Source organism: Halomarina salina (assembly GCF_023074835.1).
Lineage (GTDB): Archaea > Halobacteriota > Halobacteria > Halobacteriales > Haloarculaceae > Halomarina > Halomarina salina.
On the sequence record NZ_JALLGW010000001.1, the window covers coordinates 1,676,886 to 1,732,561 of the forward strand.

Here is a 55,676-nt window from a genome sequence, read left to right on the forward strand (position 1 = left end):
CATCGCCAGCGTGGCGACGGCGGTGGCGGCCGTCGCGGTCGGTTCGGGTGCGCCCACCCGGTCCGAGAGCGCACCGACGCTCGTGTGGAGAATCTTCCCGCCGTCGAGCGGGAACGCGGGGATGGCGTTGAACAGCGCCAACTGGAGGTTCACCCACCCGGTCCAGAACAGGACGTTGGCGAGGAGGAACACGCCGCCGTCGAGCGGTGCGGGTACGCCCGGCACCGTGTAGAAGCCCGCGACCTGCCCCTCGAACCCCGCGAAGTTGTACGGCGCGAAGCCGACCGTCGCCGCCAGCGGGAGGAGGATGACGACGAGCAGGAGGCCCGCGACGCCCCCGATGGGGAGCGCGTCCGAGACGCCCTCGCCGGTGAACAGGCCGAGCATCCGGTCGGCGGGGTACGTTCGGATTCCGGCGTCGACCAGCGCGAGCCCGCTCGTCCCGGCCCGTGGGACGACGCCGAGGAGGCCACCGTCACCGCCATCGGCGTGCTCGCCGCCGAGCGTCACCGTGTACTCGTGGCGTCGCGCGCCGTCGCCGTCGCCCGCGTAGGCGACGACCGACGCCTGCTGGCCCGTCGTCGCCGCCGAGAGCGCGTCGAGCAGGTCCTCGGTCGACTGGACCCGCTCCCCGTCGAACCGAACGAGGGTGACCGGGTCGGTCGGTGCGCCAGCGTCCGCCAGCGGGCCGCCGTCGGTCGGCGTCACCCGAGCGCCGACGGCCAGCGAGCGCGTCTCGCCGTCGCCGGTGGTGACGGTCACCTGCTCGCTGTCGCCGATGGCCGACGCGAACCCGGCCAGCGTGCAGACGGGTTCGCCGTCCACGGCGGCGACGGTGGTCCCCGGCGAGAGCGCACCGTCGCCACCGACGACGGTGACCGCCCGCCGGAGCGTGGTCTCGCGCTCGCCGTCCAGTTCGACCGTCGCGTCGCAGGCCGTGCCCGCGAGCGCCGCGTCCAGTGCGTCGGCGTCCTCGACCGACGTGCCCGCGACCGCGGTGATGCGGTCGCCCGCCTCGATGCCGGCGGCCGCGGCGGGCGACCCGTCGGCGACGCCGCCGATGGCCGCGCCCGGCGCGGGAGAGATGGCCCCGCCGACGGGACCGAACAGGAGGCCGAACGCGAGCACCGTGACGACGAGGTTGGTGAGGATGCCCGCCGCGAACATCCGGTTCAGGACGCCCGGCGACGCCGCTTCCGCCGTCTCGTCGTCCGGGTCGACGAACGCGCCCGTGGGTAGCGGCCCGAGGAGGAACGCGCCGACCGACTCCACCTCGATGCCGCCGACGCGACAGAGCACGCCGTGTGCGCCCTCGTGGACGACGAGGGCGAGGAGCAGGCCGACGAGCAGTTCCGGGGCGGCCGAGAGCGGGAGGAAGTCGTTGACGCCCGGCACGACGACGACGTTCCGCGGCTGTGCGGCGGCGGAACTGGCCTCCCCCGCCAGCGCTGCCCGAGCCACGACGAGGACGACGACCGCGAGGAGGGCCATGAGGACGAACGCGACGGCCACCGCGAGCGTCCCGAACGCCCGGAACAGTCGGTCGTGGCGGGCGAGGCGGTCCAGCAGCCGTCGGCCGCGTCTCGTGTGGACCGTCGTTATCGGGCCGCTGACCTCGACCCAGTCGGGCAGGAGGCCGCGCCGCGCCGCGAGCATGGCGGCGACGGTGTAACAGCAGGTGCCGAGGAGCAGCCAGACGAGGGGACCCATTCACTCATCGAATTGGACAGGTCGAAGAAAAGCATTGTCGTCGGACGGGGGAGCGCGCCTTATCCTCTCCGACGGACCGAGACGCGTATCGAGGACGGGAGCGAGGTGAACGGCGAGGACGTATCGCCGGACGTCGACCGCTCGGCGTACGTCGCCGCCGTCTGCGACCACACCGACGACGCGGCCGCCGAGGCGCTGTTCGGTCGCGTCGAGACCGAGCGAGGTCGGCTCGACCTGCTGGTCAACAACGTCCGGGGTGGCTACGAGGGCTACGACGAGACGTTCGACGCGCCGTTCTGGGAGCAACCCGTCGAACGGTTCGACCGGAAGCTGTGGGCCGGGCTCCGAGCGCACGACGTGACCGCAGTGGCGCTCGCACCGGGCTGGATGCGCACCGAGGCGGTGCGGTGGTCGCGCTCGCGGGTGACCCCGACGTGCCGGAGCGGACCGGGGAGACGCTCACCGTGGGCGACCTCGCGCGCGAGTACGGCTTCACCGACACCGACGGGACCCAGCCGGAACCGTTCGAGATTCCCGACGCTCCCGAGGCGTGAACAACCACGGTCGCGTGCGAGGGACTCTCATGGACAGGGGGCCAGTACACTGGACATGCCGGGTCTGCGACTGACCAGCCCCGCGTTCGACGACGGGGAGCGGATCCCCGAGGAGTACGGCTACCAGGAGCGGAACGTCAACCCGCCGTTTCGCATCGACGGCGTCCCCGAGGGGACGGAGACGCTCGCGTTCGTGGTGGATGACCCGGACGCGATGCGACCCGCCGGCAGGGTGTGGGACCACTGGGTCGTCTGGAACCTCCCGCCCGACGTGGACGAGATTCCCGAAGACTGGGCGACGGCCGAGGTGTTGGAGGGACGCAACGACTACGGTGAACAGGGCTACGGCGGCCCGAACCCGCCCGACCGCGAACACACCTACCGCTTCCGGCTGTTCGCGCTGGACACGAGCCTCGACCTGCCACCGAACGTCGACGCGGAGGCGCTCGTCGACGCGACGGACGGACACGTCCTGGCCGAGGCGGAACTGACCGGGACGTACGCACCGTAGCGTCTCGGGCCCGCTGCCTGCGCCGGGGTCACGAGTGCCCTCGCGACGGTCTCCGGACATCTCGCCGACCGTCGCGGCCGAGCGACTGCCGGAGGCGCGAACGGAAACCGTTATGAGTGTTTAGGGCAGCCTAAATCATATGACGGAGCCAACGGACGGACGGGACGGCCCGAGCAGGCGGCAGTACCTGCTCGCGGGAACGGCGGCGGTCGGCGGCCTGCTCGCGGGGTGCGCTTCGGGCGGGTCGGGGGACCCCTCGAACGGGACGACGGAGGCGACTGATTCGGGCGTCACGACCGGGGAAGGTGGCGAGACGGCCGACGGAGCGACCACCGAGGGCGAATCGACCACGACCCAGGAGCCGTACACGGCGACGCTCGCCCCCGCTGGCGAGGTGTCGTTCGACAGCGTCCCGGAGTCGGTGTTCACCGTCTTCTCGCAGTACACGGACATGGCAGTCGCGCTCGGCCACGGCGACGCGGTGAACGCGATGTACGTCCCGGAGATGGCGGGGACGACGATGAACAACTACTACGAGCATCTGGAGGGCGTCTCGTTCGACTGGGAGGGCCTGCCGGACCCGCTGTCGGACGGCCTCCCGAAGGAACTGCTCTACGACCTCGACAGCGACGTCCACCTCGCCGACCCGGCGTGGGCCTCGACGCAGAAGAACTGGACGAAGTCGGACGTCGACGAGATTCGCGACTCCGTCGGGCCGTGGTTCGGCAACTTCTACAGCGGGACCCACGCCGACGCACCCGAGGGGTACGGCGACGCCTACCAGTACTACACGCTCTGGGAGATGTTCGGCCACGTCGCCGAGGTGTTCCAGGAGCGGGAGCGCTACGAGGCGCTGAACGCGGTCCACGAGGACCTGCTGTCGACCGTCGAGGGGAGTCTCCCGCCGAAGGAGGAGCGCCCGACGGCGGTGCGGGTCACCCTCAGTGAGGACCAGTTCTACACCTACCACCTCAACAAGCCGGGCTACTGGCTCGCGGACACGCGACCGCTCGGCGCGAACGACGCCTTCGCCGAGAAGGACTGGGGACAGCTCTGGGGGAGCGTCGGCTTCGAGGCGATGGCCGAGGCCGACCCGGACGTCATCCTGCATCTCTGGGGCATGACGCCGAACTACGACATGGCGGAGGTCCGCCAGACCCTCGCGGACCACCCGGTCGGCGGCCAGCTCTCGGCGGTCCAGAACGACCGCGTCTACGCGCAGGGGATGCGCTACCAGGGCCCCATCATGAACCTGTTCCAGATAGAGGCGACGGCGAAACAGCTCTACCCCGAGCAGTTCGGCGAGTGGCCGGGCTACACGAGCGGCGAGCCGTACCCGGACGTCCCCGAGGGCGAGTGGCTGTTCGACCGGAACGCGGTGGCCGCGGCGGTCCGCGGCGAGACGTCGTAACGGCGACTCGACAGCCCGACCGGATAGCCCGGCGAACCGCCCGACAGCGGCGCAGTCCGTGGGTTCAAGTGCGTCGCCGTCCCCCGTCCGGTATGGAGGCGACGGGGCCGCCCGCGAAGATGGTCGACCGCCGCGAGGAGCTGACGCCGATGCTCTCGCAGTACTTCGACCTCACGCAGGAGTACGACGACGCGCTGGTGCTGTTCCAGGTGGGCGACTTCTACGAGCTGTTCTGCGAGGCCGCCGAGGCGGCCGCCCGAACGCTCGAGATCACGCTGACGAAACGCGAGGACTCGACGGGCACCTACCCGATGGCGGGTGTCCCCATCGACAACGTCGCGCCGTACGTCGAGACGCTGCTGGACGCGGGCTACCGCGTCGCCATCGCCGACCAGGTACAGGACCCGTCGGAGGCGACGGGCGTCGTCGAACGCGCCGTCACGCAGGTCGTCACGCCCGGAACGGTCGTCGACGAGGAACTGCTCGGCGCGGGCAACACGTACGTCGCGAGCGTCGTCCGCGAGGCCGACCGTAGCGAGGCCTCGAACCGAGCGGGGAGTGGAACGACCCGCGAGGCGACCGACGCCGACGACCCAGACCACCGCGAGCGGTTCGCCGTCGCGTTCGTGGACGTCTCGACCGGCGAGTTCCGCGTCACGTCGGGGCCGCGCGACGTGGTGCAGGACGAACTCGACAGGCTCGCACCCGCAGAGGTCGTCACGGCGCGGGGGGAGTTCGACCGCGACTCCCCCGACGACGCGTCGACCGACGGGAACGACGACGACGCCCCCCACGGCTTCGACGTCCGGGGGATGCACACGCCGTTTCGGGCGAGCGCGTTCGACGGCGACGACGCTCGCGAGACGCTGTCGGGGTACGTCCCGACGCCCGACGCGCTGTTCGAGCGCCCCGCGGAACTCCAGGCTGCGGGTGGGCTGCTCGCCTACGCGGAGTACACGCAGGGCGTCGACTCGGGCGGGCTGGAGTACATCTCGCGGGTCCAGCGCTACGACCCGCGCGAGGGGATGCGCGTCGACGCCACCGCCCTGCGCTCGCTGGAGGTGTTCGAGAACCGCGAGGGCGGCGACGCGCACACGCTGCTCGGCGTCCTCGACACCACGTCGTGTGCGCTGGGCCGACGCGAACTCACCCACTGGCTCCGTCGCCCGCTGCTGGACCGCGAGCGTATCGCTGCCCGACAGGACGCCGTCGAGGAACTCGCCGACCGCGCGTTCGCCCGCGAAGAAGCCCGGGACCTGCTCCGGGACGTCTACGACATCGAGCGACTCGTCACCCGCGTCTCGCGGGGCCGGGCGAACGCGCGTGACCTCCGGGCGCTGAAGGACACGCTCGACGTGATTCCGGAACTGAAGGCGGCGCTCGGCGACTGCGAGTGCGACCCGCTCCGCGAGCGCCGCGAGGCACTGGACGAACTGGCGGACGTTCGGGGCCTCGTCGGGCGGGCCATCGTCGAGGAACCGCCCATCGAGGTGACGGAGGGCGGCGTCATCGCGGACGGCTACGACGACGACCTGGACGACCTGCGCGCCGCGGAGCGCGAGGGTCGAGAGTGGGTCGCCGACCTCGAAGCCGGCGAGCGCGAACGCACCGGTATCGACTCGCTGAAGGTCGGCTACAACGAGGTCCACGGCTACTACATCGAGGTGACGAACCCGAACCTCGACCGGGTGCCCGACGACTACACGCGCCGCCAGACGCTGAAGAACTCCGAGCGGTTCTACACGCCCGAACTGAAGCAACGCGAGGACGAGATTCTGGGCGCGTCCGAGCGCGCCGACACCCGCGAGTACCACCTGTTCACAGAGGTCCGCGACGAGGTGGCAGCCGAGGCCGAACGCGTCCAGCGCGTCGCGTCGGTGCTCGCGGAACTCGACGTGCTCTGCACGCTGGCCGACGTCGCCGTCGACCGGAACTACGTGCGCCCGGCGTTCGGCGAGGAGGGCATCCACGTCGAGGGCGGCCGACACCCGGTCGTCGAGACGACCGAACCGCGGTTCGTCCCGAACGATGCCGATCTCCGCGAGCGGAACGTCGCGGTCATCACGGGACCGAACATGAGCGGGAAGTCGACGTACATGCGCCAGATAGCGCTCGTACAACTGCTCGCACAGGTCGGGAGCTTCGTCCCCGCCGACCGTGCCCGCCTGCCCGTCGTCGACCGAATCTTCACCCGCGTCGGCGCGAGCGACGACATCGCTGGCGGCGCGTCGACGTTCATGCGCGAGATGCGCGAACTGACGAGCATCCTCCACGACGCCACCGAGGACTCGCTCGTGTTGCTCGACGAGGTTGGGCGCGGCACCAGCACCGCCGACGGGCGAGCCATCGCGTGGGCCGTCACCGAGTTCCTCCACGACGAGGTGGGCGCGACGACGCTGTTCGCCACGCACTACCACGAACTGACGCGCATCGCCGAGAGTCGCGAACGCATCCGGAACTTCCACTTCACCATCGACCGGTCGGGCGACGAAGTCACGTTCCTGCACTCCGTCGTCGAGGGGGCCAGCGAGGCCTCGTACGGCGTCGAGGTGGCGCAGCTCGCGGGCGTTCCGGGGACGGTCATCGACCGCTCTCGTGACCTCATCGACGATGGCCTGCCCGGTGACGCCGGGTCGACGCGGACGACGGAGTCGCCGTCGGCAGCGACGAACGACGCCACGGCCGAACCGGCCGCCAGGACCAACGGCTACGGCGAGCACACCGACTCGCACACGACGCGGTCGGACGACCTCTCATCCGGAACGGACGACCGACAAATCACGCTCGACGAACCCACTGCCGGGGAAGCCGTCGCAGACGAACCGAGTGCCGCCGGCGGGTCGACGCTCGAAGCCGAGATACGGGACCTGAACATCGCGTCGATGACGCCGCTGGAGGCGCTGACGTGGCTCCACGAGCGCCAGCGGGAGGTCCAGCGATGAGCGGGACGGGCGACGCCGAGGAGAGCGGGGAGCGGTCGGGGACCGTCAGGAGACTGGACGACGAGACGGTCGCGCGCATCGCGGCGGGCGAGGTGATCACTCGCCCCGCCGACGCCGTGCGCGAACTGGTCGAGAACGCGCTCGACGCGGGCGCGACCAGCGTCGGCGTCGAGGTCGAAGAGGGTGGTCTCTCCCTGATTCGCGTCACCGACGACGGTCACGGGATGAGCCGAGCGGACGCCGAGCGGGCCGTCGAGCGCCACGCCACCTCGAAGATCCGCGACGCGGCCGACCTCGAACGGACCGGCACGCTCGGCTTCCGGGGCGAGGCGCTCCCCAGCATCGCCGAGGTCGGCCGGTTCGACTGCTACACCAGCGCCGAGTCCGGGACCGGCACCCACGTCGCGGTCCGCGACGAGGTGCGCGTCGAGGCGGCGGGCCACGGCGTCGGCACGACCGTCGAGGTCCGGGACCTGTTCGGCGACCTGCCAGCGCGCCGGGAGTCACTCGGCGGCGCGAAGCGGGAGTTCGCGCGCATCAGCGACGTGCTGACGGGCTACGCGCTCGCCCGTCCCGACGTCCGGTTCCGGCTGGCTCACGACGGTCGACAGGTGCTCTCGACGCCCGGCAGCGGCGACGCCACCGAGGCGCTGCTGGCGGTGTTCGACCGGAGCGTCGCCGGGCAGAGCACGACCGTCGAGGGGTCGAGCGACGCTGGGGACCATACGGTCGCCGACGCTGCTGGCGACGTGCGCGTCTCGGGCGTCGCCTGCTACCCCTCGGTGACGCGGGCCACAGCGAGTCACGTCCACGTCGCGGTCAACGGACGCCCGGTCGACCACGGCGACCTCCGCCGGGCCGTCGAGGCGGGCTACGGGTCGCTCCTCCCGAACTCGCGGCACCCGGTGGTCGCCCTGCGGGTGGCGGTCCCGCCCGCCCGCGTCGACCAGAACGTCCACCCCGCCAAGCGCGAGGTGCGCTTCCGTGACCTCGACGCGGTGACGGAGACGGTCGAACGGGCGGTCGGGGAGGCGCTGACGACCGCCGACCTCTCGCGGACCGCCGCGGTGTCGTTCGACACCGACGAGGCGCTCTCCCCCGCCGAGTCGCGGTTCGACGAGCTGACCGTCATCGGCCAGTTCCGCGACCTCTACCTGCTCTGCGAGAGCGACGACGACCTGCTCGTGGTCGACCAGCACGCGGCCCACGAGCGGGTGAACTTCGAGCGACTGCGCGCAGCGGCGGGCGAGCGCGAGTCCGTCCCGCTCGACCCGCCCGCGACGCTCTCGCTGTCGGCCCGCGAGGCGGCGACGCTGGAGGCCCACTGTGAGGACCTCGCCGCCCTCGGGTTCACCGTCGAGTCGTTCGGCGGCGAGACGTACCGCGTGACGAGCGTCCCGGCCCCGGTCGGTCGGGTCGCCGACGCCACGGCCGTCCGGGACGTGCTCGATGCGTTCCTCTCGGGCGACGCACCCGACGACCCGCGCCGGGACCTGCTGGCTGACCTCGCCTGCCACCCGTCGCTGAAGGCGGGCGACACGCTCGCACCCGACGAGGCGTCGGACCTGCTCGCTCGACTCGGCGAGTGTGACCGCCCCTACGCCTGTCCGCACGGCCGACCCACCATCCTCCGCATCGACGAGTCGACGCTGGCGAAGGGGTTCGGTCGCCCGGGGACCCGCGCTGGCTGAGGCTGGCGGGAACGAGCGTCGAAGAAAAGGCCGGTCGTCCGTTCTGTACGCGTTCTCAGCCGTCGAGGTCGATGGTGACGGTCCCGCTCTCGCCAGCGTCGAGCGTGACGGTCCGGTGGTCGACCAGCTCCTGCCCGTCCGCGTTCTCGCGGACGAAGGTGGTGTCGTCGCCGGGCAGCTCGTAGCCCGCCAGCGTCAGCGTGACGCTCTCGCAGTCCGCGTCGTCGCTCACGCTCACGTCGAGCGTGACCTCACCGCTGGAGGCGTCGTAGCTCGCCGCCTCGTAGCTGACCGCACAGCCGTTCAGGGACTTCGTGACCTCGCCGTCGGGCACCATGTACTGGCCGGTCACCGTCCCGTCCGCGAGGACGGTCTGGGCCTGCAGCAGGCGTTCCTGCGTGCCGTAGAAGTCGTTCGCGTCGTCGCCGAGCGTCTCGATGACCTCGCCCGCCGCGACGTCGATCTGGTAGGCGGGCACGTCGTCCGACTCCTCACCGACGGTCGTACCGTCGTTGGCGGCCGACTCCTCGCTTCCTCCGTCTGTCGTCTCCTCACCGTCCGCGTCGTCGTCGCTGGCCGACTCGTCCGTCTCCTCGTCCGCCGAGGCGTCGTCGCTACCGTCGCTTTCGTCGCTACTGTCACTCTCGTCGCTACCGTCCTCGCTGGCGTCCGTCGAGTCGTCCGTCTCGCCGTCACCGGCACCGAACGAGTCCTCGCAGGCGACGCCGTCGTCGTCACGGTCGAGGTCGTTCGGGTCGGTGGTATCCTGGTCGTACTCCGCCTGCGCGTCCTCCTGCGTGTCGAAGTCGTCGCAGTTCAGGTCGTCGCCCGCGTCGCCGTCGCTGGCGTCGCCGGTGGTCCCCTCGGTCTCACCGTCGTCCGCCCCTTCGGTCTGTTCAGGTTCGGTCGTCGTGGCGTCGTCGCCGCCGTCACCGCCCGACGGGAGACCCTCGCAGGCCTCACCGTCGTCGTCACCGTCCAGACCGTTCGGGTCGGTCGGGTCGTCGTCGAGTACCTCCTGCGCCTCCTCCTGCGTGTCGAAGTCAGAACAGTTCAGGTCGTCGTCCTGCGCGAACACCGCACCGGGCGTGACCGCCGTACCTATCCCGGCCGTCCCGAGGAGCACCGCGAGCGATACCAGCACTACCGTCCATCGTCGTCGTGTCATCGTATCAGGATTCCTCCCGGCAGGCGGTCCACGTGGACCCGTCTTGGTTACCCACCGACAGTTGCCGACCGTTGCCCGAACATCCATCCACGGGCGACTGTTCCGCCCGGTGACTGGCACCGTCCGCTGAGGGTCCCTGGACGCTGAATCGTCGGGAAACTGTCCTGTTACGTGAAAATGTCATAGTAAATTAACGGTTGCCGGCTGCCGAACGGCGGTCGTCGGGAGCACGCACGCCTCGACCGAACGAGAGACGCTGGGCGCACGTGCTGCCGGCCAAGGAGTTAACACGCGCGGTCCTGTCGGGCCGGTAGTATGGACGAGTTCAGGCCGCTCGAGGAGTACGGCCTCATCGGGAATCTGGAGACCTGCGCACTCGTCGGGCAGGACGGGGCAGTCGACTGGTGTTGTCTCCCGTACATCGACTCGCCGAGCGTGTTCGCCGACATCCTCGACCCCGACGAGGGGGGCCGGTTCTCGGTCACGCCGTCGGGGGAGTTCGAGGCGACGCAGCAGTACATGGAGCGGACGAACGTCCTGCAGACGACGTTCGAGACCGAGTCGGGGACCGTCACGCTGACCGACTTCATGCCCGTCATCGAGGAGCGCGAGAACGAGGAGCCACAGCGCCGGGGCATCTACCGGCAGGTGGCCTGTACCGAGGGGACGGTGGAACTCGACGTCGAGTTCTCGCCGCGGTTCGACTTCGCCCGGGCGGAGACGACCGTCGAGTCCATCGAGGAGGGGGCGTTCGCCTCGGGCGACGACCGACGACTGTTCCTGTCCAGTCCGGTCGACCTCGACACCGACGGCGACGGCGCGACGGCCACGTTCTCGCTCGACGCACACGAGTCGGCGTGGTTCACGCTCGGGTACATGATGCACACGCCCGACGACGACGAGAACTGCGAGGCGCTGCTCGACCGCACGGTCGACTACTGGCGGGAGTGGGCGCACTCCTGTGACGAGTCGGAGTGCCTGTTCGGCGGCGTCGGTCACGACCACGTCGTCCGCTCGGAACTCGTGCTCAAACTGCTGTACTATCGGGAGACGGGGGCGATGGTGGCCGCGCCGACCACGTCGCTCCCCGAGGACCCCGGCGGCGTACGCAACTGGGACTACCGATACAGCTGGATTCGAGACGGCTCCGTCACCGTGCGGGCGCTGACGGGCCTCGGCCACGTCGAGGAGGCCACCGGGTTCGTCGACCGGTTCCTCGAACACAGTCGCGAGGGCGACACGGCGGAGGTCCAGCCGCTGTACGGCGTCGAGGGTGAGATCGACCTCGAAGAGGAGCACCTCGACCACTTCCGGGGCTACCTCGACTCCCAGCCCGTCCGCGTCGGCAACGAGGCGGCCGACCAGGTGCAACTGGACGTCTACGGCGACCTGGTGCTCGCGTACTACCAGCGGTTCTGGTCGGACGGCGGTGAGATCAGCGACGAGAACTGGGAGAGCCTCTCGGGCATCGCCGACTACGTCTCCGAGCACTGGGACGACGAGGGCGCTGGCATCTGGGAGCTCCGGGGCGAACCGCGTCAGCTCGTCCACTCGAAGGTGATGTGCTGGATCGCCCTCGACCGCATCCTCGACCTGGCCGACCGGACGGGCCGCGACGGGCCGCTCGACGAGTGGCGCGACGCGCACGAGGCAATCCGGTCGAGCGTCCTCGAACACGGTTACGACGAGGAGGTGGGGGCGTTCACGCAGTCCTACGAGGGGACCGAGATGGACGCGACGGGACTGCTCATCGCCCTCTCCGGCATCCTGCCGTTCGACGACGAGCGCGTCGTCAGCACCGTCGAGACCGTTCAGGAGCAGCTCGCCAACGACGACGGGCTGGTCTACCGCTACGAGGACGACGACCTGGAGGGCGACGAGGCGCGGTTCGTCTTCTGCTCGTTCTGGCTCGTCAACGCGCTGGTCGCCATCGGCCGGACCGACGAGGCGTGGACCGTCTTCGAGAACATCCTCGACTACGCCAGTCCGCTCGGCCTCATCGCCGAGGAGATAGACGCCGAGAACGACCGGCAGCTCGGGAACTTCCCGCAGGGGTTCAGCCACATCGGCCTCGTCAACAGCGCGATGTACCTCCGGGAGGGCGACTACGACTGGGCGAACGTCGACCCGCTCGGCGGTCCGACGCTGGTCCAGGAGGGCGACCAGGAGGACCAGCAGGGGTTCGAAGGGAAGGAGCTGACCCAGGAGAGCGAGCGGTAGCGGTTCGACGGTTCAGGCCGCCCGGTTCCCGTCACTGTCGGACTCGGTCGTCCCGGTCCAGAGCACCGACCAGCCACCGCCGTACGTCTCCGCGACGCCACGGTCGAGTACCGCGAACCCGACGAGCAGGAGGCCGACGACGGCGCTGTTCGCCGCGGGAACCAGCTCGCGGAACCAGAACGGGAGGACGACCAGCACCACGGAGAGCGGGAGCGTCACCCACCGCAGCGGTCGCAGGTGGTCCCACGCCGCGAGGAATCCGACCGTAGCGGCGACGGGACCGACGACGTGGTGAGTGGTCGCCGCGAGGCCGCCGAACCCGAGCACGGCGGGAGCCGCCATGAGCCAGAGGCCCAGTACCGCGACGAGTAGCTGGGGCCACGCACGGCGGACGCTCATCGACATCTCAGGCCTCCACGCGGCCGGCCCCGGCGACCTGGCTCGACCCCTTCCAGAACGCGGTCCAGAGCGACCCGCCGTCGTCGTGGACGCGCCGGAGATACTGACAGCTCGCCAGCAGCTCGTCCGACGCGAGACCCAGTATCACCACCGAGAGCGTCGCCGACGCGAGACACAGCGTACACCACGCGCCGATGACGGTCGGCTGGACGATGGCCAGCCCGATGCTGACGAGGCCCGCCATCGAGACGTTCGCTCCCAGTGCGAGGACGACCCACGGTTGCGTTCGCCAGCGGTCCTCGTCACCGACGAGTTCCAGAACGCAGTCGACGACGTACGCGAGCGCCCCGAGGAGCGCGTCCGGGACCGGCAGCGACTCCGAGAGCTTCGACGTGAGGACGGCGCGGGTGCCGTCGCCGAAGAACGGGTCCCAGACGGTGTCGAGGACGCCGAGCTGGAACAGCGTGAGGTACGTTGCGACGCAGACGCCGACGACCGCGAGCCCGACGACCAGCAGCCGCTCGCGCCACGCCGACGGGTTCGTCGACCATCCCGGTGGCGTCGCCGCCGCGTCAGTCATCCCAGAGCGTCCTCACGGCGAGCAGGAGCATCGCCACGAGGGCGACGCCCAGCCCCTCACGGTGTTTCGCGAGCTGTAACTCCAGGCTGCTGTCGAGCGACTTGTCGCCGAACACGCCGCGTGCGCCGGGGTCGCCCTCCGTCGTGTCGTAGAGGTTGTCCGGCCTGTCGGGGTCGTACGGTTTGTCGGAGAACTGACCCTCGTAGCCGTTCCGCGAGAGCATCCAGTCGGCGAACCACGGCGCTATCTTGTTGCCCCAGATGGTCTTGAGCGTCGAGCGCCCGATGTACAGCTCCCGGCGGTCGTTGTGGGCGGCCCAGTAGACGCCGTCGGCGATGACCTCCGGCTGGTAGATGGGGGCCACCGGCTGGGGGTGCTCGTCGACGTGGGTCCGACTGTGTTCGAACTGCGGCGTGTTGACGGCGGGTAACTGGACCATCGTGACGCCGACGTCGCTGTCGTTGTGTTTCAGCTCCACCCGGAGCGAGTCGGTGAACCCGCGGATGGCGAACTTCGCCCCGCAGTACGCCGACTGGAGCGGGATGGCCCGGTACGAGAGCGCCGACCCGATCTGGACGAGTTTCCCCTCGCCGCGCTCGGCCATCCGGTCGAGTGCGACCTTCGACCCGTAGACCGTGCCGAGGTAGGTGACGTCCGTCACCTGCTGGTACTCGTCGGGTTCGAGGTCCTGGACCTCGGAGAAGACGGTCACCATCGCGTTGTTGACCCACACGTCGATGTCGCCGAGTTCCTCTTCTATCTCGTCGGCGGCCGCCTCGACCTGCTCGTACTCCGAGACGTCCGTCTCGACGGCGTGCGCCCGACCACCGGCGGCCTCGACGTCCTCGACCGCCCCCTCCAGGCCGTCCTCGCTGCGGGCCAGCAGGCCGACCGCCGCGCCCTCCTCGCCGAACTTCTGGGCGACCGCTCGGCCGACGCCCGACGTCGCGCCGCTCACGACGACGACCTCGCGCCCGCGGTCGTCAGTCATCGCGACGCCCTCCCTGGTTGTGGTCGTCGTGGCGATGCGCCTCGGCACCTCGAAGAACGTGTTCGCTCGTCATGCTGTCTCGGTGGCACGGACACGACAGTCCGCTCAAAAGTTGGTGCCTGCGTACGACGCCCGTGCGCGGGAACAGCGCGCCGCCCTCTGGTTCGGGAGCGCCCACTGGCTCCGTATCGTGCCCCGTCGAGGAGGACAAACTATTTAGCGCTCTGGAGTTACTCACCAAGCGAGTAACTATGAGCATCCTCGTCACCGGCGGAGACGGTTACATCGGGTGGCCGACCGCACTGCGAATCGCGTCACGGACGGACGACCGAGTCGTCCTCGTCGACAACTTCGGTCGCCGCGAGTGGGTGTCGTCGGTCGGGTCGAAGAGCGCGACGCCCGTCGCCAGCATGGACGACCGTCTCGAAGCGGCCAGCGAGGTCCACGGTCTCGACAACCTCTCGTTCGTCGAGGGAGACCTGTCCGACCGCGCGGTCGTCGACGAGGTGCTGCAGGTCCACGAACCGCACACCGTCGTCCACACGGCCGCCCAGCCGAGCGCGCCGTACTCCCAGATCAACGGCGAGCGCGCGAACTTCACGCAGCACAACAACATGCAGGCCACCCGCAACCTCGTGTGGGGCCTGAAGGAGAACGACATGACGGACACGCACCTCATCGAGACGACCACCACGGGCGTCTACGGTGCGCCGTCGTTCCCCATCCCGGAGGGCGACGCGACGATGGAGAACATGGGCCAGAGCGACACCGTTCCGTTCCCCGCGATGGCCGGTAGCTGGTACCACCTGACGAAGAGCCACGACGCGGCCAACCTCCGTCTGGCGCACAAGCAGTTCGACATCCCCATCTCGGACGTGCGGACGGCCATCGTCTACGGCACCGAGACGGAGGAGACGCGCACGGACGACCGCCTCAAGACCCGCTTCGACTTCGACTACTACTTCGGCGTCGTCGCCCACCGCTTCGCCGCGCAGGCCGTCGCCGGCTACCCGCTGACGGTGTACGGCAAGGGCGAGCAGCGCAAACCGTTCGTCTCGCTGGAGGACACCGTCGAGGGCCTCGCCCGCCTCGCACTCTCCGACGCGGACGAGCGCTCCGACGGCCACGTCGTCTACAATCAGGTCACCAACCCCATCAGCATCGTCGGGATGGCAGAGACCATCGCCGAGGTGGCCCGCGACTTCGACTTCGACGGTGAGGTCGTACACGTCGAGAACCCGCGCGACGAGGACGAGACCCACCAGATGGAGATCGAGAACGACCGCTACCTGTCGCTCATCGGCGAGCAGCGTCAGACGTTCGAGGAGGGCGTCCGCGACATCTTCGAGACGCTCTCGCAGTACGAGAACACCATCGTGACCCACGAGGACCGGTTCCTCCCGAGCGTGCTGGAGGAGTAGATGGACGTCCTCGTCACCGGCGGTCTCGGCTACATCGGCAGCGTCCTCATCCCGCTGCTCGACGGCGACGAGCGCGTCGACCGGGTCGCCGTCGTCGACAACCTCTCGCTCGGGTCGCCCCGGTCGCTGAAGGGGTCGCTCACCGACAGCGTCGACTTCCAGCGCGGCGACGTCCGCGAGTACGGCGATGTCGAGAGCGCGATGCGCGACTGCGATACGGTGGTGCACCTCGCGGCCATCACGGGCGCGGCGAGCACCCACGACCGCCGCGAGGAGACGTTCGCGGTCAACTACGACGGCACCGAGAACGTGCTGACCGCCGCCGGGAAACTCGGCGTCGAGAACGTCGTCCTCGCCTCGTCGTGTAACCTCTACGGTCGTGCCACCTCGACGGACCTCGACGAGACCATCGACCCCGACCCCATCAACCCGTACGCCGAGACGAAACTCGAATCGGAGGGCCTCCTCCGCGACGCGATGGACGAGTTCGGCATGGACGGCACCGCCCTGCGGATGGCGACGAACTACGGCGACTCGCCGGGCGTCCGGTTCAACCTCGTCGTCAACACGTTCGTCTTCCGCGCACTCACCGACCGCGCGCTCACCGTCTACGGCGACGGGTCGAACTGGCGACCGTTCATCCACGTCCGGGACGCCGCCCGCGCGTACGCTCACGCCGCCCTCGAACCGGACGCCTGGGACGAGATGGTGTACAACGTCGGGTCGAACGAGGGCAACTACCAGATATCGGAGATAGCCGAGGCCGTCAGCGAGGAGGTCGCGCCAGTCGACGTGACGTACCTCGAAGACGAGCATCCCGGCCCCTCCTACCACGTCAACTTCGACCGCATCGCCGAGACGGGCTACGAGACCGAGTGGACGCTCCGCGAGGGCATCCGGGACCTCGCCGGCGCGTTCCGGCCGTAGCCGCCCGACCCCTTCTCGTTCTGGCGCAGCCTCACCGTCCGGTCTCGCCGCCAGGGGCGACTGCCTCCTCCACTCGGTCGGCCGTCGAGGGCGGGACGGCCCGGCCGCCGAGTCGCGTCGCCTCGTACAGTCGCGCGGCCAGCGTCACGTCGTCGGCACCCCCTCGGAGCAAGCCGGACTGGGGGTCGTACCACCCACCGAACTGCTCGCTGAGCCAGTAGCCCACGTCCTCACCGTCGCCCAGCACTTCGAGCGCGAGGGCGTTTTCGATACCGGTCGGGTTGTAGCCGTAGGAGAACTCGTTGTCCGCGACCTGTTCCCGGTAGCGCTCGCTCCCGAGCGGTTCGAGCAGGTGGTCGACGAACCCGGACGTCCACAGCGGGTGGTCGGGCAGCGACCGCTTCAGCACCGCCAGCGCGTAGAGGACGAACGAGTGGTAGCCGACCGACCGCGGGTCGATGCGCTCGTGGTGGCCCGTCACCTGCGCGGCGAGTCGCTGGCCGACGTACCTGGGGGTGCTGTAGGGGTACCCGGAGTGGTAGACGACGCCGCTCCGGTAGGTCTCGACGGTGTCCTCCACGTCGTCGAGGAACGACACGATGCGGCGACGGACCTCGGGTGCGTCTCCGCGCCGACAGAGCAGCGACCCTGCGGCGGCGAACCAGAACTGCTGGTTGATGGTCCCGAACGGCCGCCGAACGGTCCCGTCGACGCCGACCGACCGCCAGAGCCCCGTCGACTCGTCGAACGGGTGGAGGAGGAACACCTCCTCGGCGAGCGAGCGCGGCCGCTCGTCGTCGAGGTAGCGGTCGGCGACGGCCAGCGCCTCTATCGTCCACCCCTGCCCCACCAGCCCGTTACAGCGGTCCTTCCCGGGTTCGTTCCGGTGGTGGAACGCACAGCCCTCGGGTCGCGCCTCGTCCCGACAGAGGTAGTCGATACAGTCGGCCGCGGCCGTCCGGTACCGCTCGTCGCCGGTGACCGCGTACGCCTCGAAGAACAGCACCGCCCAGTGACCCGTGTTCCGGAGGGGCGTCACGTCGTCGTCCCAGGGACCGTTGCGTCCCGCCGGCATGTGTAGCCGGTCGCCGTCGTCGAGAATCGAGACCCCCGCGTCGGCCGCCGTCGTCACGATCTCCGAGAGACGAACCATACGTCGAGGACTGCCGTCTCGGGCTAATAGCTGAGGGCTGCACACTCTCCGTCCGTCGATGTGCGCCGTTGAACTGGGCGGGCGGCTGCCGTCCGGAGGGTCGCTCCGGTCGCTCGTCGACCCGGCCGAACGAAAGATATAGCCGGAGTGGGAGGGTTTCGATACGTATCCACATGAGCGATGCTCCACACGTCGCCGTCACCGGTGCGGCTGGCTACATCGGCAGTCGACTGGTCGCGGACCTCCAGCGCGAGCACCCCGACTGGGAACTGACCGCGCTCGACAACTTCTACCTCGGGCAGGTCCGCCGAATCGGCGACCTCGACATCGACCACGCCGACATCCGGCACCGCGAGGAATTGGAGGAGGCCCTCGACGGCGCGGACGTGGTCGTCCACCTCGCGGCGCTCAGCGGCGTCCCCGACTGCGACGAGAACCCGGACCGCGCCTACGAGGTGAACGTGCAGGGCACCGAGAACGTCGCCTGGTTCTGCCGGAAGACGGGGGCCGCGCTCGCGTTCCCGTTCTCGATGGCGGTCATCGGCGACCCGACGGAGTTCCCCATCACGACCGACCTCGACCGCGACCCGCTCAACTGGTACGGCCGGACGAAGGTGCTCAACGAGACGGCCATCGAGTGGTACGCCGACGGCGCGTTCCCGGCCCACGAGTTCATGGTCGCGAACCTCTACGGCGAGCACGACATCGACGGCACCACCGTCTCGAAGGGGACCGTCATCAACTTCTTCGTCAACCGGGCGCTGGCCGGCGAGACGCTCACCGTCTACGAACCCGGCAGCCAGTCCCGCAACTTCGTCCACGTCAAGGACGTGGCGCGAGCGTTCGGCAAGAGCGTCGAGCGACTGGTCGAGCAACACGAGGCGGGCGAGACGGGCGTCGAGAAGTACGAGGTGGCGACCGACGAGGACCCCGGCGTGCGCGACGTCGCCGAGACGGTCCAGCGCATCGCTCGCGAGGAGCGCGACCTCGACCCCGACATCGAGATGGTCGAGAACCCGCGCAGCGGGGAGACGCTCGTCGACTCCTTCCCGGTCGACTGGTCTGCTGCACGCGAGCAACTGGGCTGGGAACCACAGGAGTCCGTCGAGTCGTCGATTCGCTCGCTACTCGGCGAGTGAGGGGTTCTGGTTCCGCGGTTTGACGGTCACGCGCTGATCATTCTCACCAATAATTCGAGAAGTATCATGGAGGGTGACGCCGAAGGAGTGTGAGAACCATGACAGGGGACGATTCAGAGGCGGTCTCGGCACTGACAGGAACCGAACGCGACGTGCTCCGTACCGCGGTCGAGGAGGGCTACTTCGACGTCCCGCGTCGTATCACGACGGCCGCACTCGCAGACCGGGTCGGCGTCGCGGACGACGAGGTCATCGTCGTCCTCCGTCGGGGGACGGCGAAGGTCCTCCGCGGGAATCGGTCGATACTCGGCCGTCCCGTCGACGAGCGTCGGTGTTGAGGAGAGTCGGCAGGCGGTCGTCTCCAGTCGTTCGTTTCGGGGGTTAGCCCGTCCGGTCAGGCGTCGTCCGCTTCGACGCTCAATTCGGTGTCCGCGTCCTCTTCCTCCTCGTCGTCCGCTTCCGCCGCGGCCTCGCGCGCTTCGCGCTCCTCGCGGAGTCGGCGCTCGGCGTCGTCGCGGTCCTCGGGGTAGCCCACGTCGGTCCGCCAGCCGTCCATTCGGATGGCGTCGATGGTGCGCCCGGACTGGAGCAGGAGGTTGACCGCGTCCGAGAGCTCGTACTCGTCGCGGTTCGACGGCTGGACGAGGTGGCAGGCGTGGAAGATGGCGGGCGTGAAGGTGTAGAACCCCGTCATGACGAGGTTCGTCGGCGGCTCCTCTGGTTTCTCGATGACCTCGATTATCTCGCCGTAGTCGTTCGTGTTGCAGACCCCGTACCGGGAGGCCTCCTCCCACGGGACCTCCTCGACGAGGAAGGCGGCGTCGGCGCGGTCCTCCTGCTGGCGGTTGACGACGTCGGCGAGGTTCGCGTTGAAGATGTTGTCGCCGAGGATGAGCATGAAGTCGTCGTCGATGTGTTCCTCGACGGTCAGCAGTGCGTGGGCCAGCCCCAGGGCCTCGCGCTGGTGGGAGTAGGTGATGGGGACGCCCTCGAACTCGTCGCCGTAGTGGCTGATGATCCGCTCTTTCAGGTAGCCGACGACGACCAGCAGTTCGTCGGCCCCGAGTTCGACGAGGTGCTCGAAACAGTGCGTGAGGATGGGCTTGCCGTCCACCTCCACCATCGCCTTCGGCTTGTCTTCGGTCAGTGGACGGAGACGGGTCCCCTCGCCGGCGGCGAGTACGACTGCTTTCATACTACCTCGAATCACTACCTGCGGTTAAAAAGATTCGACACGGTTCGTAACGTTGCACCGATAGTTCACCGCGGTAGTCGGTCGCTGTGGACGGGACTGGGGCGAACGACGAGGGTAACCACCTCCTTACTATCCCGGCTCCCCGAGTCGGTCACGACAATGAACGTCTCCGTCGTCGGGAGCGGGTACGTCGGCACGAGCGTCGCCGCCTGCCTCGCTGACCTCGGCCACGACGTGGTCGCCATCGACATCGACGCCGACATCGTCGAGCGAATCAACGCGGGCGAGTCGCCCATCCACGAACCCGGCCTCCCCGAACTCATCGAGGAGCACGCCGGGGGTCGCCTCCGCGCGACGACCGACCACGCCGCCCTGCGCGACACCGACCTCACGTTCGTCGCGATGCAGACGCCCTCCCGGGAGGACGGCTCCATCGACCTCTCGGTCGTCGAGGCCGGGATGCGCGACGTCGGCGAGACGCTCGCCGAGAAGGACGGCTACCACCTCGTCGTCGTCAAGTCCACCGTCCTCCCCGGCATGACCGAGGAGCGCATCGTCCCCATCCTCGAAGAGACCTCGGGCAAGACCGTCGGGGAGGACTTCGGCGTCGCCGTCAACCCCGAGTTCCAGAGCCAGGGGACGGCCGTCGAGGACTTCCTGAACCCCGACAAACTCGTCTTCGGTGCGACCGACGACCGCGGGTTCGGCCTCCTCAACGACCTGTACGACCCGCTCGTCGAGCAGGCCGACGCCGAGGCGGCCATCGTCGAGACGGGCCTCCGGGAGGCGGCGATGATCAAGTACGCGAACAACGTCTTCCTGGCCGCGAAGCTCTCGACCATCAACGAGATAGCGAACGTCTGCAAGGAGTACGGCGTCGACTCCTACGAGGTCAGCGAGGCCATCGGCCTCGACGAGCGCATCGGCGCGTCGTTCCTCCGCTCGGGTGCTGGCTGGGGCGGGTCGTGCTTCCCGAAGGACACCGACGCGATCCGCGCGGCGGCCCGCGAGCAGGACTACGAACCCGCCCTGCTCGACGCCGTCGTGGGCGTCAACGACCGCCAGCCGGTCCGGATGGTCGACTTCCTGGAGAAGCACGTCGACGTCGAGGGGAAGCGCGTCGCCGTCCTCGGTCTCGCGTTCAAGCCCGGCACCGACGACATCCGCGGGTCGCGCTCGAAACTCGCCATCGAGGCGCTCGAAGAGCGCGGCGCGGACGTCGTCGCGTTCGACCCGACCGACGCCGCCGACGCGATGGCCGAGCAGTACCCCGACGTGGAGTACGTCGACAGCGCCGCCGCCGCCCTCGACGGTGCCCACGGCGCGCTCGTGATGACCGACTGGCCCGAGTTCGCCGCGCTCGACCCCGAGTTCGACGCGATGGCCGACCCCGTCGTCGTCGACGGCCGCCGCATCATCGAGCGCCGCGAGGGTATCGTCTACGAAGGGCTGACCTGGTAATCCGGCCGACGACTGACTCGACGGACCACCACGGGTGGGACTGAAAGGGGCCGCCGGTTGCGCTCGCGCGCCTCGCTGCGCTCCTCGGTCACTTCGCTCCCTGCGGTGCTTGCTTCGTCGTGCAACGCGCAACCGGCGGGGTCTTTCGAGGTCGTATCGGTCCCGTCCACTTCTACACAGCAGATTGCTCATCCTAGCGACCCCCGTTTCTCAAGTAGTCGGCCCGTGACCCCAGCCTATGGACCCACGCGTCGGCTTCGTCACACAACTCGGGATGGACCCTCTCACCGCCATCGAGCGGGCGGGCGCGCTGGGCTTCGACTACGTCGAACTGATGCTCGACGGCGAGACGGCACCGCACCGTGTCGCCGACCGCCACGACGAGTTCGCCGACGCCGTCGCGGACGCCGACCTCGACGTGCTCGTCCACCTGCCGTTCGGTGGCGTCGACATCGCCTCGCCGTTCGACGGCGTCCGGGAGGGGTCGTGCCGGGCCATCGAGGACGCCATCGACGTCGCTTCGGCCCTCGACGCAGAGAAGGGCGTCCTCCACGCCCAGACGAACGTCTGGGGACCGGCGTGGGACGCCGAGGAACTCCGCCCGCACCTCGTCGAGTCGGTCGCTCATCTGGCCGAGTACGGTCGGGAGCGCGACTTCGAGGTCTGCGTCGAGAACATCCCGCGCGGCCACTTCACGACGACGGACGTTCCGGACGTGGTCTCGGAGGCCGAGACGTCGATGACGCTCGACACCGGCCACGCGCGCATCGACGGCTACGACGCCGACGGGATGGCGAACCTCGTCCGCGACGCCCCCGTCTCGCACGTCCACCTCAACGACACCCGGCGTGCGCGCGACGAACACCTCGCGTTCGGGTCGGGCACCATCGACTTCGCCACGCTGTTCGACGCGTTCGCCGACGACTGGGCCGGGACGCTCTCGCTGGAGGTGTTCACGCTCGACTACGACTACCTCGACGTGAGCAAGGAGCGTCTCGACGCGATGGTCGACGAACGGCGCTGACGGGCGTCGAGCGGTCGCGCTGGAGGACCCTCAGTCGTCCGTCGTCGCCCGGTCGACGCCGATTGCGTCGGGGGAGCGCTCCGAGGTGACTCGGTCCCACAGCACCAGCAGGCTCGGGAGGACGACGACGCTCGCGACGAACGCGTAGGCGATGGCGCTCCCGGTGACGAGGCCGAATCGCTCGAGCGACGGGACGAGCGCGAACGTGAGGACGCCGAACCCGCCAGCCGTGGTGACGGCGCTGGCCAGCAGGGCACCGCCCGTGCCGCTGACGGTCCGGTCCAGCGCCTCCAGCGCGGAGGCGGCACGCGTGCGCTCCTCGACGAACCGTTCGCTGATGTGGATGGCGTAGTCGACGCCGATGCCGATGGCGATGCTGGCGATGATGACCGTCTCGGTGTTGAACGGGATGCCGACGAGGTACATCGTCCCGAGAATCCAGCTGAGGGCGAACACCACCGGTACCAGCGTCACCGCGCCGAGCGTGAGCGTCCCGTACCGCCGGTAGAAGATTGCGGTCAGGAACGCGAGGATGAGGCCCAGCGTGATGCAGAACGTCTCGACGAGCGTCCGCAGCAGCGACTGCTGGACGAGTTCGGTGACGATGGGCGACCCGGTGGCGGTGACGGTCAGCGCCGACCCGTCCTCGATGGTCGCGGCGACGCCACGCATCTCCTCGGTGACGGTCCCGGTGTCCGCGCCACCGACCGTCGTCACGGTCATCCGCAGGGCTTCGTACTCGCCCGAGTCCGTCCGGTAGACGACGCTCGCGGCCCGGTCGGGCGCGGCCTCGTACAGCGCGTCGTACACCGATTCGAGGTTCCGGTCGGGGACGCCGTTCCCGTCGGTGTCCGCGGCGGCGACCGTCTCGGCGAAGGCGTCGTCGCTCGCGGCCACGTCACGCATCACCGAGAGCGGGTCGTCGACGTTCGGGTCCCCGTTCGCCAGTTCGATGGCCGTCTCCGTGTCCGCGAGGGCCGCCTCGCCGTCGGCGATGCGTTCGAGCGTGTCCGGGTCGGTGACCGGCCCCTCCACGAGAATCTCGACGCGCGACCCGGCGTTCGACTGGACGAAGTTGTCGTTGAGGAAGACGGCGTTCTCCCGCAGGTCGTAGTCGCTGGGGCGGAACGGCTCCGGGAGCGAGTCCATCCAGTCGGGGGCGTCCCGCGGGAGGAACTCGACGCGGTCCAGCGAGGTGTCGATGTCCGTCGCGGCGTAGCCGCCGCCGGCGCTCACGACCAGTGCGAGGACGACCACCACCAGCGGGACGCGCCGGGCGGCGCTCGTGCCGACGCCGAGGAGTCGCTTCGTGAGTCCACCGGTCCCGAACGCGCGCCGGTCCCGCGACCGACCGAACCGTTCGAGCAGGCCTTCGAGTTCGAGTTTCACGGTCGGCAGCAGGACGGCGAAGACGAGGAACGTCGAGACGATGCCGACGCCCGCGACGAGGCCGAACTCCCGGATAGAGGGGATGTCGCTGGCGAGGTTCGAGAAGAAGCCGACGGCGGTGGTGACCGTCGTCGCGGCGAGTGCGGCGGCGACGCCCGCGAGACCGACGCGCATCGCGGCCCGCGGCGAGTCGGCGTCCGGGCGGGCCTCCCGGTAGCGCATCACGACGTGGAGGGCGTAGTCGATGGAGAGGCCGATGAGCAGGAACGGGACGGCGATGAGTATCTGGGTGACGCCGATACCGGCCCAGCCCATGAACCCCCCCATCCAGACCAGCACGAGGACGACGCCGAGCAGGGCGAGGATGACGTCGAGGAGGTCGCGGTAGGCGACGACGAGGACGAGGAGGACGAACGCCAGCGCGATGGGCGAGATGACGGCGAAGCTCTCGCCGGTCGCCCGCCCGGACTCCTCGTCGACGATGCCCTGCCCGAAGACGAAGCCGTCGTCACCGAACGCCGCCTCGACCTCCTGCTGGATGGCGAGTTGACCCGTGACGACTTCCTCGGGGAGCGAGTCGGCGTCGCCCGTCGTCTCCTGGAACGCGAACAGGATGCGCGCGTCGGCGGTCGAGGTGCCGGGTTCGTACGCCGTCGAGACGAGCGTGAACGGGTCGGCGTCCCCCGGAACGCTCGCGTCGGGCGAGAGGACCCGTTCGACGACCGCCGCCACCTCCTCGTCGGTCATCGATTCGAGTTGGGCTATCTGAGCGTCGAGCGACGGCATCGTGGGCGACCCACCCGCTGACGCGTTCGCTTCACTTCCGGTGGGCGGACCGCCGCTTCCGTTCACTCCGGCACCGCTCGCGTTTGCCCCGTCACCACTCCCTGCCGCCGCTTCCTGCATCGCCACGAGTGCGACGACGTTCGAGAGGCCGACGGTCGGTTGCCCGTCGGCCAGCGTCGCGTTGATAGTCTCGTTCGCGCGGAGGCGCTGCTGCAGTTCGAGCGTGTCGACGAGCGACTGCTTCGTCAGGACGTTCTCGCCCGTGACGACGATCTGGACGGCCGTCGTGTTCTCGCCCTCGACCGAGAAGTTCGACGACACGTAGTCGAGTTTCTGAGCCTCCGTGGAGTCGCCGCCGAAACTGGCGATGGTCAGACCGCCCTCGATACCGCTCGCGCCAGCCCCGACGACGACGGTGGCGAGGAGCATCGCGACGAGGAACAGTCGACTGTACCGGGTCAACACGGCGGCGAATCTGTCCACGAGGGCCATCGATACGACACCCAGGTGGCCCGCGACGATATAGTTGTAGGATTCTACTATCACCGCCTGTCCCGCGACGGACTCGTCGGCGACGCGTCAGCGACGACCGGGGCCGGACGGAAACGGCTAATCGGCTGGCCGCCCGACGGTCGGGAGAGGAGATGAGCGCGCACGAGGCCGTCGAGGGGTTGAAGCGACTCGGACTGTCGAGCTACGAGGCTGGCGTGTTCGTCGCCCTCCAGCGTCTCGGCACCGGCACCGCGAGCGACGTGAGTCGCACCTCCGAGGTCCCCCGGTCACAGGTGTACGGCGCGGCCGAGTCACTGGCGGAGCGGGGCCTCATCGAAGTCGTCGAGAGCTCCCCCAAACGCTACCGTCCGGTCGGTCTCGACGCGGCCCGTCGACAGCTCCGCGAGCGCATCGACCGCGAGGAGGCCCGCGCGTTCGACAGTCTCGCGACGCTCCAGGGCGAACGGGTCGAGACCGACGACGAGGGCGTGGCGACGGTGCGGGGCAGTCACGCGCTCGACGAGCGCATCGCCGAACTGGTCGGGAGCGCCGAGGAGCGCGTGATGCTCGTCGCCTGGGCGGCCGACCACGTCTCGCCGCCCATCGAGGAGGCGCTCCGGGAACGGGCCGACGCGGGCCTGACCGTCATGGTCGTCACGGAGGCCGCCGAACTCGACCGACGGCTCTCGGACGGCGGGGTGCGCGTCGTCGTCGCCCCGTCGAAACCCGCGGGCGGCGTCTCGGGCCGGACGTTGCTCGTCGACGACGCGACGGTCCTCCTGTCGGTCCAGACCGACGCGGAGGGCGAATCGGACGGCCCCGAGACCCCCGACGAAACCGGCCTCTGGACGGCCCACAGCGACATCGGCCACATCCTCGCGCAGTTCATCCACGCCGGGATGATGTACGGCGTCGAGTCCGAGGGCGGGTGGGCGGGCGAGGACACGACGCTCGACTTCTGACTCTGGAGGTCTCCCGTGCAGGCCGGGATACCTGTGCCTCTCCGTCCGCCACCAAGCGACGGACGTATCCCCGCCGCCACACCGCGTTCGGTATGCGCCAGTTCATCGTCTCGGGCCACGACGTGCCCACGGACGCCGACTTCTCGCTCGACGACCTGCCCGGTGCGGGTCGCCTCGACGTCCTCTGTCGGTGCGTCAACGCCGCGTTCTTCCTCTCGCACGACATCCGCGAGGACACGCGCTGTCTGCTCGTCCTCGACGACGCGTTCACGCTCCGGTTCGAGGGGAGCGACCTCCGGCGACTCAACCCCGACGAGCGCTCGACGGCCGCGCTGGTCCGGAACGCGCTCGACCAGCGCGAGGAGGCCGTCGGTCACGTGGAGGTCGAGACGTCGCCCGGCGTCCACCTCTCCCGGCGCGACTTCGAGACGACGCTCGACTACGCCGCGAACGACGGCACGGTGGTCCAGCTACACGAGGACGGCGACCCGCTGACCGACGTGGCACCGCCCGAGAACCCGGTCTACGTCCTCTCGGACCACCACGAGTTCGAGGAGCGCGAGGTCGACCTGCTGGCCGACCGTGCCGACCGGCGCGTCCGGGTGGGTCCCGAAGTCCTGCACGTGAACCACGCCATCGTCGTCGCCCACCACCACCTCGACACCGACGGGTACACGCGGTTCTGAGCGCAGCGCGACCCTCGGCCGACTGTGCGCTCGCTGCGCGCTCGACGACTCACGCCGTCACGAATCCGGAGCATACCTGAGGCTGGCCCGGTGACTGTCGGTATGCAACGCTATCTCCTCTGGTCTGCGCTCGCGCTGGCGGGCTACTCGGTGTTCACGCCGCTGGCAAAGCTCGCGACGAACGACGCGCCGAGCACCGTCGTCGCGCTGGTCGCCAACTCCATCCTCGCGCTCTCGGCGCTCGTCGTCGTGCTCGCCACGGGCGAACAGCCCACCTCCTATCTCACGGGCGACACGCTCCGGTACACGCTCGCCGCGGGCGCGTTCCTCACCGTCGGCATCCTCGCGTACTACCGGGCGCTGTCGCTCGGTCCGGCGAGCACGGTGGTCCCCATCTTCGGGATGTTCATCGTCGGCAGTTCCGTCCTCAGCGTCGTCTTCCTGGGCGACTCCTTCTCGGCGCAGAAGGGCCTGGGCATCGTGCTGGCCGGTGTGGCGGTGTATCTGACCGTCACCGGATGACACAGGTCGGGGGACAACGGAAGGGTTAACAGGACGCTTGCCCACACTCTCACTGCGGGCCGGTGGGGTAGCCTGGTATCCTTCGGCCTTCGGGTGGCCGTAACCGCGATTCGAATTCGCGCCGGCCCATTTCTGCCCGCATTCTACTCCGCGGGCGTAGCGAGCGGTTCGAACGCGGGCGAACGGGGAACGCGAGGATTCGAGCAGACGAGACGAGCGCCAGCGAGTCTCGGCGTGTTCGAATTCGCGCCCCTGGACGAGTGTAGTGAGTACAGTCCTGTGGCGAGCGAAGCGAGACACTGTAGCTCAGAACCTTTCCCGCACTCACCGAACACCGAGCGACAGCGAGGTGTACCGAGAGTACTCTCTGGTGCGCCAGATGGGTTCGAATGGGACCGGATTCGTCGTGAGACTGTCCGGCGACCTGATTCCCCGAAGGCTCGATGTCTTTGGGGAGAGTCCTGCTACAGTGACGTATGGTCCTGTACGCCAAGTTCCGAATCCCCGCCGACGGGTTCCGAATCGGTCGCGCGTTCGGCCAACTCCCGGACGTTCGGGTCGAACTCGACCGAATCGTCCCGACCACGAGTTCGGTGATACCGTTCGTCTGGGTGCAGGGTGCCGACCGCAGCGACGTCGTTCGTGCGACCCGGAGGGACGGAGCGGTCGAACACATCGAGAGTATCAACTCTGAGGAAGGTGGGTGGGTCCTGTATCGGGTCGTCTGGAACCGGTCGTTCAGAGATACGGTGGTCGCCATCGCGGAGTCCGACGTGACGCTCCTGTCGGGAGAGGGGACTGCAGACGACTGGTGGTTCGAGTTCCGGGCGGCGAACCGGGAACCGCTCTCCGAGTTACACGACTACCTCAGAGCCAACGGCGTGGAACCGACGGTCGTCCGAGTGACCGAGGTGGACGTCGACCGGAAGGGGAACTGGGACCACCTCACCGAATCACAGGTCGAAGCGCTCCGACTGGCGCACGAACGCGGCTACTTCCACGAGCCACGTGACGTCGATCTCGAAGCGCTCGCGACGGAGGTCGGTATCTCGCGACAGGCGTTCAGCGGTCGTCTACGACGTGGTATCAGTAGTCTCGTCTCCGAGACGCTCGTGGAGTCCACGAACTGAACGTCGCCTTCCCTCATCCCAGCGAGGGGGACCGACTGGGCGAGGGAGAGCGGTGCCTGCGCAGAGACATCCGGTACTCCCGCTTCGAAGGACCAGACCGACCTGACGCTCGTCGGTCCGTCTTCGTGCGGTGTGGTGCGCAGACAAAGTTCGCACAGGGCGGTATAGCGGCCTTACGTAGCGCAACACCGACCGTCAAGCTTCCATCCCGCCTCCCGTCTATCGGGGCCTGCGCAACGGTGCCGGGGAGGCTGTCAGAGGCCAGACGCGTCGAGTCGTCGGACGCCCCGTTCCACCAGTCTCCGTTCGGTTCGCTCTCCTCCACGTTCCACCTTCCGCAATCGCGCACTCCGACGGGGAAAGTCGGTAACGACAGTCCCATACCACCGACTCGCCTACCCGATTTCGATGCCACCCGGCCCGCACGACACCACACGGGACTCACAGGGGTTCGACGAGAGTCGGAACGTCGTCACCGACGTCCTCGGGAAGTTCGTCCCGCAGTGGTTGGCCCGGCGCGCCATCTCGGTGCGCGTCGAGACGGACCGCGAGACGTACCGGGTCGGCGACCCGGTCGAGGTGACGGTCACGCTGCGGAACGGGCTTCCGCTGCCGGTCACCATCGCCACGCCCCGACCGCGACTGTGGGGGTGGAGCGTCGACGGCGACCTCGAAGCGAGCGACGAGCAGGTCTACACCGGCGACGCGCCGGGGACGCTCTCGTTCCGGGCGGGCGAGCGGAAGGTGATCTCCCATACCTGGGACGGCCGGTTCAAGCGCGTCGGGGACCCGACGCGGTGGGTCGAACCAGAACCGGGCGAGCACGAGGTTCGGGCGTTCCTCGCGCTGGACGGCGACCGGCCGGCAGACGCGGTGACGATTCGCTTCGAAGAGTGACGCTCGCGAGGAGAGCGACGACCCGTCGCCGACCTACTCGCCCGTCTCGTCCAGACTGTCGGCGTGGAGGTGGCAGGCGGCGTAGTGGCGGCCGGTCCCGTACTCGGGGGTGACCTCGTACTCGGGAATCTCCTTCGCGCAGACGCTCCGCTCGGCGAACGACTCGCGGACGTGCGACTCCGCCTCCTCCCAGTCATCGGAGAGGATGGCCTCGATAGCCTCCTGCACGATGTCCCCGGGTTCTCCCGAGGGGAGGCCGTCGGGGAAGAACTCCTGGCGAATCTTCTCGTCGCGTTCCGCCTCGAAGGTGCGCCGCTGGACGGCGCGGGTGAACGCCCGCACCGCCTCCCACTCCGACTGCGTGAGGTCGTACGCGTCGGGGGCGATGAGCTTCGGACAGCGCGTCCGGAACCGACAGCCAGAGGGCGGGTCGATGGGCGACGGGACGTCGCCTTCGAGGACGCCGCGCTGGCCGCCCGCCCGCGGGTCCGGCACCGGAATCGACTGCAACAGCGCCTCCGTGTAGGGGTGTTCGGGGTTCTCGAACAGTTCGGCCGTCTCGGCGAGTTCGACCAGTTGGCCGAGGTACATCACGGCGACGCGGTCGGAGATGTGGCGGATGACCGAGAGGTCGTGGCTGATGAACAGGTAGGTGAGGCCGAACTCCTCTTGCAGGTCGCGCATCGTGTTGAGCACCTGCGCCTGGATGGAGGCGTCGAGCGCGCTGGTCGGTTCGTCACAGACGATGAAGTCCGGGTTGACCGACAGCGCACGGGCGAGGTTGACCCGCTGGCGCTGGCCGCCCGAGAACTGGTGCGGGTAGCGGTTGTAGTGCTGCGGGTCGAGGCCGACCTTCTCCAGCAGCATCCGGGCGCGTTCCTCGCGTTCGCCCGTGTAGAGGCCGTGTGCCTTCATCGGCTCCTCGACGATGGGGCCGACCTTCATCCGCGGGTCGAGCGAGGACTGCGGGTCCTGGAAGATCATCTGCATGTCCTCGCGCATCGTGCGCAGTTCCTCGCCGCTCATCGCCGCGAGGTCGCTCCCCTTGAAGTACACCGACCCCTGGGTCGGTTCGAGCAGGCGGAGCACGGTCCGGGCGAGCGTGGACTTCCCGCACCCGGACTCGCCGACGAGCCCCAGCGTCTCGCCCCTGCGGATGTCGAAGCTCACGTCGTCGACGGCCTTCACCACGTCCTGGTCGACGAGGCTGCCGAGCAGGCCGCCCCCCTGCGTGAAGAACTTCGAGAGGTGCTCGACGCGGAGCAGGCTGTCGTCGTGGCCGTCCGTCTCCGGACTGCTGACTGCCTCGCTCATGCCTCGTCACCCTGGGCGTCCGTCGCGTCCGTCGCTTCGACGATGCCGCCGCCGAACGCGGCGGTGGCTTCGGTCTCCAGCGGCTGAGCGTCCTCGTAGCCGACGGACTCGTACTTGAGACAGGCGACCTGGTGGACGGGGTCCCCGGCGTCGCTCTCGTCTCGCTGACTCGGGTGGACCTCCCGGCAGACAGTCCGGGCGTCCGGACAGCGCGTGTGGAACCGACAGCCAGACGGCGGGTTGATGGCCTCGGGCATCACCCCGACGATGGGGTCGAGTTCCTCGACGGTCTGGTCGGGTCGCGGAATCGACTGCAACAGCGCCTCCGTGTAGGGGTGTTTGGTGTCGTAGAACAGGTCGTCGACGTGCGCCGACTCGATTATCTCCCCGAGGTACATCACGTTGACCCGGTCGCATATCTCCGCGACGACGCCCAGGTCGTGGGTCACCCACACGAACGACGTGTCGTAGCGCGCTTCGAGGTCGTGGACGAGGTCGATTATCTGCCCCTCGACGGTGACGTCGAGCGCCGTCGTCGGCTCGTCGGCGATGATGAGCGACGGTTCGCAGGCCAGCGCCATCGCGATGAGGACGCGCTGGCGCATCCCGCCCGAGAACTGGTGGGGGTAGCTGTCGTAACGCTTCTCCGGTTCGGGGATGCCCACCTCCCGGAGCATGTCGACGGCGATGCGTCTCGCCTCCTTCCGGTCGACGTCGCGGTTTATCTCGATGAACTCCCGCAACTGTGCGCCCACCTTGAACACGGGGTTGAGCGCCTCCATCGGGTCCTGGAAGATGATGGCGATCTCCTTCCCGCGGATCTGCTCGCGCATCTCCTCGTTGGTGAGCATCTCGTCGGACTGGCGGGGCTCGCCGTCCGGTCCGGTCTCGATGTCGACTATCTTCTTGCCCTTGTACGTCACCGTCCCGCCGACGATCTGACCGGGGGACTCGACGAGTCGCATGATGGAACTCGTGGCGACGGACTTGCCCGCGCCGGACTCGCCGACGAGGCCGACGATCTCTCCTTCGTTCACCTCGAAGGAGATACCGTCCACGGCGCGGACGGTCCCCTCCTCGGTGAAGAACTGGGTCTGCAGGTTCTCGACGCTGAGTAGTGGTTCGGCGGTCATTAGTTGTTGATGCGTGGGTCGAGGGCGTCTCTGAGGCCGTCGCCGATGAGGTTGAACCCGACCACCGTCACGAGGATGGCGAGGCCGGGCCAGATGCTGAACCACGGGTTCGGTAGCATGTACTCCCGCGAGTTCGAGAGCATCTGTCCCCACGAGGCGGTCGGTGGCTGCGCGCCGTAGCCCAGGAACGACAGACCGGCGATGATGAGGATGTTGACGCCGATCTGCAGCGTCGCCTGGACGAGGACGGGCGCGAAACTGTTCGGGATGACGTGGCGGAGGATGATGTTGCGGTCGCGTATCCCGGCCGCGCGTGCGGCCTCGACGTAGTCCTCCTCGCGGACCGAGAGGACGCGCGAGCGTATCAGCCGGGCGAACGACGGGATGGCGGCGATGCCGACGCCGACCATCGCGTACGTCAGGTTCTGACCGAACGCGGTCATGAACGCGATGACGAGGATGAGGAACGGGATGGCGTACAGCGTCTCCGACCCGCGCATCAGGGCGTCGTCGATCCAGCCGCCGTAGTAGCCGGCGACGGCACCGACGAGCGTCCCGAGGACGAGCGCGATGCCCGTCGAGACGATGCCGACGGTGATGGCGATGCGCGTCCCGTAGAACAGGCGTGCGAGCACGTCGCGGCCCCGGTGGTCGGTGCCGAGCGGGTGGGCCCACGTGCCGGGGTCCGCCGGGTAGAGCTTGTTCGTCGTGTACACCGGCGGACGGAGGATCTGGGTCGTGCCGGGGTCGACCTCCGGGTTCACCCAGAACGTCTCCGCGAAGAGGAACTGCTCGACGCCGAGGTTCCTGAAGAACGTGTACCCTTCGAGGAACCCGAAGAGCACGTCGTCGACGAACGCGACGGTCGCGACGAGCGTCATGAACGCGACGATGACGAGGCCCGCCATCGCGGTCGGGTCGCGTCTGACCTGCGAGACGGTGTACCGCCACCCGACGCGCGATTCGACCTCCTCGGGACCGTCCGTGTCGGGGCTGGTGTCGGTTTCGAACGAGGCGTTGCTCATGGTTACTCCGACCCCTCGAAGGAGACGCGCGGGTCGATGTACGCGTACGAGAGGTCCGTGACGATGACGCCGACGACGAACACGATGCCGAACACCAGCGTCGTCCCCATCACCAGCGGGTAGTCCTGGTTCTGGATGGCCGTGATGATGAGCCGACCCATGCCGTTGATGGAGAAGACGGTCTCCGTGAGGACCGCCCCGCCCAGCGCGCTCGTCAACTGGAGGCCGACGAGCGTGAGGAGCGGTAGCTGTGCGTTCCGGAAGGCGTGTTTACGGACGATGGTGAACTCGCTGACGCCGTACGCCCGGGCGAGTTTCACGTACTCCTCGCCGAGCACCTCCAGCATCGACGAGCGCTCGATGCGGGTGAACGCCGCCATCTGGAGCGTCCCGAGCGTTATCATCGGGAGCACGAGGTGTCTGGCCGAGGTGACGATGACGTGCCACTGCCCGATGTACCACGGGGCGGTGTTGCTCGCGGCGTCCACCGTGGTCGGGTCGGCCCACGGCAGGACAATGTTCGTCGCCGGGAGCCAGCCGAGGTTGTACGAGAACACGATGATGAGCATGAGACCGATCCAGAACGAGGGCGTGCTCACGCCGAACAGCGCCACCACGCGCGAGACGTGGTCCGTCGGCTCGTTCCGGCGCTTCGCCGAGAGGATGCCGAGCGGAATCGCCGTGAGCAACGCGAAGGCGAACGACGAGAGCAGGAGGAACAGCGTCACCGGGAGCCGTTCGAGTATCTTCTGGCTCACGGGCACGCCGTAGTAGATGCTCTCGCCGAGCTGTCCTTGCGCCACGTCGAGCAGGTAGTTGAAGTATCGGACGTACAGTGGCTGGTCGAGGCCGAACTTCGCCCGGATGGCGTCGGCCTGCTGGGCGCTCGGCGACGGCCCGAGCATGATCTGGACCGGGTCGCCGGGAATCGCGTCGGTGAGGAAGAACGTGATGGTCACCACGCCGATGAGCACCGGAATCGCCTGAAGCAGACGGCTGGCGGTGTACCGGAGCCGGCCCATCTACGCGCTCACCTCGGGTGTGTATGTCTCTCGGCGGGTCGTCGGGGTCGTGTCGTACATCGGTGATGCTGATCTGAAAGCGGATGTGGCCGCGGGTCGCTACTTGTCGACGGAGACGTTGTTGTAGTCCGTCGTCAGGGTGAAACTGCTCACCGGGTGCGAGGTGAAGTCCTTCACGTAGTCCTTGACCCCGAAGCTGTTCTTGAGGTTGTACGCCGGGAGGTGCGCCCGTTCTTCGAGCGCCGTCGTGATGCCCTCCTGGTAGAGCGTCTTGCGCTCCTCCTCGCTGCCCGTCTGCCGGGCCTGGACGAACTTCTCGGCGGCCTGCTTGCCCGCCTCGCTGTTATCGCCCCAGTACGTCCCGTTGGTGACGCCGAGGGTGTCCTCGGTCCGACCGAACAGGTAGTACGTGAAGGCGTCGGGGTCGGGCGTGCCCGACCAGCCGAGCGTGTACATGTTGTAGTCGTTCTCGTCGCCCGAGACGTACTTGTCGAGGAACGCTCCCCAGTCGAGCCGCTGGACCGAGCAGTTGTAGCCCGCCTCCTTCAGCCCGTTCGAGACGGTGATACCGATCTGTTCGCGCTTGTCGTCCGGCGGGACGATGACCTTGAACTGGTAGCCCTTCTCGACACCGGCCTCCTCGAGCATCGACGCGGCCTTGTCGACGTCCTTGTCGTGGGGAATCTGCTTCCACTCGTCGAGGGGCATGCCCCAGTCCTCCGCGATGCTCTTCGGGAGCGGACTGTACTGGCGGACGCCCGTCGGTTCGACGTAGTTGCTCACCGCGCTGTCCATGTCGAACGTGTAGTCGATGGCCTCGCGGACCTTCGGGTCCGTCGTCGGGCCGGTCTTGCAGTTGAACGCGAGGTAGAAGTAGCCGATACCGGGCACCTCGTCGATGGAGGCGTCGGAGATGGCCTCCACCGTCGGGTACTGCTTGGGCGGAATCTCCTCGATGATGTCGTTCTCGCCGTTCTTGAGCGTCGTGACGCGCGTCGTCGCCTCCTCGACCGGGACGAACTCGACCTCGTCGAGGTTCGCCGCTGGCTCGTCCCAGTAGTCGGCGTTCTTCGTGATGCGGGCGTAGTCGCCCTCCTGCCAGCTCTCGAACGTGTACGGTCCGGAGCCGACGAGCGCCTCGCCGCTGTTGAACGCGTCCTTGTCCTCCTCGCGGACGGCCTTGGGGACGACGTACCACGTCAGCGTGTTCGGGAACGGCGCGTACGGGTACTTCAGTGTGAACGTGACCGACTTGTCGCTCGTCTCGATGGAGTCGATCATGTTCAGCTCCGAGGCGTTCTCGGTCTCCTCCTCGACCGGCGCGAGGAAGGAGTACTTCACGTCCTCCGCGGTGACGGGGTCACCGTTCGAGAACGTCGCGCCGTCTTTGATGGTCACCGTGTACTCGGTCCCGTCGTCGTTGACCTCCGGTTCGCCGTCGGCGAGGAGCGGGACGACGCCGGTCGTCTCGTCGTAGGTGTAGAGGCCCTCGACGATGCGGTCGATGACCTGCGTCGACGGCACGTCGTTGGCGACGAACGGGTCGAAGTCGAGAGGGCTCTTGACGAGCGCCATCTTGAGCTTCCCGCCGGAACTGCCCGAGCCACCGCCGCTGTCGTTCCCGTCGGCCGTCGAGCCGCCGCCGGAACCGTTGCCGTCACCGCTGCCACCGCCACCGCCTCCGCCGTCACCGTCACCGCCCCCGCCACCAGCACAGCCAGCGAGCATAGCGGCACCTGCCCCGCCGACGCCCTGGAGGACGCGGCGACGATTCACGTGGTGTACGTTGTCTTTGTCTGTCATGGGTGTGTGTCTCTTTCCCGAGGGATACCCGAAACACCCCTTAGCTCTATAAAAATCTGACGGACGTTGGTAGTTACCCGTCCCTTTGTTGTTACTAGTGCATTTTTGAACTCTAGTTTGTTTAATGTTTTAAATTTGACGTTAAACTAGCGACAGTGGCGGATGGATATGTCGTTTGGCAGTCAGTAACACGCTCGTTCGACTGCTGTCCGTCGGTTCACGAACGCGGCGGGGAAGCGGAGATGGAGTGTCACCGAACGATGCAGCAGTGGGCGTCGGTTCGTCGGCAGACCGTCAGTCGCTGTCGGTCGTCGCCGCCGGTTGACCGAACCGGTCGACCCGGAAGTACGCCAGTTCGACGACGATGGCGACGAGGGAGATGCCGAGGACGGTGTAGAACACGGTCCGCTGGGAGCTGAACAGGTGGTAGAGCATGAGCGGGAGGAACGTCGCCGTCCCGAGGAGACCGATAGCGGGCGGAATCGCCGAGACGTCGCCGTGGTCACGCTGGGTTAACGCGAGGTAGCTCATGCCGCCGAAGACGACGATGAACGTCAGGGAGGCGAACGACGTGATACCCTGCAGCGAGCCGAGAATCGTGAACAGGGTGGTCAGCGCCCCGAACACGAGGATGATGCGCGTCGGGAGTCCACCGCCCTCCTCGGGGTCGTCCGGGGTCTTCGCGTCGAGGATCTCCGGGAGCATCCCGTTGGCGATGAGGCGGTCGGAGAACTGCGCGCTCGTGAACAGCGTCGCGTTGATGGCGCTCGCCGTCGAGAACAGTGCCGACAGCGAGATGATGAAGTGGCCCAGCGACCCGCCGAACTGGTCGGCGGCGGTCGCCAGCGCGACCTCGGGGTGCTGGGAGATGAGGTCGAGACCGACGAGACTGGTCGTGACGATGGCGACGCCGATGTAGATGGCCACGGCCGACGGGATGGAGATGAAGATGGCCTTCGGGTTCGTGTCGCTGTGGTCCTCGATGGTGGCCTGCGAGTAGAGCAGCAACTGCCAGCCCTGGAACGCGACGAACGACACCGCCGCGGCCATGATGATAGAGGGTGCGGTCGAGAGTCCCTCGATGGAGCTAGCGCCGGTGGTCAACTGGGTGTTCTGGGCACCGTAGTACAGTCCCAGCGCGATGAACCCGAGCAGCACGACTATCTTGACGACGACGAGGACGATCTCGACCCAGTTCGACTCCTCGACGCCGACCACGTTCAGGGCGACGAACGAGAGGACGATACCCGCCGACAGCAGCGGTCGGAGCGGGATGCCGAGCACGGCCTCGACGCCGACGATGTCGACGGCGTAGCTTCCGAACGCGTAGCCGTACATCGCCATCGACCCGATGTACCCCAGCAGGAGGGTCCACCCGGCCATCCCGGCGAGCGTCGAACTGCCGGCGAACCACTCCAGATACGTCGGGGACGCGCCCTCGGGGTCGCTCAACTGGTTCAGCTTGATGTACGAGTAGCCGGCGCACATCGCCACCACCCCGGCGAGCACGAACGAGAGCCACGCTAGCGTCCCCGAGATGTTCACTACGACACCCAGCACGGCGTAGATTCCCCCACCGATCATTCCCCCGAGCGCCATCGATATCGCACCCGTCAGTCCGAGTTGCCCGTCGCTCTCCGTCATTTCCGGGACGTTCAAAGAACAATCGGAAAGGGGCTGGGCTTGCCAAACCTGAACGCGGCGATATCGGCCGGGAGGACCGCTGCTGGTGCCCAGATGAGACCGTCGCTCTCCGCCGCAGATTCGTCCGGTTCGACGCGTGGGCCTGTCTGACCGGACGGGACCCTCACGGTCGATTACACGGCCGACCCCCGATACAACGACCTTTTCAGTCGCTCCCGATTGGAAGGCAACGTCCGACTGTGAGTCAGTCAATCAGGTGCGGTAGCGATGTCTCTCGGAGCACAGCCACGGGTCGCGCAATCGGAACGGAAACGGTCGCTCTCCGAACGAGTCGATGAAGGTCTGGCACGTTCTGGGGCTAGAAGACGCCTCACCGGCCGAGCGGGTGCTGTTCTTCGTGACGATGGGCGCGATGTTCGCACTCGGCACGTTCGGGTTCCTGCGCCCGTCGGCGCTGAGTCGCCTCCTCACGGGAGCGAAGAACGTGGTCCTCCAGCAGTTCGGCTGGTGGTTCATCCTGCTGGGGTTCGTCCTGTTGATCCTCGTCTTCGCGCTGACGTTCTCGCGGTACGGCCGACTCCGCATCGGCGGGCCGGACGCCGAACCGGAGTTCGGCCTGTTCTCCTGGCTGTCGATGGTGTTCACCGTCGGGTTCGGCGCGTCCATCCTCATCTGGGGCGTCGCCGAACCGATATCCATCGTCCAGTCGCCGCCGCCACAGCCCTACCCGGTGCAGGGGGCGTCCGTCGAGTCGATGGCGCTGGCGTTCATGTTCGTCCACGAGGTGTTCCCCGGCCTCGCGATGTGGTACCTCCCCGTCGCGATGGCGTTCGGTATCATCGTCTACACCCACGGCGTCGGCGACTACAAGATCAGTTCGATGCTCACGGGCGTGGTCGACGAGGGCCGGATTCCGGGGCTCTACTGGGCCGTGGACCTCGCGGCGCTCGTCGCCACCGTCGGCGGCATCGCGACCACCCTCGGGTTCAGCGCGCAGACGATGGCGGCCATCCTCGGCCGCGTCTTCGACTTACAGGCGACCGTCCTCACCTACGGGGTGTTCGCGCTCATCGGCGTGGTGTTCCTCGCGGACGTCTGGCTGGGGCTCCGGGACGGCATCCGGAACGCGGCCCGGATGACGATGGTGTTCATCGGCCTCTCGATGGCGCTGCTCGTCGTGGTGGGCCCGACCGTCTTCATGTTCGAACTCGGCCTCGACGCGACGGGGGTCTGGCTCAGCAACCTGTTCCGCCTCATGCTCTACACCGACCCGACCTCCGGGGGTAACTGGGCGGCCAACTGGACCGGCTTCTGGTGGGCGTGGTGGGCCGCCTGGAGTATCTTCGTCGGGAGCTTCGTCGCTCGCGTCTCGAAGGGCCGGACCATCCGCGAGATGTTCCTCGTCCTCGTCGCCGCGCCGACGCTCCTCACCTGGGTCCAGCACCTCCTCATCGGCGGGTGGGTGCTCGCGCCGGGCTACCAGGGGCCGGTCGCCCAGGCCATGGCCGCGGCCGGGAAACCGGCGGCCATCGCCCGCGCGCTCCAGATAACGCCGCTCGGGACGGTGCTCGCGGTGCTGTTCGTCTGCGTCATCGCGGGCTACATCATCACCTCGCTGGACTCGGCGGTGTTCATGATATCGGCCATCACGCTCGGCGACGAGGACCCCAACCCCCGAAACCGCGCGTGGTGGGGCGGCCTGCTCGCGTTCTTCGGGATGATGTCGCTCGAACTGGAGAAGTTCAGCTCCATCCAGTCGCTGTCGGTGACGATGGCCCTCCCGTTCTCGCTGTTCCTGCTCGTCATCCTCTACGGGAGCTACGTCGTCGCGCGCGACCACCTGAGCGAGACCGATATGTCGGACGCCGAGACCCAGCCGCTGCTCACGCGCACGTCCGACTCCGACTCCGGGACCGCTGGCGACGACTGAGTCGGGGAGTCCGTCGTACGGTTCGACGCCTGCGCTCGCCCATCTCACGACGCGGTCAGCACCGTTAACCGCGAGCGTCACCGACCCGAACCATGACCGAGCCCTCCGACCACGAGGTGGCGAGCGCGGCCGACGGAACGGAGCGTCGCGACGAACTCGTCGCCGCGGTGCGTGACCACGCGGGCACCGTCGCCCGCGAACTCGCGCTCCTGCAGGGCGGCGACTACGGACAGGCGTCGTTCGGGACCGACGACGGCGAGTGGACCGTGAAGTACGAGGCGGGCGACCTGGAGTACCTCCGGTTCGAGCCGCGGTCGGGCCGCGAGACGTACGTGGTCTCGACGAAACAGCCGCCGGACCCCGAGGACCTCGCGGAGGCGATGGCCGACTACGACGCGTTCGTCGCGGCGTTCAACGAACACGTCGCGTCGAAGGAGGGCGTCCTCGACGACGTCTCGATGGACGTCCCCGAGGTGGCCTCGACTGCGGACGCGGTCGCGGAGCGCGACCGCATCGTCGCCCGCATCCGCGAGGTCTGTGACGCGATGGCCGACCAGCTCCACCGCTACGAGGGTGGCGACTACGGGACGTTCGCCGCCCGCGTCGACGGGAGTCGCTGGGAGCTGAAACGCGAGGGGAGCACGACGTCGTACCTCCGGGTCGGCGGGGAGGGCGGTATCTACCTCCTCTCGCAGTACCAGCCACCGTCGGCCGAGGACGTGCGCGACCACGTCGAGGGGTTCACGGGGTTCGTCGACGCGTTCAACGACCGTGTCGACGAGGTGGAGTCGGACCTCTCTCACGTCACGCTCTGAGCGCTCGCTCGTCGAACGCGTCGCCCCACGACTGCGAGAACTGTCCGGTGACACCGACGGTCAGTTTGCCAAGCTTGAAGCGACCCCCGGTGTAGGGTACGATTGACCCATCAATGCGGGGACACGCGCGGACCGAGACCACCGAACTGGCGTCGTCCGGAGGGGAGGATGCCTGAGGAGTCGCTCGCGACCGAGACGCGCGCCGAGGCCGCCCGCGTCGTGGTCGTCTGTGGCCTGCCGGGGGCTGGCAAGACCACCGTCGCGGAGCGGGTCACCGACCTGCTCGACGCGACGCGCCTCCGGACCGACGTCATCCGGAAGGAGCTGTTCCCCGACCCCGAGTACACCGACGAGGAGTCGGCGGCGGTGTACGACGAACTGTTCGCCCGGACGCGGGCGCTCGTCGCCGACGGCGACCCCGTCGTCCTCGACGCGACGTTCTCCGACCGCTCGAACCGCGAGCGTGCGCGGAACCTCTCGGCGGCCCAGGACGTGCCGTTCGACCTCGTGGCGGTGGAGTGCGACCAGTCGGTCGTCGAGGAGCGCATCCGCCGCCGGACGGACGACGAGAGCGACGCCGACGTCGAGGTCCACCGGCTGTTCCGCGACCTGTTCGACCCCGTCGAGGGCGACCACGTCGTCGTCGACAACTCGAGCGACCTGGCTGCGACCCGCCGTCAGGTGGACCAGCAGTTCTATTGATATCGACGGTGTAGCGCAGTTCGGCCTGATACCGATGAGCACGCGACTCTACTCCACCCACCACGCCCGCGTCCGACGATTCCAGCGGGGGCGACGATGAGCGAAGCACAGTTCGGCGTCCCGTTCCGCGGCGTCGCCGTCGACCGACAGACGCGCTGTCACCACTACAACACGCCGCGGGACGTCGTCGCCATCAAGTTCCCCTGCTGTGGGACGTTCTACCCGTGTCACACCTGCCACGACGACTGCACGACCCACGAGGCCGAGCGCTGGCCCGTCGACCGGTTCGACGAGCAGGCGGTCCTCTGTGGCGTCTGTGGCGAGACGCTCTCGGTGAGCGAGTACCTCGACGGCGACGACATCTGTCCCTGTTGCGAGGCACCGTTCAACCCCGGTTGCGCGAACCACGCCGACCGGTACTTCGCAGTCGAGTAGCACGACCCGCGACGTGCACACGGTGTCGACCCGGCGACCGGTCACGCCTGCCGAGGTGTGCTCCGAGAGTCGGTATCTCCACGGACGCTGTCTTTCTATCAAACGACGTACATTACTTATACCGGTCGCTGTCGCAGGGCGACCATGGCACAGACCACAGCCGACGACCGACGAGCGGCGGAACTGGACGCGGACGCACGGGCACTGCTGGAGACGCTGGTCGAGGAGGGTGCGCCGAACCTCTCGCACCTGTCCCCGGAGCAAGCACGTTCGGTCCTCGGTGGGCTGTTCACGCCCGACGTCGACCCCGAGCGAATCGCGTCGGTGGCCGAGCGGAAACTCCGGGCCTACGCACGGGACGTCCGGGTCCGCATCTACGACCCCGACCCGGGGACCGTCCTTCCGGCGGTCGTCTACTTCCACGGCGGCGGGTGGGTCGCGGGCGGCCTCGACACCCACGACTCGGTCGCCCGGTCGCTCGCCATCGAGTCGGACTGCGTCGTCGTCTCCGTCGACTACCGGAAAGCGCCCGAACACCCGTTCCCGGGTGCCGTCCAGGATGCCTACCTCGCGACGAAGTGGGTCGCCCAGAACGCGACCGACATCGGGGCTGGCGGCGGCCTCGCCGTCGCGGGCGAGAGCGCGGGTGGTACGCTCGCCACGGTCGTGGCCCAGATGGCCGTCGAGAAGGAGGTCGACGCCCCCGACATCGACCACCAGGTGCTGTTCTACCCGGTGACCGACCACTCGTTCGACACGGCCTCGTACGAGGAGAACGCCGAGAACTACTTCCTGACCGCCCCGGCGATGGTGTGGTTCTGGAACCACTACCTCCGCGACGACATCGACGGCGCGAACCTCCGTGCCTCGCCGCTCCGCGCGCCCGACCACGTCCTCGCCGACCTCCCGCCGACGACGCTGTTCTCCTGCGGCTACGACCCGCTCCGCGACGAGCAGTACGCCTACGCCGAGCGGCTCGCCGACGCGGGCGTCCCCGTCGAGCACACCAACTACGCGGGGATGATCCACGACTTCGCCAACATGCGCCACCTCGCGGACCCGTTCCCCGGCATCGAGGCGGCAGACGACGTCCTCGAACGCGCGGGCACGGCGCTCCGGGAGGCGTTCGAGTAGATGACGGCTCGGGCACGACGGGAGGCCAGCGGGGAGGAACTCGTCCACTTCGAGAGCGACGGGACGCGGTGCGCGGCCACGCTGTACCGACCGCCCGACGCGGACCGGGCCGAGACCGGCGACCCGCCGGTCGTCGTGATGGCCAACGGGTTCGGTCTCCCGCGCCGGGCTGGCCTCCCGGCCGTCGCCGAACGCTTCGCGGACCGCGGACTGGCGGTGTTGCTGTTCGACTACCGGTCGCTCGGGGACAGCGGGGGCGACCCCCGGAACGTCGTCCTGCCGTCGGCGCAGGTCACAGACTGGCGCGCGGCGGTCGCGTACGCCCGTACGGTGGACGGCCTCGGCGACCGAATCGGCGTCTGGGGGTTCTCGCTCGGCGGGGGCGGCGCGTTCGTCACCGCCGCGCGCGAGGACGTCGACGCGTACGTCGGGCAGACGCCAATCTTCGACGGTGCGCGGACGATACGCTACTTCGTCAGTCAGCTCGGTCCGGCGTACGGTCTCCGCACGACGGCGGCCGGGCTGCGAGACCTCGGTCGGAAGTACACGGGACGGGAACCGTACTACCTCCCCATCTGGGGTGACTACCCGGAGGACCTCCCGGCGCTCGCGACGCCGGGGTCCAAGGCGGGCCACGAGTCCGTCGTCGGCCCGGAGGCCGTAGACCCGACAGTCAACCGTTGCGCTGCGCGCGCCTTCCTCACGTTCGGGTTGTACCGGCCCATCCGGGAGGCCCGCCGGGTCGACTGCCCGGCGCTCGTCGTGAAGGGGACCGAGGACCGAATCGCACCGGCGAGCGCCATCGACGCGACGGTCGCTCGGCTCCCCGACGTGCAGAGCGTCGACGTCGAGACGGACCACTTCGGCTCGTTCTTCGGCGAGACGTTCGAGGAGGTGGTCGAACGGGAGGCGGCGTTCCTCGAACGTCACCTCCTCGACGATACGTCGGCGTGAACGGAGCGGCGGCAGTCTCCCTCTCCCCCGATTACGGCGCCTTGATGTAGCCGTACCCCTCGCTCTGCAGGTGCGCCAGCGTCCCCGTCCCGGAGGGGACCCCTTCGACGCCCGGGAGCAGGTCCTCGTCGGTGGCTCCCATGCCGCGGAGTGCGTTGCGACACGCGAACAGCGTCGTTCCACGGTCGACGAGTTCCTCGACCAGTCGCCGGTTCGACGCCGTCGCCTGGACGAACATCCGGACGCCCGACCCGTTGGCGAGGAGGACCACGTCGTCGTCGGGAGCGGAGACGCTCGCGTCCTCCAGCAGGTTCAGGGTGTTCACCATCGCGTGTTGCTGGTCGCCGGGGTCCGGACTGGAGACGTGCACGACGGTCTGCATACGTACCGGACAGCCTCCACGGGCATAACTACTGTATTCTGAGCAACAGGTCTTTATCGTCGTCGGGGGCGTAGCCGCTCGACGAGGGTGTTCTATGAGCGACTCAGATTCGACGCCGTACACGGGGTTCGTGATGGCCGACACGCCGGGCGAGCGGATGACGCTCGACGGCTGCGATGTCCACGTCGTCCACCACGACCCTGGAACCGAACGCGAGGAACACACCCACGAGGAGACGCACATTGTCTTCGTCCGCTCGGGGCGGATGCGGTGGAGCGTCGACGGCGAGTACCGGGAGACCGGTCCGGGCGACACCACCGTCACGCCCGGCGGTGTGACACATAGCTGGGAGGTGCTGGGCGACGACCCGGCACGCGTCGTCTGCGTGACCGCACCGCCGGAGGCGGACAGTCGACCGGGTCTGACCGACGACGGGGAGTGAGACCGAGTCGGGGCGGTTTTTGCTCGCCTCGCCCGAGTGGAGCGTATGACCGACCACGATGCTCGCGACGGGGACGCGCACGACGACCTCGCGTGGGAGACGCGCGAGTCGCGCGTCGCCTACACCTGTCCCGGTTTCGAGATTCGTCACGACGAGGTGACGCTCCCCGACGGCACGGAGACCGACTTCGACTACCTCGCCGAACCGCCCGCCGTCGTCGTCCTGCCGTTCACGCCGGACGGCGACGTGGTCTGCATCGAGGAGTGGCGACAGGCGGTCGGTCACGTCAACTTCGGCCTCCCGGTCGGGACCGTCGAGGACGACGACGTGGACCTCTCGACGGCCGCCCACCGCGAACTGACCGAGGAGACGGGTTACGAGGCGGACGCGGTCGAACCGCTGGTGACCGTCGAACCGGCCAACGGCATCGCCAACTCGGAGTTCAACGTCTTCGTCGCCCACGGCTGTACCCCCGACGCCGACCAGGACCTCGACGCCGACGAGTCCATCCGCCCGACGACGACGCGCTACGAGGACCTGCGCGACGCGGTCGCTTCGGACGAGGTCCGGGACGGGCGGACGGTGCTCGCCGTGGGCCAGTACGAACTCGTGGGCGGTCGGTGACGGTCGTCTGCGGTCCGCGACGGTCGATGGCGGTCGGCGACTCGTCTGGGGAGTTGGTCGAAGAAGGAGCGAGAACGGGACGTGATGGAGTGAGCGGTCAGACGAGTCGGTCGGCGAACCGCGCGGCGATGGGGAGCCGGGGCGTCTTCCCCTGGTACGCCCGGACGACGAGGTAGAGCCACGCCGCGAGCGAGGCGAGCCAGAACACGAGACTGACGAGCGTCATGATGAGCGAGACGATGCTCCAGAGGATGAACCCCGCCGGGTCGAAGAAGCCGACGCTGAAGAAGACCGTCTGGATGACGGTGAACACGATGCCCACGCCGATGACGATGGCGGAGAACACCATGCTCTGGGCCGCGTGGAACCGGACGAACTCGTCGTTCGGTTCGAGGAGGTAGACGACGAGTCCGGTCAGGAGCCAGAGGACGTACGAGAGTGCCCCCAGGACGTTCGGTTCGAGTCCGCTCTCCGACGATTCGACGGTGGTGGCACGTTCTTGAGCTGCCATGACAGTTCATGCCGAGATGGCCGATTATACTCTCCGAGTGAACCAGGGTACGGGCGCTGTGCCGCGTCTCAGGAGGTGTATCGGTCGGGTACGGTGACGTACAGTTAAGTGTGTATGAGGCTATCGCTCCCCATGGATGGGGCGGAACGACTCGTGCAACTCGTTCGACGGAGCCCGGTTCTCGTCGCTCTCCGGGAGGGGCCGCTCGACCGACGCGACCTCGAACGCCGGCTCGACGTGTCGAAACCGACCGTGCTCCGGGCGACGGGGACGCTCCGCGACTTCGGTCTGGTCGAACGGGTCGAGGGCCAGTTCCGACTGACCGCACAGGGGGACGTCGTCGCGACCGCTCTCGACCGGTTTCGGCGGGTCGAACGGGCGGCGTCGCGGCTGAGTCCGTTCCTCGCCACGACCGACTACGAGGTCGCGGTCGAACACTTCGCGGACGCGACGGTGACGACGCGGAAGCCGGGCGACCCGTACCGACCGGTGCGCCGGTTCATGTCGCTAGTCGAGTCCACCGACCGCCTCCGCGGGTTCGACGCGGCCACCATCGCACCGGGGAACGTCGACACCATCTACGAGCGCATCGTCGGCGGGATGGAGACGGACATCTGCTACCCCGAGCACGTCGTCGAGACCATCGTCGAATCGTCGCCCGAGCGGAGCACCGAAGCGGCCCAGAGCGGCAACCTGACGCTCCGCGTCGTCGACAGCGTCCCGTGCGGGCTGGCGCTGTTCGACGACCACGTCGGTCTCGGCGGGTACGACCCGGAGACGGGCGCGCTGGCGGTGTTCGTCGACACCGACGACGAGGCCGCCTACGCCTGGGGGGAACGGGAGTTCGAACGCTACCGCGAGGACGCGACTATCGTCGTCGGCGAGTAGTCGTTCTCAGTCGAGCAGCGGGTAGTACTGGTCGAACACCGACCGGTCGTAGACGAGCTGGACGTGCTCCTGGTAGCCGGTGTTCTCGTTGAGCGCCGACTCGACGGACGACAGCTCGGGTTCGGGGAGCGACGCGTAGTAGCTCGGGTCGATGAGTTCGTCGACGGAGCTCCACAGCGCGGCGTAGGAGACGCCCTCGGCCAGTTGGCCGTCGTTGAGGTCGGTGAGGAACTCGCTGCCGGGCTGCATGTCACGGCCGCCCGGCGTGAGTTCGGCGAGGTAGGCCGCGTACGTCCCCCGGTGTGGCGTCCCCAGGGTGACGAGGTCGTCGACGTACTGCGCGCCGTCGAGCTTCTCGACGCACCACCGCGAGTCGAGGCCGCCCATCGAGTGGGCGACGACGTCGACGGCAGAGCCGTGCTCGTCGCTCACCGACTCGAGTTTCGCCTGCACCGCCTCGGCGTACACCTCGGGCGAGTCCACCGTCGTCCCCGGAACCTCGCCGAGGTTGATGTAGTGGACCGCCGACTCGGGGTAGCCGACGTCCTCGAAGTAGTGTCTGGCGACGTCCCACCACGGCGTCTCGCCGGTGTCGCCGAAGCCGTGGACGAGCAGTACGGGCTCGGGGCCGGGTCGCTGCACCGTGGCGCTCCCGCTGGCCGTCGCGGTCCCGACGGCGTTCGCCCCGATGGCGCTCGCGCCGACGGCCCCGACGGCTCGCAGAACCCCGCGTCGTGTGCGCTGGCTCATTGCGGCTCGTGGTTCTGTCGGCGAGCCCGGAGAGTCTGTAGCACGTGTGTGCCGGTCTATCATTACGGTCCGGCCGACGGTGCCGGCCGCGACGCGCTGTCGGCCGCCGGAACGCAACCCTTAGTGACCCACTGGGGAAATCGTCGGTATGCGAGACCACTTCGAGGCGCGGACGTTCGACGGCGCGGGGCGCGTCGGCGAGTTGCGCGTCCCCCGCGCGGGCGTCACCGTCGAGACGCCCGCCCTCCTGCCGGTCGTCAACCCTCACATCGAGACGATAACGCCGAACGAACTCGAATCCGAGTTCGGCGCGCAGATCCTCATCACGAACGGCTACATCCTCCTGCAGAGCGAGGACCTCCGCGAGGAGGCACTGGAACGCGGTCTCCACGACCTCTACGACTTCTCGGGCGCCATCATGACCGACTCCGGGTCGTTCCAGCTCGCGGAGTACGGCGACATCGACACCGACACGCGCGAGATTCTCCAGTTCCAGCGCGACGTGGGCAGCGACATCGGGACGCCCGTCGACATCCCGACGCCGCCGGACGCCTCACGCGAGCAGGCCGAGGAGGAACTCGCCACGACCCAGGAGCGCCTCGAACTCGCCGAGACGGTCGACGTGGGCGAGATGCTCGTCAACGCGCCCGTCCAGGGCTCGACGTACACCGACCTCCGCGAGGAGGCGGGCCGCCACGCCGCGGGGACGGACCTCGACGTGTTCCCGGTCGGAGCGGTCGTCCCGATGCTCAACAGCTACCGGTACGCCGACATGGTGGACGTCGTCGCGGCCGCCAAGCGCGGCCTCGGCACCGACGCGCCGGTCCACCTGTTCGGCGCGGGCCACCCGATGATGTTCGCGCTCGCCGTCGCGATGGGCTGTGACCTGTTCGACTCCGCGGCGTACGCGCTGTACGCCCGCGACGACCGCTACCTGACAGTACGGGGTACCGAACACCTCGCCGATCTGGAGTACTTCCCGTGTTCCTGCCCGGTCTGTGCCGACCACACGCCCGAGGAGGTCGCCGCGTGCGACGACGACACCCGAGAGCGACTGCTCGCGCGACACAACCTCCACGTCACCTTCGAGGAGATGCGTCGCGTCAAGCAGGCCGTCCGGACCGGCAACCTGCTCGAACTCGTCGACGTACGCGCTCGGGGCCACCCGGCGATGCTCGACGGCTACCGGGCGCTGCTCGACCACGCCGAGCAACTGGAGCGCACCGACCCGGTCGGCAAGGACGCCTTCTTCCACGTCTCGGCCGAGAGTTCCTACCGGCCCGAGGTGCTGCGCCACCACCGGCGTCTCGCGCGCCTCTCGATTCCCGAGGGTGCGAACCTCCTGCTCTCGGAGGGCGAGAAGAACGACGACTACGACGAGACGTGGCGACTCGCCGCACCGTTCGGCCCGTACCCGCGCCACCTCTCGGACTCGTACCCGCTGACGGCGGAACTGCCCGAACGGCGCTCTCCCGACGCGTACGAGGCGGCCGCCGACGGCGTCCGCTCGCTCGTCGAGGCGAACCCCGACGCGTCGTTCACGGTCGCCCAGTGGCGCTGGCCCGACACCGCCCTCGCCCGTCTCCCCGACCGGGTCGTCGTGGAGTCGCTCGGCGAGTAGCGCGTCGGCGACCCGAACGTACTTGACGGTCGTCGCACTCGATTTACACGATGCCCTCCCGTTCGACGCTCGTGAGTCTAGCACTGCTGTTCGCCGCCGCCGCGGGACTCGTCGGGTACACGCAGTTCGGCTGGCGGTACGAGGTCGGGACCGTCCACGTGGTCGTCGCGGGACTCCTCGTCGTCTGCTGGTTCGTCCTGCAGATGACGATCCACGACTGGCAGCCGTGACCGGGCGGTCCCGCTCGCAGACCGGTCCCTCGGAGCGCCAGTCCGCGTCGGTCACTCGTTCGCGCCGACGAACGACCACCCAAGGACTATGTTCTCGTAACGTCGAGTTTACACGATGCCCTCCACCTCCACGCTCGGTACGGTCGTCGGTCTGGCGACGTTCGCCGTCGGTCTCGTCGGGTACACCCTGTTCGGCTGGCGGTTCGACGGAACCGGCGGACCGGTCGTCACGGCTGTCGCTCTCGTCTGCGTGGTCGTCGCCGTCGTCCTGACGCTCCGTAACCGGTGAACGATTGAGCGCTCCTAACTAACCGCGGGGACCGGCTACCCGCGGGCATGGCGCTCTACGCACTCGACGACCTCGACGACGCGTACGCCGCGACGCGAGCGTTCCTGTTCCCCTTCGACTGGGGGCGCTGGCTCAGACTCGCACTCGTGACGTTCTTCGTCGCCAGCGCGACGGGCACGCCCTCGTCGGGCTTCCAGTTCAGCGGCGCTGGCGGCGGGGCGGACAGCGGGACCAACGGCGAGTTCAGCGGTGCCGAGTTCGACGCCGCGATGCAAGAGATAGCGCCGTTCGTCCCGCTCATCGTCGTCGGCGTCCTGGTGGCACTCCTGCTGGCGCTCGCGTTCCTGTTCGTCGGCTCGGTGATGGAGTTCGTCCTCGTCCAGTCGCTCCGAGCGGAGCGCGTCTCGGTCCGGGAGTTCTTCGGTCGCTACACCGGGAAGGGGGCGCGGCTGTTCGGGTTCCGCATCGCGCTGGGGCTGCTCGGTCTGCTCGGTGCGGTCCTCGTCTTCGGGCTGACCGTCGGTCCGTTGCTCGTCGACGCCTCGCCGGTGATACCGCTGGTCGCGCTCGTCGTCCTCGCACCGCTGTTCGTCCTGTTCGCCGTCGCGCTCGCCGTCGTCAACGGGTTCACGACCGTCTTCGTGGTCCCGGTGATGCTGCTCGAAGACCTGACGGTCCTCGCGGCGTGGCGTCGGCTCTGGCCGACGATTCGCGCACAGTGGCGGCAGTTCGCGGTGTACGCCGTGGTCATCGCGGTCGTCCTGTTCGCGCTGGGTATCGCCGCGAGTATCGCTATCGCCATCCCCGTCGCACTGGGGGCCCTCGCGTTCGCGGTGCTCGTCGGCATCGGATTCCTCGCTGGCGGCGTGACGCTGGCGACGGGCGTGGTCGTCGCGCTACTGGCGATACCGTTCGTGCTGTTCGTCTTCGCCGTCGTCGGACTCGTACAGGTCCCGATACAGACCTACGTGCGCTACCACGCGCTGCTGGTGCTGGGGGACGCGGACGAGCGCTTCGACCTCATCCCCGACACGCGCCGGTCGCTCCGCGAACCGGGACAGGGAGGGACACCCGGTCCGACCGGCGCGGACTGAACTGTTCGGTTACTGGAGGGCGACGCGACTCGCTCGCTGCCGGGACGACGCGCCGGACCGACCGCTCGTCGAGAGCCGGCGCCCCTCGTCGGCGCGAGGACGCGGCGCTCTCCGTCGGTCTCGTTCCACACCGTGCGTCGCGGCCGTCACCTGCTCGTCACTCCTCGACGAAGCGGTAGTCGCCGTAGCCGGGGAACGGCGGACACTGGATGTCGGCGAACGTCCCGGCGTCGACCAGTCGCTCGCGAGCGACACGTCGGTACGCGTCGATTGCGTCCTCGGTCGAGTCGGCCTCGACGGTCGCCCGGAAGGGTTCGACCTCTTCGACCCCCTCCGAGTGGACGAGGGTGACGTCCGCTTCCACGGTGTACTCCATCGTTCCTCGCGTGATTGCGGCGCGTGTCGTCTGTTCGTCGTCGGCGTCGACTGTAGATGGCTCTGGCTGTGTCATGTGCTCTCTGGGGACCGGGAGGTACCGGGCGTGGACCCGGAACCTCACTCGCGTCACCCTGTCGATTCAGTCGCTGCTATGAGTACTTTCGGTGTGTTACGCGTTGGAGGGACACTCTACCTTTCGAATACGACGGACTAAGCACGAACGACTGTTCCGATGACAGGATGGTCACCGGGCGCTGGCGGTCGCCTGCCGTCGGGCCGAACTGGTCGTCCAGGTGGTCGGGAACCGGCGTCGACGACCGGGCACACATCGAAAGGCCCTGTACCCTCGACCACCGACCCGAGCCAATGACCGACTACTTCGAGGTCCACGAGCGCGACGGCCCCGCCCGTCTGGGCGAGGTGCGCCTCGCGGACCCGGTGCGGACGCCGGGGCTCGTCGACGACGTGCTCCACGACGCGGGCAGCCTGTGGCCCGAGGACCGCGAGCAGGTCGAGGGCGACGACTCCCGGCTCACCGTCCTCCCGCACCGCTCGTTCCCGGCCGGAACCGACGAGCGCGTCGCCGACGCGTTCGCCGTCGACTACCCCGACGTCGAGTTCCCGAGCGTCGCCGTCGTCTCGCGGGACACCGCCGCGGACTACGGCGCGGACGCCTACGCCCTCTCGGAGGCGTCCGGTATCGCCGGCCACGCCGAGGCGTTCGTCGAGGCCGTCCTCGACGTGCGCGAGGAGGTGCCACCGGACACCGCCCTCTACTGCTCCGGGGTCGCCACCCCGGCCAACGTCGCCACGCTCGCCTACACGGGCGTCGACCTGTTCGACACCGACCGGGCGTACGTCCGCGGTCTGGAGGGGTTCTATCTCTCGACGGACGGCGAGGCGTTCCTGGAGGACCTCGACGAACTGCCCTGTGCCTGCGAGGCGTGCCAGCAGTCCCGCGAGACGTTTGACCACGAGGACTGCGCCGCGCACAACGTGAACGCACTGGCGGCCGAACTCGCCCGCGTCCGCCAGCGCATCCGTAACGGCCGCCTCCGGGACTACGTCGAGGGGCAGGCCCGACACGAGGCGTGGCTGACGGCGACGTTCAGGCGACTCGACCAGCAGTACGGCTACGTCGAGGAGCACACCCCCATCTCCCGACGCGACGAACTGCTGGCCGCGAGCGACGACTCGTTGCGCCGCGTCGAGATACAGCGCTTCGCCGAGCGCGTGACGACGCGCTACCGCAACCGCTTCGACGGACCGCTCGTGCTCGTGCCCTGTTCCGCCCGGAAGCCGTACGGCGACTCACAGAGCCACGCGCAGTTCCACAAGACCATCGACTACCGCGCGCACAAGGTGTCGATGACGTCACCCATCGGCGTCGTCCCGCAGGAACTGGAACTCACCTACCCCGCTCAGCACTACGACTCGGTCGTCACCGGTCAGTGGAGCGAGTCGGAGGTCGAGTTCGTCGCCGAGGTGCTCGCGCGCTACCTCGACGCCACCGACTACCCGCGACACGTCGCACACCTCCCGCCCGGTGGCTACACCGACGTCGTCGAACGCGCCGTCGAGCGCTGTGAATCGGACGTGACGTTCGAGTTCACCGTCGAGGACCACCCGACGACCGACGAGGCACTGGCGGCGCTCGCGGACACGCTCTCTGGCGAGGAGCGGTACATGAAACGCGAACGCGAGCACAACACGGTTCGGGCGATCGCGGACTACCAGTTCGGGGACAGCGCGGCCTCGACAGAGGCCGCGGGCGACGCGTTCTTCGACCACATCTCGACGGGCGGGCGCTACCCCTCCCTGCGAGTGAGCAGCGAGGGCGAGCAGTGGGCGACGCTGGTCCCCCAGTACGGCACGCTCTCGCTGACGCTGGCGGGCGCGCGGCGGTGGGTGGACAGCGAGGTGCCGACCAAGACCGTCGCCATCGACGGGTTCGTCCCGCAGGGGAGCGTCCTCGCGCCGGGCGTCCTCGACGCGGACGACGACATCCGCGTCGGCGACGAGGTGGTCGTCGAGGGGCCGCGCGCGTTCGCCGTCGGCCGGGCGTCGATGTGCGGCGACGAGATGGCGCGCTCGACGCGGGGTATCGCCGTCGACGTCCGACACGTCGAGGAACTGTAGCGGCACGACGCGTCGGCCGGCCGACGCACGTCTCGGCGACGAGTCCCCGAACCGGGTGCCGACAAAGTCAGTCTTTAGTGTCGTCTAATCCTACACCGTGCCGAATGCGACGAGCGACCGCACCGGGTGAGCCGAGATGACGACGACCGTCGCCCTCGCCCAGTCGTCGGGTCTCCAGTCGTTGATCCGCGAGTACGCCGACTACGGACCACTGCTCGCCTCGTTCCTCGTCAACATGCTCGGGACGTTCGGTGACAAGGGACAACTCGTCGTCGTGACGCTCGCCTCCCGCTACGACGCGAAGCGCGTCTTCCTCGGCGCGATGGGGGCGTTCTGCGCGTGGAGCGCGCTCGAAGTCGCCTTCGGGCAGGCGCTGCTCGGCGCGATTCCCGCGGGCGTGATGGGGCCGCTGACGGGCGCGCTGTTCGTCCTCTTCGGTGCGTGGACCGCCAGGAGCGCGTTCGACAGGGTTCGCGTCGACCGGTCGACGAACCCCTCGCGGACCGACGGCGGCATCGCGAGCGGTCTCAGTGGTCGCGTGCTACCCGACCCGGTGCTCGCACGCGTCGGTACGTACGGCGGCCTGCTGGCGAGTTTCGTCCTCGTCGGCGTCGCCGAGTTCGGCGACAAGACCCAGTTGCTCACCATCAACCTCGCCGTCACGTTCCCGAACGCACCGCTCTCTGTGTTCGTCGGCGTCGTAAGCGCGCTCGCCCTGCGAACGGGTGTCGACGCCGTCATCGGCGAACACGTCGAGGCGTACCTCCCGACGGCGGCCATCGAGGCCGGTGCGGCCGTCGTCTTCGTCGCGTTCGGTCTGTTCGTCTTCGGCGTGCTCCCCGAACTTGGCCTGGTCGTCGTCCTCCTCGCCGTTCTCGTCGGCGTCGTCGGGTGGGGCGTTCGCGCACGCCGCGACTGACCGAGCCAGCGTGGCCGGGTCGCGGACGAGCGCGACCGGTCCGTTCAGGTGGTGTGTGGCAGGCGGAGTAGAGAGAACCTTTTGACCCGACGGCGCGTCGTCGGCGACCATGGGGCACGGTCCACTGGAGGTCTCTCTGTCTGCCGTCTGCGCACGGTCGCACGGCAGCGACGCGGGAGCGCCGGACGAACGCGCCGACGTCGCGCGAACGGGGACGCGAGCGGTTCGATGAACGGCGACCCCATCGCCGGTCCCGCGTTGCTCCTCGCGGCGGCGAAAGGAGGCGTCGGTCCGCAGTTGCTCCCGGACCTCGTCGAACACGTCCAGGAGCACCTCGGGCCGCGCCTCGACGACTACCGGCGGCGCTACGAACTGGTCGACGAGAACGACGAGGCGTGCGTGTTCCTCGTCGAGTCGGGCCACTGGGAGACGCTCGGCGAGGAGTGCAGGCTCGAACCGGGCGAGCGTGAGGCGGTCGAGCGAGCACACGCCGAACACCTCCGTCGACTCGGCGTCGAGACCGAGCGCCGCGAGGAGTTCGAGACTGCGCTGGAGATCCGCGAGTGCGTCGTCGTCGGAAGCGCCGGGGTCGGGTGACACCGCGTCAACGTTTTTCTCGCCGTTCGTCGAACGTGGACCATGAGCGACACTGTGACGGTCACCGTCGACGGGCGCGACGAACGCGCGCCCGACCTGGCGAGCGTCGACCTCCGCGTCCGGTCGACCGACCCGGACGTCGGGACGGCGCGCGCGGCGACCGACCGACGGTCCGAGGTGCTGTTCGAGACGCTGGCCGACCATCAGGTTCCGGAGGAGGCGACGAACACCACCAACTACCGCGTCTCGCGGGAGCGCGACCACACGCAGCGGCCGCCGGTCGAGGGCGACTACGTCGTCACGCACCACGTTCACGTGGAGTCGGCCGACCTCGACGACGTCGGCGACCTGCTGGCGGACTGTATCGACGACGCGGAAGCGGGCCTCTCCTCGCTGTCGTACACGCTCCGGGAGGCGACGGAACGCGAGGCGAAGTCGGCGGCGCTGACGGACGCGATGGCACTCGCCCGCGACCGAGCCGCGACGCTCGCCGCCGCAGAAGTGCGGTCGGTCGGTGCGGTCCAGTCGGTGACTGCCGGTGACGCGTCGGCCACCGAGGTACGGACGGTCGAGGCCGCACAGGAGTCGGGGACGACGAGGGTCGGGCCACGGCCCGGTCCCGTCGAGACGACGGTGACCGTGACCGTCACCTACGCGCTGGAGTAACTCACGTTCGCTCGGCGTCCGTCTCGACCGTCGATTCCGCGACGATGCTGGAGAACACGCCGGCGAGGTGACGTTCCGAACGCCGAATCTCCAGTCCCGCCTCGCGGACGACGGCCTCCGGGTCCTGGTTCCACCGGCAGCCCATCTGCTCGAAGTGCCGCGGTGCGAGGCGGTCCTGGCCCCACGCTAGCGGGCGGGCGCTGGAACGGCCGTGCTCGAACAGCAGCACGCGACCCGACGGGCGACAGACCCGCGCCATCTCGCGGAGCGCGGCGACCGGGTCCGGGAAGGTGCACGTCGAGAGCGCGGAGACGACGGTGTCGAACGCGTCGTCGTCGAACGGGAGACGCTGGGCGTCGGCGTGCGCGAGCGTGATATCCCGTCCGAGCGAGTCGGCCTCGCGCCGCGCGCCGTCGAGCATCGCCGCGGAGAGGTCGACGCCGACGAGCGAACAGCCCTCGGGGACGTGCCGGAAGTTCGACCCGGTCCCGCAGGCGACGTCCAGTACCGTCCCCTGCGCACGCGAGAACAGGCGCTGACGGTAGCGACCGACCAGTCGCCGTTCGAGCGCCTCGAACCGCTCGAACGTCTCGACGGCGTCCGCGTAGATGAACTGCAGTTCGTCGGGCGACTTCGCGGGTCGGTCCCGCGCTCCGTCCGGGGCGGTGTCGCTCATAACTCCCTCTTTCTCGCCCGGTCGCTTCAACCCGTCCCCGACCGGGTGCGAACACACTCACGCCGTCCGACACGCTCGCCGTCTGCCCCGCGTTCACGACGACGTACTGGCCTGCACCTCCCGGCCGCGGGCTTTTGCGGAGCGGCCGAGTAGGCTCTCCCCTCTTGCCTCGACCACTCACCGCTCCACACACCTCGC

General features: G+C 68.7%; 54 protein-coding genes and 1 tRNA gene (1 of these 55 only partly in view). 35 read left to right on the forward strand and 20 right to left on the reverse strand.

All coding sequences use genetic code 11. The annotated features are described in order from the left end of the window. Both MX571_RS08425 and MX571_RS08430 read right to left on the reverse strand, forming a co-directional pair. On the reverse strand, positions 1-1,710 hold the 5' portion of the coding sequence (locus tag MX571_RS08425) for a site-2 protease family protein (RefSeq protein WP_247415411.1). The gene continues 42 nt to the left of window position 1, outside the view; 1,710 of the gene's 1,752 nt are visible here — the first part of the coding sequence; it begins with the start codon at positions 1,708-1,710; its stop codon lies off the left edge, out of view. After that, positions 1,711-2,064 carry a hypothetical protein gene (locus tag MX571_RS08430; protein ID WP_247415413.1) on the reverse strand — a complete coding sequence of 118 codons (354 nt, stop codon included), beginning with the start codon at positions 2,062-2,064 and terminating at the stop codon, positions 1,711-1,713. It abuts the gene before it with no gap. A gap of 53 nt (positions 2,065-2,117) precedes the next feature. Between MX571_RS08430 and MX571_RS08435 the strand changes: the two genes are divergently transcribed. From MX571_RS08435 to mutL, 5 genes are all read left to right on the forward strand, one after another. Beyond that, a complete protein-coding gene (locus tag MX571_RS08435; protein ID WP_247415415.1) occupies positions 2,118-2,264 on the forward strand; it encodes a hypothetical protein in 147 nt (48 codons plus the stop codon). Between the two features lie 55 nt (positions 2,265-2,319). Continuing rightward, entirely contained in the window at positions 2,320-2,775 is a 456-nt protein-coding gene (locus MX571_RS08440; RefSeq protein WP_247415417.1) for a YbhB/YbcL family Raf kinase inhibitor-like protein, read from the forward strand. Between the two features lie 139 nt (positions 2,776-2,914). Beyond that, positions 2,915-4,186, forward strand: a complete 1,272-nt coding sequence (locus MX571_RS08445) for an ABC transporter substrate-binding protein (RefSeq protein ID WP_247415419.1) — start codon at positions 2,915-2,917, stop codon at positions 4,184-4,186. Between the two features lie 92 nt (positions 4,187-4,278). Further along, positions 4,279-7,128 carry a DNA mismatch repair protein MutS gene (gene mutS, locus MX571_RS08450; RefSeq protein ID WP_247415421.1) on the forward strand — a complete coding sequence of 950 codons (2,850 nt, stop codon included), beginning with the start codon at positions 4,279-4,281 and terminating at the stop codon, positions 7,126-7,128. Further along, positions 7,125-8,819 (forward strand): DNA mismatch repair endonuclease MutL, encoded by a 1,695-nt coding sequence (gene mutL / locus MX571_RS08455; RefSeq protein ID WP_247415423.1) that lies wholly within the window; start codon positions 7,125-7,127, stop codon positions 8,817-8,819. Before mutS ends, mutL begins: the two co-directional genes overlap by 4 nt. Positions 8,820-8,874: 55 nt before the next feature. Here mutL and MX571_RS08460 read toward each other — a convergent pair whose 3' ends face one another. Beyond that, positions 8,875-9,963, reverse strand: a complete 1,089-nt coding sequence (locus MX571_RS08460) for an excalibur calcium-binding domain-containing protein (RefSeq protein WP_247415425.1) — start codon at positions 9,961-9,963, stop codon at positions 8,875-8,877. Positions 9,964-10,302: 339 nt separating this feature from the next. Between MX571_RS08460 and MX571_RS08465 the strand changes: the two genes are divergently transcribed. Next, complete coding sequence (locus MX571_RS08465) at positions 10,303-12,207, forward strand: glycoside hydrolase family 15 protein (RefSeq protein ID WP_247415427.1); 1,905 nt, start codon at positions 10,303-10,305, stop codon at positions 12,205-12,207. Between the two features lie 12 nt (positions 12,208-12,219). On the opposite strand, the gene MX571_RS08470 is transcribed toward MX571_RS08465, so the two are convergent. Genes MX571_RS08470 through MX571_RS08480 form a run of 3 tightly spaced genes read right to left on the reverse strand, consistent with a single transcriptional unit; the run spans position 12,220 to position 14,177 of the window. Next, positions 12,220-12,612: an SPW repeat domain-containing protein gene (locus MX571_RS08470; protein ID WP_247415429.1), complete on the reverse strand. Its 393-nt coding sequence runs from the start codon at positions 12,610-12,612 to the stop codon at positions 12,220-12,222. Between the two features lies 1 nt (position 12,613). Continuing rightward, positions 12,614-13,186, reverse strand: a complete 573-nt coding sequence (locus tag MX571_RS08475) for a vitamin K epoxide reductase family protein (RefSeq protein WP_247415431.1) — start codon at positions 13,184-13,186, stop codon at positions 12,614-12,616. After that, positions 13,179-14,177, reverse strand: a complete 999-nt coding sequence (locus MX571_RS08480) for an SDR family oxidoreductase (RefSeq protein ID WP_247415432.1) — start codon at positions 14,175-14,177, stop codon at positions 13,179-13,181. The genes MX571_RS08475 and MX571_RS08480 overlap by 8 nt, the downstream gene beginning before the upstream one ends. Positions 14,178-14,428: 251 nt before the next feature. Here MX571_RS08480 and MX571_RS08485 point away from each other — a divergent pair, with 251 nt between their 5' ends. Together MX571_RS08485 and MX571_RS08490 are read left to right on the forward strand one after the other, a co-directional pair. Then, on the forward strand, positions 14,429-15,598 hold the full coding sequence (locus MX571_RS08485) for an NAD-dependent epimerase/dehydratase family protein (RefSeq protein WP_247415434.1): 1,170 nt from the start codon (positions 14,429-14,431) through the stop codon (positions 15,596-15,598). After that, positions 15,599-16,525 carry an NAD-dependent epimerase/dehydratase family protein gene (locus MX571_RS08490; RefSeq protein WP_247415435.1) on the forward strand — a complete coding sequence of 309 codons (927 nt, stop codon included), beginning with the start codon at positions 15,599-15,601 and terminating at the stop codon, positions 16,523-16,525. Between the two features lie 31 nt (positions 16,526-16,556). Here the strand turns inward: MX571_RS08490 and MX571_RS08495 are convergent, their stop codons facing one another. Further along, entirely contained in the window at positions 16,557-17,678 is a 1,122-nt protein-coding gene (locus MX571_RS08495; protein ID WP_247415437.1) for a hypothetical protein, read from the reverse strand. A gap of 173 nt (positions 17,679-17,851) precedes the next feature. Here MX571_RS08495 and MX571_RS08500 point away from each other — a divergent pair, with 173 nt between their 5' ends. Both MX571_RS08500 and MX571_RS08505 read left to right on the forward strand, forming a co-directional pair. After that, the gene (locus MX571_RS08500; protein WP_247415439.1) at positions 17,852-18,817 is read left to right on the forward strand and encodes an NAD-dependent epimerase/dehydratase family protein; all 966 of its coding nucleotides are present in this window, start codon (positions 17,852-17,854) and stop codon (positions 18,815-18,817) included. A gap of 98 nt (positions 18,818-18,915) precedes the next feature. Then, the gene (locus MX571_RS08505) at positions 18,916-19,155 is read left to right on the forward strand and encodes a helix-turn-helix domain-containing protein (protein WP_247415441.1); all 240 of its coding nucleotides are present in this window, start codon (positions 18,916-18,918) and stop codon (positions 19,153-19,155) included. A 56-nt stretch (positions 19,156-19,211) separates the two neighbouring features. Here MX571_RS08505 and aglF read toward each other — a convergent pair whose 3' ends face one another. Then, positions 19,212-20,012 carry a UTP--glucose-1-phosphate uridylyltransferase AglF gene (gene aglF, locus MX571_RS08510; protein WP_247415442.1) on the reverse strand — a complete coding sequence of 267 codons (801 nt, stop codon included), beginning with the start codon at positions 20,010-20,012 and terminating at the stop codon, positions 19,212-19,214. 159 nt (positions 20,013-20,171) lie between these two features. On the opposite strand from aglF, the gene aglM reads away from it, so the two are divergent. Together aglM and MX571_RS08520 are read left to right on the forward strand one after the other, a co-directional pair. After that, positions 20,172-21,473 (forward strand): UDP-glucose 6-dehydrogenase AglM, encoded by a 1,302-nt coding sequence (gene aglM / locus MX571_RS08515; protein ID WP_247415443.1) that lies wholly within the window; start codon positions 20,172-20,174, stop codon positions 21,471-21,473. A 238-nt stretch (positions 21,474-21,711) separates the two neighbouring features. Then, entirely contained in the window at positions 21,712-22,497 is a 786-nt protein-coding gene (locus MX571_RS08520; protein WP_247415444.1) for a sugar phosphate isomerase/epimerase family protein, read from the forward strand. A gap of 30 nt (positions 22,498-22,527) precedes the next feature. Here the strand turns inward: MX571_RS08520 and MX571_RS08525 are convergent, their stop codons facing one another. Continuing rightward, positions 22,528-25,164, reverse strand: a complete 2,637-nt coding sequence (locus MX571_RS08525; RefSeq protein WP_247415446.1) for an efflux RND transporter permease subunit — start codon at positions 25,162-25,164, stop codon at positions 22,528-22,530. A 152-nt stretch (positions 25,165-25,316) separates the two neighbouring features. On the opposite strand from MX571_RS08525, the gene MX571_RS08530 reads away from it, so the two are divergent. The 6 genes from MX571_RS08530 to MX571_RS08555 all read left to right on the forward strand — a co-directional run bounded on the left by MX571_RS08530 (position 25,317) and on the right by MX571_RS08555 (position 29,361). After that, entirely contained in the window at positions 25,317-26,126 is an 810-nt protein-coding gene (locus tag MX571_RS08530) for a TrmB family transcriptional regulator (RefSeq protein ID WP_247415448.1), read from the forward strand. A 92-nt stretch (positions 26,127-26,218) separates the two neighbouring features. Continuing rightward, entirely contained in the window at positions 26,219-26,812 is a 594-nt protein-coding gene (gene trmY, locus MX571_RS08535; protein ID WP_247415449.1) for a tRNA (pseudouridine(54)-N(1))-methyltransferase TrmY, read from the forward strand. Between the two features lie 102 nt (positions 26,813-26,914). After that, positions 26,915-27,334, forward strand: a complete 420-nt coding sequence (locus MX571_RS08540) for an EamA family transporter (protein WP_247415451.1) — start codon at positions 26,915-26,917, stop codon at positions 27,332-27,334. 56 nt (positions 27,335-27,390) lie between these two features. Next, positions 27,391-27,463 (forward strand) — tRNA-Pro (locus MX571_RS08545). A 347-nt stretch (positions 27,464-27,810) separates the two neighbouring features. Next, positions 27,811-28,464 (forward strand): helix-turn-helix domain-containing protein, encoded by a 654-nt coding sequence (locus tag MX571_RS08550; protein ID WP_247415453.1) that lies wholly within the window; start codon positions 27,811-27,813, stop codon positions 28,462-28,464. Between the two features lie 408 nt (positions 28,465-28,872). Continuing rightward, positions 28,873-29,361 carry a DUF7974 family protein gene (locus tag MX571_RS08555; RefSeq protein WP_247415454.1) on the forward strand — a complete coding sequence of 163 codons (489 nt, stop codon included), beginning with the start codon at positions 28,873-28,875 and terminating at the stop codon, positions 29,359-29,361. Positions 29,362-29,394: 33 nt separating this feature from the next. Here the strand turns inward: MX571_RS08555 and MX571_RS22390 are convergent, their stop codons facing one another. The 6 genes from MX571_RS22390 to MX571_RS08585 form a co-directional block, all read right to left on the reverse strand. Beyond that, on the reverse strand, positions 29,395-30,675 hold the full coding sequence (locus MX571_RS22390; protein ID WP_282594478.1) for an ABC transporter ATP-binding protein: 1,281 nt from the start codon (positions 30,673-30,675) through the stop codon (positions 29,395-29,397). Continuing rightward, the gene (locus MX571_RS08565) at positions 30,672-31,808 is read right to left on the reverse strand and encodes an ABC transporter ATP-binding protein (RefSeq protein WP_247415456.1); all 1,137 of its coding nucleotides are present in this window, start codon (positions 31,806-31,808) and stop codon (positions 30,672-30,674) included. Before MX571_RS08565 ends, MX571_RS22390 begins: the two co-directional genes overlap by 4 nt. Continuing rightward, a complete protein-coding gene (locus MX571_RS08570; protein ID WP_247415458.1) occupies positions 31,808-32,833 on the reverse strand; it encodes an ABC transporter permease in 1,026 nt (341 codons plus the stop codon). Before MX571_RS08570 ends, MX571_RS08565 begins: the two co-directional genes overlap by 1 nt. A gap of 2 nt (positions 32,834-32,835) precedes the next feature. Then, on the reverse strand, positions 32,836-33,855 hold the full coding sequence (locus MX571_RS08575) for an ABC transporter permease (RefSeq protein ID WP_247415459.1): 1,020 nt from the start codon (positions 33,853-33,855) through the stop codon (positions 32,836-32,838). Between the two features lie 99 nt (positions 33,856-33,954). Beyond that, on the reverse strand, positions 33,955-35,658 hold the full coding sequence (locus MX571_RS08580; protein ID WP_247415460.1) for an ABC transporter substrate-binding protein: 1,704 nt from the start codon (positions 35,656-35,658) through the stop codon (positions 33,955-33,957). 294 nt (positions 35,659-35,952) lie between these two features. After that, complete coding sequence (locus MX571_RS08585; RefSeq protein WP_247415462.1) at positions 35,953-37,302, reverse strand: APC family permease; 1,350 nt, start codon at positions 37,300-37,302, stop codon at positions 35,953-35,955. A 334-nt stretch (positions 37,303-37,636) separates the two neighbouring features. On the opposite strand from MX571_RS08585, the gene MX571_RS08590 reads away from it, so the two are divergent. The 6 genes from MX571_RS08590 to MX571_RS08615 all read left to right on the forward strand — a co-directional run bounded on the left by MX571_RS08590 (position 37,637) and on the right by MX571_RS08615 (position 43,272). After that, complete coding sequence (locus MX571_RS08590; RefSeq protein WP_247415463.1) at positions 37,637-39,232, forward strand: BCCT family transporter; 1,596 nt, start codon at positions 37,637-37,639, stop codon at positions 39,230-39,232. Positions 39,233-39,324: 92 nt separating this feature from the next. Further along, on the forward strand, positions 39,325-40,047 hold the full coding sequence (locus MX571_RS08595) for a profilin-fold protein (protein WP_247415464.1): 723 nt from the start codon (positions 39,325-39,327) through the stop codon (positions 40,045-40,047). 168 nt (positions 40,048-40,215) lie between these two features. Continuing rightward, the gene (locus tag MX571_RS08600) at positions 40,216-40,749 is read left to right on the forward strand and encodes a P-loop nucleotide/nucleoside kinase family protein (protein ID WP_247415465.1); all 534 of its coding nucleotides are present in this window, start codon (positions 40,216-40,218) and stop codon (positions 40,747-40,749) included. A gap of 96 nt (positions 40,750-40,845) precedes the next feature. Next, positions 40,846-41,184: a CHY zinc finger protein gene (locus tag MX571_RS08605; RefSeq protein WP_247415466.1), complete on the forward strand. Its 339-nt coding sequence runs from the start codon at positions 40,846-40,848 to the stop codon at positions 41,182-41,184. Positions 41,185-41,328: 144 nt separating this feature from the next. After that, positions 41,329-42,318, forward strand: a complete 990-nt coding sequence (gene lipP1 / locus MX571_RS08610) for a LipP1 family hormone-sensitive lipase (protein WP_247415468.1) — start codon at positions 41,329-41,331, stop codon at positions 42,316-42,318. Next, entirely contained in the window at positions 42,319-43,272 is a 954-nt protein-coding gene (locus MX571_RS08615) for an alpha/beta hydrolase (protein WP_247415469.1), read from the forward strand. It begins immediately after the preceding gene. Between the two features lie 31 nt (positions 43,273-43,303). Here MX571_RS08615 and MX571_RS08620 read toward each other — a convergent pair whose 3' ends face one another. After that, on the reverse strand, positions 43,304-43,654 hold the full coding sequence (locus tag MX571_RS08620; protein WP_247415471.1) for a DsrE family protein: 351 nt from the start codon (positions 43,652-43,654) through the stop codon (positions 43,304-43,306). A 94-nt stretch (positions 43,655-43,748) separates the two neighbouring features. Between MX571_RS08620 and MX571_RS08625 the strand changes: the two genes are divergently transcribed. Together MX571_RS08625 and MX571_RS08630 are read left to right on the forward strand one after the other, a co-directional pair. Then, positions 43,749-44,096, forward strand: coding sequence for a cupin domain-containing protein (locus MX571_RS08625; protein ID WP_247415472.1), 348 nt, complete (start codon positions 43,749-43,751; stop codon positions 44,094-44,096). A 45-nt stretch (positions 44,097-44,141) separates the two neighbouring features. Next, the gene (locus tag MX571_RS08630; protein ID WP_247415473.1) at positions 44,142-44,720 is read left to right on the forward strand and encodes an NUDIX hydrolase; all 579 of its coding nucleotides are present in this window, start codon (positions 44,142-44,144) and stop codon (positions 44,718-44,720) included. 97 nt (positions 44,721-44,817) lie between these two features. On the opposite strand, the gene MX571_RS08635 is transcribed toward MX571_RS08630, so the two are convergent. After that, entirely contained in the window at positions 44,818-45,231 is a 414-nt protein-coding gene (locus MX571_RS08635; protein WP_247415475.1) for a DUF4870 domain-containing protein, read from the reverse strand. Positions 45,232-45,363: 132 nt separating this feature from the next. Between MX571_RS08635 and MX571_RS08640 the strand changes: the two genes are divergently transcribed. Continuing rightward, positions 45,364-46,119: a helix-turn-helix transcriptional regulator gene (locus tag MX571_RS08640; protein WP_247415477.1), complete on the forward strand. Its 756-nt coding sequence runs from the start codon at positions 45,364-45,366 to the stop codon at positions 46,117-46,119. A 6-nt stretch (positions 46,120-46,125) separates the two neighbouring features. On the opposite strand, the gene MX571_RS08645 is transcribed toward MX571_RS08640, so the two are convergent. Then, entirely contained in the window at positions 46,126-46,869 is a 744-nt protein-coding gene (locus MX571_RS08645; protein ID WP_247415479.1) for a lipase family alpha/beta hydrolase, read from the reverse strand. Positions 46,870-47,017: 148 nt separating this feature from the next. Between MX571_RS08645 and tgtA the strand changes: the two genes are divergently transcribed. The 4 genes from tgtA to MX571_RS08665 all read left to right on the forward strand — a co-directional run bounded on the left by tgtA (position 47,018) and on the right by MX571_RS08665 (position 50,103). Beyond that, positions 47,018-48,490: a tRNA guanosine(15) transglycosylase TgtA gene (gene tgtA, locus MX571_RS08650; protein WP_247415481.1), complete on the forward strand. Its 1,473-nt coding sequence runs from the start codon at positions 47,018-47,020 to the stop codon at positions 48,488-48,490. Positions 48,491-48,540: 50 nt separating this feature from the next. After that, positions 48,541-48,720 carry a hypothetical protein gene (locus tag MX571_RS08655; protein WP_247415483.1) on the forward strand — a complete coding sequence of 60 codons (180 nt, stop codon included), beginning with the start codon at positions 48,541-48,543 and terminating at the stop codon, positions 48,718-48,720. 115 nt (positions 48,721-48,835) lie between these two features. Further along, the gene (locus MX571_RS08660) at positions 48,836-49,009 is read left to right on the forward strand and encodes a hypothetical protein (RefSeq protein ID WP_247415485.1); all 174 of its coding nucleotides are present in this window, start codon (positions 48,836-48,838) and stop codon (positions 49,007-49,009) included. A gap of 47 nt (positions 49,010-49,056) precedes the next feature. Beyond that, positions 49,057-50,103 carry a DUF7544 domain-containing protein gene (locus MX571_RS08665; RefSeq protein ID WP_247415487.1) on the forward strand — a complete coding sequence of 349 codons (1,047 nt, stop codon included), beginning with the start codon at positions 49,057-49,059 and terminating at the stop codon, positions 50,101-50,103. Between the two features lie 157 nt (positions 50,104-50,260). Here MX571_RS08665 and MX571_RS08670 read toward each other — a convergent pair whose 3' ends face one another. After that, positions 50,261-50,554 (reverse strand): hypothetical protein, encoded by a 294-nt coding sequence (locus MX571_RS08670; RefSeq protein WP_247415489.1) that lies wholly within the window; start codon positions 50,552-50,554, stop codon positions 50,261-50,263. Positions 50,555-50,847: 293 nt separating this feature from the next. Between MX571_RS08670 and arcS the strand changes: the two genes are divergently transcribed. From arcS to MX571_RS08690, 4 genes are all read left to right on the forward strand, one after another. Continuing rightward, on the forward strand, positions 50,848-52,620 hold the full coding sequence (arcS, locus tag MX571_RS08675) for an archaeosine synthase subunit alpha (RefSeq protein ID WP_247415491.1): 1,773 nt from the start codon (positions 50,848-50,850) through the stop codon (positions 52,618-52,620). A gap of 136 nt (positions 52,621-52,756) precedes the next feature. Next, positions 52,757-53,539: a TMEM165/GDT1 family protein gene (locus MX571_RS08680; RefSeq protein ID WP_247415493.1), complete on the forward strand. Its 783-nt coding sequence runs from the start codon at positions 52,757-52,759 to the stop codon at positions 53,537-53,539. A 228-nt stretch (positions 53,540-53,767) separates the two neighbouring features. Further along, complete coding sequence (locus tag MX571_RS08685; RefSeq protein WP_247415494.1) at positions 53,768-54,136, forward strand: DUF8048 family protein; 369 nt, start codon at positions 53,768-53,770, stop codon at positions 54,134-54,136. 42 nt (positions 54,137-54,178) lie between these two features. Next, on the forward strand, positions 54,179-54,802 hold the full coding sequence (locus MX571_RS08690; protein ID WP_247415496.1) for an SIMPL domain-containing protein: 624 nt from the start codon (positions 54,179-54,181) through the stop codon (positions 54,800-54,802). Position 54,803: 1 nt separating this feature from the next. Here the strand turns inward: MX571_RS08690 and MX571_RS08695 are convergent, their stop codons facing one another. Further along, positions 54,804-55,478, reverse strand: a complete 675-nt coding sequence (locus MX571_RS08695) for a class I SAM-dependent methyltransferase (protein ID WP_247415498.1) — start codon at positions 55,476-55,478, stop codon at positions 54,804-54,806. Positions 55,479-55,676 lie beyond the last annotated feature (198 nt).

Excerpts from the sequence above, each read along its gene's own strand:
- MX571_RS08440 (WP_247415417.1), top strand. The coding sequence starts at position 2,320 with ATGCCGGGTCTGCGACTGACCAGCCCCGCGTTCGACGACGGGGAGCGG.
- MX571_RS08445 (WP_247415419.1), top strand. The coding sequence starts at position 2,915 with ATGACGGAGCCAACGGACGGACGGGACGGCCCGAGCAGGCGGCAGTAC.
- mutS (WP_247415421.1), top strand. The coding sequence starts at position 4,279 with ATGGAGGCGACGGGGCCGCCCGCGAAGATGGTCGACCGCCGCGAGGAG.
- mutL (WP_247415423.1), top strand. The coding sequence starts at position 7,125 with ATGAGCGGGACGGGCGACGCCGAGGAGAGCGGGGAGCGGTCGGGGACC.
- MX571_RS08465 (WP_247415427.1), top strand. The coding sequence starts at position 10,303 with ATGGACGAGTTCAGGCCGCTCGAGGAGTACGGCCTCATCGGGAATCTG.
- MX571_RS08470 (WP_247415429.1), bottom strand. The coding sequence starts at position 12,612 with ATGTCGATGAGCGTCCGCCGTGCGTGGCCCCAGCTACTCGTCGCGGTA.
- MX571_RS08475 (WP_247415431.1), bottom strand. The coding sequence starts at position 13,186 with ATGACTGACGCGGCGGCGACGCCACCGGGATGGTCGACGAACCCGTCG.
- MX571_RS08480 (WP_247415432.1), bottom strand. The coding sequence starts at position 14,177 with ATGACTGACGACCGCGGGCGCGAGGTCGTCGTCGTGAGCGGCGCGACG.
- MX571_RS08485 (WP_247415434.1), top strand. The coding sequence starts at position 14,429 with ATGAGCATCCTCGTCACCGGCGGAGACGGTTACATCGGGTGGCCGACC.
- MX571_RS08490 (WP_247415435.1), top strand. The coding sequence starts at position 15,599 with ATGGACGTCCTCGTCACCGGCGGTCTCGGCTACATCGGCAGCGTCCTC.
- MX571_RS08495 (WP_247415437.1), bottom strand. The coding sequence starts at position 17,678 with ATGGTTCGTCTCTCGGAGATCGTGACGACGGCGGCCGACGCGGGGGTC.
- MX571_RS08500 (WP_247415439.1), top strand. The coding sequence starts at position 17,852 with ATGAGCGATGCTCCACACGTCGCCGTCACCGGTGCGGCTGGCTACATC.
- MX571_RS08505 (WP_247415441.1), top strand. The coding sequence starts at position 18,916 with ATGACAGGGGACGATTCAGAGGCGGTCTCGGCACTGACAGGAACCGAA.
- aglF (WP_247415442.1), bottom strand. The coding sequence starts at position 20,012 with ATGAAAGCAGTCGTACTCGCCGCCGGCGAGGGGACCCGTCTCCGTCCA.
- aglM (WP_247415443.1), top strand. The coding sequence starts at position 20,172 with ATGAACGTCTCCGTCGTCGGGAGCGGGTACGTCGGCACGAGCGTCGCC.
- MX571_RS08520 (WP_247415444.1), top strand. The coding sequence starts at position 21,712 with ATGGACCCACGCGTCGGCTTCGTCACACAACTCGGGATGGACCCTCTC.
- MX571_RS08525 (WP_247415446.1), bottom strand. The coding sequence starts at position 25,164 with ATGGCCCTCGTGGACAGATTCGCCGCCGTGTTGACCCGGTACAGTCGA.
- MX571_RS08530 (WP_247415448.1), top strand. The coding sequence starts at position 25,317 with ATGAGCGCGCACGAGGCCGTCGAGGGGTTGAAGCGACTCGGACTGTCG.
- trmY (WP_247415449.1), top strand. The coding sequence starts at position 26,219 with ATGCGCCAGTTCATCGTCTCGGGCCACGACGTGCCCACGGACGCCGAC.
- MX571_RS08540 (WP_247415451.1), top strand. The coding sequence starts at position 26,915 with ATGCAACGCTATCTCCTCTGGTCTGCGCTCGCGCTGGCGGGCTACTCG.
- MX571_RS08550 (WP_247415453.1), top strand. The coding sequence starts at position 27,811 with ATGGTCCTGTACGCCAAGTTCCGAATCCCCGCCGACGGGTTCCGAATC.
- MX571_RS08555 (WP_247415454.1), top strand. The coding sequence starts at position 28,873 with ATGCCACCCGGCCCGCACGACACCACACGGGACTCACAGGGGTTCGAC.
- MX571_RS22390 (WP_282594478.1), bottom strand. The coding sequence starts at position 30,675 with ATGAGCGAGGCAGTCAGCAGTCCGGAGACGGACGGCCACGACGACAGC.
- MX571_RS08565 (WP_247415456.1), bottom strand. The coding sequence starts at position 31,808 with ATGACCGCCGAACCACTACTCAGCGTCGAGAACCTGCAGACCCAGTTC.
- MX571_RS08570 (WP_247415458.1), bottom strand. The coding sequence starts at position 32,833 with ATGAGCAACGCCTCGTTCGAAACCGACACCAGCCCCGACACGGACGGT.
- MX571_RS08575 (WP_247415459.1), bottom strand. The coding sequence starts at position 33,855 with ATGGGCCGGCTCCGGTACACCGCCAGCCGTCTGCTTCAGGCGATTCCG.
- MX571_RS08580 (WP_247415460.1), bottom strand. The coding sequence starts at position 35,658 with ATGACAGACAAAGACAACGTACACCACGTGAATCGTCGCCGCGTCCTC.
- MX571_RS08585 (WP_247415462.1), bottom strand. The coding sequence starts at position 37,302 with ATGACGGAGAGCGACGGGCAACTCGGACTGACGGGTGCGATATCGATG.
- MX571_RS08590 (WP_247415463.1), top strand. The coding sequence starts at position 37,637 with ATGAAGGTCTGGCACGTTCTGGGGCTAGAAGACGCCTCACCGGCCGAG.
- MX571_RS08595 (WP_247415464.1), top strand. The coding sequence starts at position 39,325 with ATGACCGAGCCCTCCGACCACGAGGTGGCGAGCGCGGCCGACGGAACG.
- MX571_RS08600 (WP_247415465.1), top strand. The coding sequence starts at position 40,216 with ATGCCTGAGGAGTCGCTCGCGACCGAGACGCGCGCCGAGGCCGCCCGC.
- MX571_RS08605 (WP_247415466.1), top strand. The coding sequence starts at position 40,846 with ATGAGCGAAGCACAGTTCGGCGTCCCGTTCCGCGGCGTCGCCGTCGAC.
- lipP1 (WP_247415468.1), top strand. The coding sequence starts at position 41,329 with ATGGCACAGACCACAGCCGACGACCGACGAGCGGCGGAACTGGACGCG.
- MX571_RS08615 (WP_247415469.1), top strand. The coding sequence starts at position 42,319 with ATGACGGCTCGGGCACGACGGGAGGCCAGCGGGGAGGAACTCGTCCAC.
- MX571_RS08620 (WP_247415471.1), bottom strand. The coding sequence starts at position 43,654 with ATGCAGACCGTCGTGCACGTCTCCAGTCCGGACCCCGGCGACCAGCAA.
- MX571_RS08625 (WP_247415472.1), top strand. The coding sequence starts at position 43,749 with ATGAGCGACTCAGATTCGACGCCGTACACGGGGTTCGTGATGGCCGAC.
- MX571_RS08630 (WP_247415473.1), top strand. The coding sequence starts at position 44,142 with ATGACCGACCACGATGCTCGCGACGGGGACGCGCACGACGACCTCGCG.
- MX571_RS08635 (WP_247415475.1), bottom strand. The coding sequence starts at position 45,231 with ATGGCAGCTCAAGAACGTGCCACCACCGTCGAATCGTCGGAGAGCGGA.
- MX571_RS08640 (WP_247415477.1), top strand. The coding sequence starts at position 45,364 with ATGGATGGGGCGGAACGACTCGTGCAACTCGTTCGACGGAGCCCGGTT.
- MX571_RS08645 (WP_247415479.1), bottom strand. The coding sequence starts at position 46,869 with ATGAGCCAGCGCACACGACGCGGGGTTCTGCGAGCCGTCGGGGCCGTC.
- tgtA (WP_247415481.1), top strand. The coding sequence starts at position 47,018 with ATGCGAGACCACTTCGAGGCGCGGACGTTCGACGGCGCGGGGCGCGTC.
- MX571_RS08655 (WP_247415483.1), top strand. The coding sequence starts at position 48,541 with ATGCCCTCCCGTTCGACGCTCGTGAGTCTAGCACTGCTGTTCGCCGCC.
- MX571_RS08660 (WP_247415485.1), top strand. The coding sequence starts at position 48,836 with ATGCCCTCCACCTCCACGCTCGGTACGGTCGTCGGTCTGGCGACGTTC.
- MX571_RS08665 (WP_247415487.1), top strand. The coding sequence starts at position 49,057 with ATGGCGCTCTACGCACTCGACGACCTCGACGACGCGTACGCCGCGACG.
- MX571_RS08670 (WP_247415489.1), bottom strand. The coding sequence starts at position 50,554 with ATGACACAGCCAGAGCCATCTACAGTCGACGCCGACGACGAACAGACG.
- arcS (WP_247415491.1), top strand. The coding sequence starts at position 50,848 with ATGACCGACTACTTCGAGGTCCACGAGCGCGACGGCCCCGCCCGTCTG.
- MX571_RS08680 (WP_247415493.1), top strand. The coding sequence starts at position 52,757 with ATGACGACGACCGTCGCCCTCGCCCAGTCGTCGGGTCTCCAGTCGTTG.
- MX571_RS08685 (WP_247415494.1), top strand. The coding sequence starts at position 53,768 with ATGAACGGCGACCCCATCGCCGGTCCCGCGTTGCTCCTCGCGGCGGCG.
- MX571_RS08690 (WP_247415496.1), top strand. The coding sequence starts at position 54,179 with ATGAGCGACACTGTGACGGTCACCGTCGACGGGCGCGACGAACGCGCG.
- MX571_RS08695 (WP_247415498.1), bottom strand. The coding sequence starts at position 55,478 with ATGAGCGACACCGCCCCGGACGGAGCGCGGGACCGACCCGCGAAGTCG.